The organism is Corynebacterium sp. KPL4015 (assembly GCF_040225725.1).
Taxonomy (GTDB): domain Bacteria; phylum Actinomycetota; class Actinomycetes; order Mycobacteriales; family Mycobacteriaceae; genus Corynebacterium; species Corynebacterium rhinophilum.
The window spans coordinates 1-56,528 of record NZ_JBEHGF010000004.1 but is presented as its reverse complement, the minus strand read 5'-3'; the positions used below and the strand labels follow the sequence as shown (position 1 = coordinate 56,528).

Here is a 56,528-nt window from a genome sequence, read left to right as displayed (position 1 = left end):
ATTTCCGGCATCCCGTCCTTTGCCCGCGTGGCGCGTTCAGGCACGCTGCAGGTGGTCACGCAGGACTATATCGCCTCCGCCCGCATCTCCGCCGTGCCGGGATGGAAGGTGGCGGTGCGCCATGTCCTCCCGAATATCGCGGGCCTTATCATCGTCCAGGCGTCGGTGTATTTTGCCCTCGCCATCCTCGCGGAGGCGGGCCTGTCCTACCTCGGTTTGGGCACCCCTCCCCCGGCCGCCTCGTGGGGCCGCATGCTGCAGGATTCCCAATCGCTGCTGAGCACAGATCCCCTCCAGGCCCTCTGGCCAGGCCTTGCCATCGCCGCCACGGTCTTGGGCTTTAACCTGCTTGGCGATGCCCTCCGTGACGCCCTCGACCCCCGCATGAAAGGAGCCACGCGATGAGCCTTTTAAGCGTGCGCGATCTCAGCCTCAGCGCCTCCGAATCCTCCCTCGTCGGCCCTATTAGCTTCGAGCTCGAGGCGGGCGAAAAGCTCGGCATCATAGGCGAATCCGGCTCCGGTAAATCACTGACCGCGCTGTCCATCATGGGCCTGCTGCCCACGGGGATTTCCGCTACCGGCGAGGTCACCGTGGCCGATCATCAGATCATCGGCGCGCGGGATTCCGCCATCCGCCCGCTGCGCGGCAAGACCATGGCCATGGTCTTCCAAGAACCCATGAGCGCGCTGGATCCCCTAATGCGCATTAGCGCCCAGCTCACCCATGCCGGTGCGCGCGATATCGCCGCGGCCCTAGAAGAGGTCGACCTCGACGCCGCTCTCGCCTCCCGCTTTCCCCACCAGCTATCCGGCGGGCAGCGCCAGCGCGTGCTCCTCGCCATGGCCATGGCGGGAAGCCCCGACTTGCTCATCTGCGACGAGCCCACCACCGCCCTCGATGCCACCACGCAGGACGGGGTCCTCCGCGTCATCGAGCGCGTGACCGAGCAACGCGGCACCGCCCTGCTTTTTATCACCCACGACCTCAACGTCATCCAGCGCATGTGCCCGCGGGTGCTGGTCATGCGCGATGGCGAAATCGTGGAAGAAGGCCGCACCGAGCGGGTGCTCACTCAGCCGCGCCACGCCTATACCCAAGAGCTGGTCTCGGCCTCGCAGCCGACGGACTTCGCCCTCACCCCGGCGGGTGAGGGGAAGGATGTGGTGGTGCTAGAGGGCATCAGCAAGCAGCATGGCTCCCAAGCCGCACTGGCGGGGATCGATCTCCGCGTGCGCCGCGGCGAGCGGCTCGGTATCGTCGGCGGCTCCGGTTCCGGCAAGACCAGCCTGCTGAAGATTGTGGCGGAGCTGGATGCCCCGACCTCTGGAACCAGCACCGTGGATGGGCGCGTGCAGATGGTCTTCCAAGACCCGCAAGGTTCTCTGAACCCGCGGCTGAAGATCTGGAAATCCATCGCCGAAGCCATTCCCGGGCGCCTGTCCAAGGCCGAGCAGCGCGAGCGCGCCGCCGCAGCACTGGAAGAAGTGGGCATTTCCGGCAAGGCGCTCGACCGCTATCCCCACGAGTTTTCCGGCGGGCAACGCCAACGCATCTCCATTGCCCGCGCCTTGTGCGGCGAACCGGATATCCTGCTTGCCGATGAAGCCGTCTCCGCCCTCGACATGTCCGTGCAAGCCCAGGTGCTGGAACTGCTCGCCCGCCTCATCGAGGACCGTGGGCTAACCCTGTTATTTGTCACCCACGATCTCTCCGTGGTGCGCGGGCTCTGCGATAGGGTCGCCGTGCTGAACCGCGGCGAGCTGGTCGAGCACGGCCCCACCGAGCGCGTGTGGTCGAAGCCCAAGAGCGACTACACCCGTCGGCTCATCGCCGCCGCTGGGCAATAAAATCCCGCGGCGTAGGGTGGTTGCGGTAAACATTTCTAGCGAAAGGAGTCCCGCAGGCTCGTGAGCACCGACCACCCTATCCCGCAACGCCCCAGCACCACCCAACTGCTGACCGCCTTTAATACCGCCTCCGTGCGCTGGCCCGGTGCCCTGCGCACGGCCTTGGCGCTGCTGATTCCCGGCGCGTTCGCCATGCTCACCGGCCACGACTACGCCATCCTGCTGCTGGCCACCGGTGCCTTCGCCGTGATTTTCGGCGAAGGCCACCCCTTTCGCACCCGGCCCCGCGTCATCCTCACCGCTGGCTTAGCCCTGACCACCGTGGCGACCGTGGGTGTGCTGGTCGGCCACCTCATTTTCGTCCCCGGGCACGGGCACTGGTGGCTGTTGCTCGCCGGTCTTTATTCCCTCCTGCTCGCCGCGCTCTGCGGCTTTACCCAAAACGCGCTGCGCCTGCCGCCGCCGGGCGCCTTCTTCCTCGTCTTGGTCGGCGGCGGTTCGGTGATGTTGGCGCGGACGGATACGAGCGTTAGCCAACTGTTCCTGTGGTCCCTGACCGGTGTGCTGGCCAGCCTGCTTTTGGGCATGTCGCCCGCGCTCATTGATGTGCACGGCCCCGAACGCCGCGCCGTCGCCGCTTTGGAAAAGGCCACCGCCGCGTTTGTCTCCGGCGAGGATGATTCCCTCGCCCGCCACCACCAGGCCCAAACGGCGTTGTCGACGGCCTGGCAAGCGCTTGCCGATTCCGGCATCATCCGCGGCGGCCGCATCATCAATACCGCCGCCGCAGGCTTAGTGGATCGCACCTTGCAGGCCCAAGGGCGCATCGTCGCGCATAACCGCGCGCTGGATCTGGGATCCTCTTCGGACCTGCTCACTGATCACGCCACCGATGTGGATCCGCACCGCACCGCCATCCCGCACACCCGCCCCACCGGCCGCTACCGCATCTACCGCGCCGCGGTGCGGGACTCGCATGCCATGGTGACCACGCAAAAGATCGTGGTCTCCGCCGCCATTACCACGGTAGTCAGCCTGTCTTTAGGTTTTGACCGCCCGGACTGGGGCGTGGTCTCCGCCTTCCTCATGTTGCAGTGGGGACCGGACCACGTCGCCGGTACCGTCCGCGGCATCCACCGCATGCTCGGCTCCATCGTCGGCGTCGTGCTGTTTTCTATCTTCCACTACTTCGGCGTGTCCGGGTGGAGCCTGCTGCTAGCCCTCGCCGCCTGCCAATTCTGCGCGGAGATTTTCGTGGCCAAGAACTATGCCATCTGCGTCATCTTCTCCACCCCGCTCGCGCTGCTGATGGGCAATTCCGCGCAGCGCCCCCTCTGGCCCACCATCCAGGCGCGCATCAGCGAGGTCCTCATCTCCATCATCGTGGCCACCATCGTGCTGTGGTTCTGGCAGCGCTCCGCGCCCATCCGCAACCAGCACCGCCTGCAAACCCGCGCCATGGAATCCATGTCCACCCTGCTCGGGCTGCTGTTTATCAATACTCCCGAAGAGGTCCTTGCCAGCCGCCGCGATCTGCAATACGAGCTGCTATCCGAGCGCCGCGCCATGCAATCCCTCGCCGCCGATAGCCCCGCCACCGCCCGCGAATTGTGGCAGCGGCACATCGCTATCCAGCACGCGGGCTATTTCTTGCTCGACTATTGCTCCACGCACCCGTTCAGGATGGCGAGCAGGGAGGAACTAGATGGCATCGTCAAGCAGATTCACGCCGCGCATGCCCAACAGCGCTAGCTTGTGAATTACGTCGCGGTGCTGAACAATTGAGACCACTACCCCTCGCCGAGCTAAGGACACCGTGACTTCTTCCTCCCGCGCCTATAAGCGCTCTCTCGAACCACACGATAAGGGCAGCGCCGTCGGGCTCTACCCGCACAGTATGCACCCGGGGTTGGTACCCGGCATCAGCGTTGAGGACCAACGCAATCGCTTCGGACTGGATAAATCGTTATTTTCCATCGCCGCTGTCCTCATCGTGGCCTTCATCATTTGGGGCATTACCATGCCCGATAACCTGGCCGCCGCCTCCTCCACCGCCTTTAACTGGGCCATCACCAATACCGGATGGCTGCTGAACATCACGATGCTGCTGGCCACCGTGACCATGGTCTATATCGGGTTCTCCCGCCTCGGCCGCATTAAGCTCGGCACGGATACGGAAACGCCCGAATTCAGCTACTTCAGCTGGGTAGCGATGATGTTTGGCGCCGGCATCGGCGTCGGCATCTTCTTCTACGGGCCCTCCGAGCCGCTGTCGCACTACCTCAGCCCTCCCCCGCACACCGTGGATAATGGCAGCTCCGTCGAGGCACTGCACCAGGCAATGGCCCAGTCGCACTTCCACTGGGGCATTTCCCCATGGGCGGCCTACGCCTTAGTCGGCGCGGCCATTGCCTATTCCTCCTACCGGCGCGGGCGCGTTCCCCTCATTTCTTCCATCTTCCAGCCGCTCTTCGGCTCCCGTGCCACGGACGGACCGCTAGGCAAGCTTATCGATGTCATGGCGCTTATCGCCACCCTCTTCGGCACCGCCGCTACCCTGGGGCTTTCTGCTATTCAAATCGGCCAAGGCGTCAGCATCATTCGCGGCGCAGGCCCCATGACCAATTCCGCGCTCATCATCGTCATCGCCGTTTTAGGCTGCGCGTTTATCATCTCCGCGGTCTCTGGCGTCGCGCGCGGCGTGCGCTACCTGTCCAATTTCAATATCACCTTGACCTTGGGGCTTATTGCCTTCGTATTCTTGGTCGGACCCACCCTATTGCTGCTGAACCTCATCCCTTCGGGCATCGTAACCTATATCGATCAATTCCTGCCCATGATGGCCAAGGGACTGTCCTGGGGCGATGAAACCATTGAATTCCAGTCCTACTGGACGGCGTTCTACTGGGCCTGGTGGATTGCATGGACGCCGTTTGTGGGCATGTTCGTCGCGCGCATCTCCCGCGGCCGCACCATTCGCGAATTCGCTGCCGTGACTATCTTCGCCCCCACCGCCATTTTGGCGTTGGCCTTTACCATCTTTGGTGGCACCGCCATTTCCTTCAACCAAGACAGCGTAGAGGGCTTCGACGGGGAATCCTCCAATGAACAGGTGCTCTTTTCGATGTTCCAGGATCTTCCCCTTGGCACCATCACCCCGTTTATCCTTTTGGTCATCCTCGCGGTCTTCTTTGTCACCTCGGCTGACTCTGCCTCCGTGGTCATGGGCACCATGTCCTCCAAGGGCGACCCAACCCCGAATAAGCTCATCGTCATCTTTTGGGGCCTGTGCATGATGGGCATCGCCATCGTCATGCTGCTAACCGGCGGCGAGGACGTGCTCACCGGCTTGCAAAACCTCACCATTCTGGCCGCCCTGCCCTTCTGCCTCGTGCTGCTGACCATGATGGTGGCGTTCATCAAGGATTTGCGCTCTGATCCGATGTTCATCCGCCGCACCTATGCCCGTTCGGCGATGGATAATGCGGTCATGCGGGGCATCGCAGAGCATGGCGATGAATTCGAGTTCTCCGTCCAACATGCCGAAGATGGCCGCGGGGCCGGCCACGACTTCGATTCCACCGCGGACCGTTATACAGAGTGGTACCAGCGCACGGACGAAGAAGGCGAAAACGTCGATTATGACTTCGAAACCGGCGAATGGTCCGATGGCTACGCCCCAGAGGATGAGGTGAAGTAATGGGTCTTCCCAGCGAAGTTGTCCTCGATGGCTACACCCTTATCGAGCAGCACGAGATTGACCACGAATTCTTATTGCGCGGCTCGCCGCTGAGCACGAACACTCCCCTGCTCTTCGCACTCACCATCGCCGGCATCGTACTCGTGGCCGCCAGTTTATTTCTACGCGGGCGCGGGCGGGTCATCGCCGGTGTATTGGGCGCGGTGCTCGCAGTAAGCAAGCTGTGGTGGATGCCTTTCGCCTTGGCACGACACTTCGATGACGGTCAGGTATTTGGCTATACGCTCAAGTACTTCCCGCAATACTGGCCGGTGGCCTCCATCATTGTCGGCGCCATCGCGCTCATCGGCCTGGTCTCCGCCGTTATCCGCCGGCATTAACCTCCGAGCACCGCAATCGCGATGTGAAATGCGCGTATTCACGTCGGCAGGCGAAAGGAACGCTGCTCAGCCCTCGGGCCGTCAACTGGCTTGTGCCTGCCACCACCCAGGCGCTCGCACACATCATTATTTCTGCACGCCGGCGGCCTCGCGCATGGCCTTGGTCTGCGCGGAAGGGTGCTCGTTTTCGGTGGCCAGTCGCTCGAAAGCCACGGCGGCGAGCGCTGCCGCCTGCATACCGAGCACGGAGTCATCAAAACGCATCATCGGCGAGTGGTTCCACTCGCGCTGGTTTTCGGGCGTAGAAGGGTTGGCCGTGCCCATCCACATAAACGTGCCCGGCACTTGGGAAAGAACATAGCCGAAGTCCTCGGAGGCCATCATCGGGGCTTCGAAGGGCTGCATGTTTTCTGCGCCAAACATCTGTCCCCACAGCGTGGCGGCGAATTGATTCTCCCGCGGGTTCGTCTTCGTCGTGGGATACAACACCTCGAAATCCACCTGCGCGGTGCAACGGTGCGAGGCGGCCACCGAGCTGGAGACCTCGGTGATCATTTGGCGGACGGCGTCGATCTTTTCATCGCGAAGCACGCGCACCGTCGCCCCCAGCGCCGCGCGATCTGGAATCGCGTTATACGCACCATTGCCTGCCCACAGGTTAGTCACGGTGATAACGATGGGCTCCAGCGCGTCGAAGCGGCGCGTCAGCGCGGTCTGCAGCGCCATCTGGATTTCCGCCAGCGCCGCGACGGGGTCAATGGCATCGTGCGGGCGGGACCCGTGCCCGCCCTTGCCCAGCACCGTAATGGTCAGGTTGGACGAGCTTGCCATCATCGGACCTGGAACATAGTGGAACGTGCCTCGGTCTTGCGGGCCGACGTGCAGGCCGTAGGCGGCGATTGGGCGTCGGCCAGCGGCATCGAGCACACCCTCCTCGATCATCGGTTGCGCACCGCCCGGGCCTTCCTCGCCGGGCTGGAACATAAAGGTGACATCGCCATGCAGCTCCTCGCGGTGCTCGCACAGCATGCGTGCAGCCCCAATCAGCCCCGCAGTATGCAGGTCATGGCCGCAGGCGTGCATGTATTCGTTGATCGACGCAAAGGGGCTGCCGGTCTGCTCATGCACCTCCAGCGCGTCCATATCCGCGCGTAGCAGCACCGATACCGGCCGCTCGCCGCGCTTGCCGCCGCGCAGCACCGCCACCACGGAGCTAAGATCCTGCCCCACATGGATCTCGAGTGGCAGTCCCTCGAGCGCTTCAAGAACCTTTTGCTGGGTGCGCGGCAGATGCAGCCCGATTTCCGGGTGGCGGTGCAAATCACGCCGGATTTCCTGCAGGTCCTTCACCATGTTTTCGCCCATGTCCTGAAAAATCTCCGTCGCCGGCTGCTTGCCGATGCGCGCCCTAGTTACCGGCAGCGGCGGCAGCTCCTGCGCTCGGCGCGGGACGGACTTACGGCCGGGGTGGTTGGGGCGGATAATTTTCGTGGGATCAGTCATATGGGCTCCTTTACTCGCTGTCATATTCGACAATACCGCAGGTTATCCACAGGGTGAATGGACGGCGAGACGCCAGGTGTGACGCATGGGGCGAGTTATCCACAGGCGGGGCGGAGCGGGCTTTCGCGCGGGTGTACGGTGGCTTAACCTCGCAGGCATGACCCGCTTGCAGGACTACGCCCGCCAATTAACCTCGCCGATGGAGCTTCTCGGCGAGGTCTTCGGCCTTACCGTGGCAGACCTGCGGCGGCTCGGCATTTCCCGGCAGGAATCGCGCGAATTGCTGCTGCTTGCCGATGCCTACTTCGGTCCCACCTCCTTTACCCGCCGCCAGCGCACATGCCGGGCGACCAAGCACTGCTTAACCACGCTCAAGTTGATTGAAAAATACGTCTCCCGCACCAAGACGAAACGGGATGCTTGGGCGCTGCGGGCGGAGTTGTGTGGGACTTCGGGGGACATCGACAAGCTGGCGCGCACCCGTCTCAAGGAGATGTATCCTCCCCGCCAGCCCCAGCGCGGGGTGCGCATGACCCGGCGAAAGGACGGGCCCTCCACGCTGTCGATTACCGGCGATTCCGATTTCATCGCAGACCTGCATTCCACCATTGGGGAGGATTCCCCGCTCGAGGCCGTCGACCGCATCTTCTTCCGCGGTGGTGCCACGCGCCCAGTGGCTAGCACCAATATCGTCATCCACCTCGATGAACTGGATCAAATCTTAAGCGGCGGCGGCGAAGAGGTCACGCTGCAGATGACCAATGGTGCCGAAATTTCCGGGGCCAAGTTGGTGGAGAAAAAGCTTGCCGAGGTCGGCCTTGTCACCCTCATCCATCCCTTCGAGGGCCCAGTCAACCTCTATAGGACTTCCAGGTTCGCTTCCGAAAAGCAGCGGCTGATGGCCGCCGCCGAAAACCCCTCCTGCCCGTGGGCAGAATGCAATTATCCGGCCGATAAATGCCAGGTCCACCATCTCCAGGCGTGGAAGCACGGCGGCGAGACGAATATGGACAACCTGACCATTGCTTGCCCCTATCACAACGGAGTCAACGACGATGACCCGCACGCCCCGCCGGTGCGCGGCCGCCTGCATCGCCATCGCGGCCGCATCGAATGGCTCCCGCCTTGGGCCTCGCCGCCCAGCTAGGTGCTCCCCTGGAAAGCGGCGCTCCGCCTGCTGTCGCTCTTCAACTTGCCACCACTTTTAGCAATCACTGGTCCAGCGGTTGCCAGTTTGGCGTGTCGTGGGCCCTGTGTGCTGGCGGTGCGTTTTGGTGTGCCTTCTCACAAGATCGAGGCAATGCCACGCCCTTTGCACTGCGGTGGAAGCAAATGCGTGGTTGGCCAGAGATTAGCTGGGCAGCGGGATTTTAGGCTTCGAGGAGGCTGCGGCCGAAATAATCGGAATCATCGGCAACGCCGGGAAGTGCGTAGAAATAGCCGCCGCCGTAGGGGCGGATATAATCAGCCAGCGGTTCGCCTTCGAGGCGTTTTTGCACCGTGATGAACTGTCGCTTCAAGTCCTGCTGGAAGGAGATAAACACCAGGCCCACGTCGAGGGTGCCATTATCGCGCACGCCATTGTCATAGTTATAAGCGCGGCGCAGCATCAACTGGTCAGCGGTTTCTGGGGTGCGAGGATTGGCCAGACGGATGTGGGCATCGGTGGGAATCACATCGCCGGTGGCATCATCGAGGTAATCTGGTTCGGCGTGCTCGTCGCCGCCCGATAGTGGGCCGCCGGTTACGCGGTCGCGGCCAAAGATTTGCTCCTGCTCGGCGATGGAAATGCGATCCCAAAACTCGGTGTACATGGCAATAAGCCGCACCGCCATATAGCTACCGCCCGCAGCCCAATCGGGCTCATCCGAACCGGCCCACACGAGCGAATCGTAGTCATCAGGGCCGGGATTGACGATGCCATCCTTAAACCCCAAATGATTGCGCTGCGTACCCGACGGCCGCGGGGAATTCATATAACCGTTCTGCCGCCAGCGCACTGCCACATCGCCGCGGGTATGGCGCAAAATATCGCGCAGCGCGTGGAGAACAGTATCGCGTTCATCGGCGCAAATCTGTAAAGCAAGGTCACCGTGACATTTTTCTTCTTGCAGGGTGTCATCAGCAAACGCTTCCATCGCGCGCAGGTGGGCGGGCTTGTAGGCGGCGAGGCCGAAGCGGGCATCGAAAAGCGAATCGCCCACAGCGAGGGTGATAGATAAGTGATCGGCCGGAAGCTCAGGGCCCAGCTCGCCCGAATCCATTGCCGGGTAAGCAATGCCATCGGGCGCGGGAGTGCCACCAGCGGTTAAGATGCGTGCCCTTTCACTTAGCGTGCGCAGGAGCTTGTCCAAACGGGCCTTTGTCTTGACCTGCACGTCCAACGCCACTATTTCCGAGTATTTCTGTGGGGGATTTATGATGCCTTGCTGGTGTTCGCCGTGAAAATCCAGCGCGCCCGGCTGATCCACGGAATCGGTGGTTTCGAGCGGAAGCGACGTGGACTGCGCTTCTGCTCCCGGGGCAGCTGCGCCTGCGGCCGCGGAGGCGGCGAGGCCAGACAGAAAAGAGCGGCGGGAAAAGCTAAACGGGCACGGCACTAGTTCATCCTCCGGATAACGGTCATGGTGGCAACTGGGGCGAGCAGCTCATTCGCCTTGGCGACGCCCGCCTGTAAGCGCAATCGGTCCTCCTGTGTCCAGTTGGCGAAAGCCACGCTAGAAGCACCACCGTATTTATCGTCGAATTCCTCAGCAAGGGAGTCCAAATCCGCGAGCTGGTCGTAGATGGGAGCGGTGTCTAAACCGCGATCCTCGACCAAAGCGCGCACGGGATCCAGCGTTTGCCGCGTCGATGTAATGATTCCGCGCAGGGCGGTAGGCAGGGCGTGGGCGCCGAAATCGCGCTCGCCGCGCAGGTCAAAACGCTCGAACTCCTCCATCACCTCATGCGCGCGCAGCCCATAATCCGGGGCGGGAATGGCAAAATGGGAGGTGTCGAGGGCGTGGGCGGTCTGGTCGGTGGCATCGGCAAGCGCGGCGGCGGGCTGGGTAGCATCGCTCGGCGGGCGATTGGACCACAGGATGCGCTCGATGTCTTCGTAGCCCTCCAAATCCGGGCCGGGCCACTCCGCGCTGGAATCGTCGAAGGAGCGATAATACTCTAGGTAGTCCAGGTAGGCGGCTTGGGCGGCGGGGCGGGAGGAAGAAGTGGCATCGGCAAGCGCATGCGCGCGCTTTTGCAACTCAGGCACGCGCTTTTTCTGGTTTTCAGCCTGCTTGATGGACACCGCGGCGACCTCGTGATCCGTAATGGGGACCATCTTGGGCGCATTCGTAACGGTGGACCCCGTCACCGTGAAAACGTCGGACTCCACGGCGGAATCGTTGTGGAAGACGCAGGTCAGGTGGTAGGTTCCGTCCTCCAGCTGCGGGTTCCACTCGCGAACGGCAGGGGTGCCGATGCGCTCGAGAACCTGGTAGGCATTGCCCTTGTCATCGGAAACGTAGACCGTGAGGGCAAGCCCGGTGGTGTTATTAATCTTCCATTTCGCCTCACCCTGCACATCCTCAGGCGCCGGGCAAGAATACACATCGCGCACGGCGAGCTCGCGTGTGGGCTGCTCACTGCCCTGCCCACTGAGCGTGGCCTGGGCACCCGTTTGCGGGATGGAGAGCCCAACGGCGAGCGCGAATGCGGTGGCGAAACGGGAAATCTTCATAAATTAGAAAGGCAGGTTCTTCAAATCCAGGCCGGGGTGACCACTCATGAGCCAGCCGATGATGCCGGCGGCTACGCCCAGTGCAGCGAGGATGCCGATGATGCCTACCTTGGAGGAACCGGAAGCGGCGTGGTTAGTATCCGGCTGCTGGGCCTTATCCAGCGTGGTCACGGCAGGAACGCCCTGCTCGGTGACCTTGGTGTCATTCATGCCATCGACAACCGGCTTCAGGTTGGTGCCAGCGCGCGAGGTGTCATCCACGCGCTCTACGGAGTCATAATCCTGCGCCACAGTGCCATCGGTTTCATTGAGGAAGAGCTTCGGGGCCTTCTCCGCAACCGCGAAGTCGAACATGCCGGTGAGCTCACCCGCGCGGTCATCGAAGGAATCGCCGCCCAAGCGGCCGAGGCCCCAGTTGTCCTGGATGAACTTGGTCACCGAGGTCTGCTCGGTATAGGTGGAATCGATGTGGTTGGTCTTGGCATAGGGAGATACCACCAACAGCGGCTGGCGAGTACCGGGGCCGCACTGGCCGTTCTTATCACCCTTGATGCCTACCTTCGCGGCAGCGGCGGTGCAGATTTCCTTGTCCTGGTGCGGATCAGTGGAGCCGTTGAGGATTTCCGGCGCCTTGTGGTCGTACCAGCCATCGGAATCGTCGTAGGCGATGACGACTGCGGTGGAATCCCACTCCGGGGAGTTTTGCAGCTCGTTGATGTAGTGGGTGATAAACGCTTGCTCATCCAGCGGATTGGAGTAGCCAGCGTGGCCATCCTGGTAATTGGCGGCCTTGAGGAAGGAGACGGAAGGCAGATTGCCCTGCTCGATGGCGGTATCGAAGTCCGCGAGGTCGTACTGGTGATTTGCCTGGTCGGTCTTGCCAATCATGTCATCGCTGGACGGGGCCAGGTGGTGTGGGTTGGCGGTAGAGGCGTAGTACTGGAACGGCTCGTGGTGCGGGTTGTAGTCCGTCTGGTTCTGGCCGGTCAGTGTGGTGTGCGAAGAACCGCAGCGGGCGCGGGAGTCCTTCGTTGCCTCATCGGTGGGGCGGAATCCGCCTTGGAACCAGCCCCAAGTGACGTCCTTATCGTTGAGCTGGTCACCAATGTTCTTGGAGTGCATAGCGGTGACCTGGTTGGTACCGGCGGAGGACTTATTGGAGCAGTCATCGAAAAGCGGGTCTGGGTCGCCCACCACGGTGGCGGTAGACCCGTCCTCGGATACGCCGGCCAGGGCGTGGTTCTTGCCATCCTCGATTTTCTGCTGGTCGCCCGTGGCTGGGTCGTGCATGGTGGCATCCGCAACGGTGCCGGAAATCAGGTTCAGCGCGCCCGGGGTGGAGGGGCCGAAGATGGTGGAAAAGCTATTGTCATTCAGCGCGAAATTCTGCGCGTAGTTCCACATGCCGGTCACGGTATTTCCGTCGTAGTATCCCATGGTCATGCCGGGAGTGGCGTAGGAGCCTTCGCCATACTTATCGATGTCCGTGGACACCGTCTCCGGGAATTTGTCCATCTTTCCGCCGTTGTAGGCTTCCTGCTCATCGGCGTAGTGGTGGTTCTGGTCCGTTGTTACGGCGTGTTCGGGAGCGATGCGGAAGGGTTTGATGGAGTTGGGGTTCTTCTCCCCCAGCAGGTCAGCATTTTCGAGGTTTTCTGCCCGTGGAGTGTCGGCCTTGGCGGTGAACTTAGGGGCGGGTTTCTCGCTGCCCTGCAGCTTCTCGTCGTCGTTATTTGCGGCGTTCGGGTAGGTGCCGAAGTAGTGGTCGAAGGAAATGTTTTCGGAGTAAATGACCACGACGTGATCGATGGGGGTCTTGGTTTCTGCCTGTGCGATACCGGGGACCAAGGAGGTCGTAGCAGCGGCTGCGGCGCACACTGCCACAGCGCGAGAGCGAAGCTTCATCTTATTTTCCGCCTTAAGTTAAACGAGTGAAACAAAGAGGGAGAAAGTGGCTGTGGCTCGCCGAAGAGTCATCGGTCGCTTTCGAATCGAAATTAAACGCCGTGAAACCATAAACCGCAAACACTCAAAAAGGGCATTCCCAGTCTCAGGAATGCCCTATAGGTGCTGCTCAGTCTCGCTTTTAGGCGGCAGCCACCGCGGAGATTGTTAACTGAAAGTTAAAGTACTATTACGCTGCGCTTTCCAGTGCTTAGTCGTCCGCGTCCGTCGACAGCGCCGCCACGAAGGCCTCCTGCGGCACCGACACGGAGCCCAAGGTCTTCATGCGCTTTTTACCCGCCTTCTGCTTTTCCAGCAGCTTGCGCTTACGCGAGATATCGCCGCCGTAGCACTTGGCCAGCACGTCCTTGCGCATGGCGCGGATGTTTTCGCGGGCGATGACTTTGGTACCAATGGCCGCCTGGACTGGGACCTCGAATTGCTGGCGCGGGATGAGCTCCTTGAGCTTCTTAGTCATCTTATTGCCATACCACTGGGCGGAATCGCGGTGGATGATGGCGGAGAAAGCATCCACCGGGTCGCCGTTGAGGAGGATATCGACCTTAACGAGGTCAGACTGCTGCTCGCCGGCCTCCTCATAGTTGAGCGAGGCGTAGCCCTTGGTGCGGGATTTCAACATGTCGAAGAAATCAAAGATGATTTCGCCCAAGGGCATGGTGTAGCGCAGCTCCACGCGGTCTTCGGACAGGTAATCCATCCCGCCCATCTGACCGCGCTTGGATTGGCAGAGCTCCATGGTTGGGCCGACGAACTGCTCGGGCACGATAACGGTCATGGAAACAATGGGCTCGTAGACCTCGTTGAGCTTGCCTTCCGGCCAATCTGAAGGGTTGTGAACCCAGCTTTCCTCGCCGTCTTCTGCCACCACGCGGTAGGTCACGGACGGGGCGGTAGAAATCAGGTCGAGGCCAAACTCGCGCTCCAGGCGGTCGCGGGTGATCTCCATGTGCAGCAGGCCCAAGAAGCCGCAGCGGAAGCCAAAGCCAAGGGCGACGGAGGTCTCGGGCTCGAAGGTCAAGGAGGCATCGTTAAGCTGCAGCTTTTCTAACGCATCGCGCAGGTCGGGGAAATCGGCCTGGGAGATGGGGAAAAGCCCGGAATAAACCATTGGATCGGGATCCTTGTAGCCCTTCAGCGGGGTCTCGGCGCCGCCGTGGGACCAGGTAACGGTATCGCCCACCTTAGTCTCGCGCACGTCCTTCACGCCGGTAATAAGGTAGCCCACTTCGCCGGGGCCCAATCCCTCGCACTTTTGCATCGTGGGCGAGACGATGCCGATTTCCAGCAGCTCGTGGTTGGCGTTGGTGGACATCATCGTCACCTTCTGGCGCGGGGTGAGCTTGCCATCCACCATGCGGATATAGGTCACCACGCCGCGATAAGTGTCATAGACGGAGTCAAAAATCATCGCGCGCGCGGGCGCATCGGGCGCATGCTCCGAGGAAGGCGGCGGCACCAACTCGCAGACCTTATCGAGCAGCTCAACCACGCCTTCGCCGGTCTTGCCCGATACCTTCAACACTTCCTCGGGCTCGCAGCCGATGATATTCGCGATTTCCAGCGCGTACTTATCCGGATCCGCCGCGGGCAGGTCGATCTTATTGAGCACTGGGATGATTTCCAGGTCATTTTCCATCGCCAGGTACAGGTTGGCGAGGGTTTGGGCTTCGATGCCCTGGGCGGCATCGACAAGCAGGATGGCTCCCTCACACGCCTCGAGCGCGCGGGAGACCTCGTAGGTAAAGTCCACGTGGCCGGGCGTATCGATCATCTGCATGACGATCTGCTCGCCTGCCGATGCCCCAGATTGCGGCACCCACGGCAGGCGCACGTTCTGCGCCTTAATCGTAATGCCGCGTTCGCGCTCGATATCCATATTATCGAGGAACTGGTCACGCATATCGCGCTCCGCAACCACCTTAGATAGCTGCAGGATGCGGTCTGCCAGCGTCGACTTTCCGTGGTCGATGTGAGCAATAATGCAGAAGTTACGGATCCGGGAGGGATCCGTAAACGTCGTGGCCGCAAAGTTTTCAGACATACGTCTACAATAGTCGACATGAATTCCGGCATGCTCACCCGTCTGCGCGAGGCGCTCGGAATCAGCGAGCGCGAGCCCGTGGACTCTGGCCTCAACCGCATCAACTCCCAGTTAGGGCTGGACAGATCCCCCCAAAGCCACGAGCCGCGCAAGGCCGCCTCCATCCAGGTCGAGGCCACTGCGGCGCATCCCCGTTCCATCTTCTTCTCCCCCGATATGGACGGCCAGGCCGATTCTGGCGAGGTCGTGTGGGTGTGGACGCCTTCGGAAGGCAAGCAGTCCCCTCCCCGCGAGCGCGCTATCTTGGTGGTCGGGCGCACCCGCACCACCGTGACCGGCCTGCTCATTTCCGCCAACCCAGAGCATGCGCTTGACGATGCCTGGCTGGAAATCGGCTGCGGCGAATGGGACGCCTCCGGGCGCAATTGTTGGGTGCGCTTGGACCGTTTATTGGAGGTTTCCGAGGAGCAGGTGCGCCGGCAGGGCATCCTTTTTCCAGAACGCAGGTTCGAAAGGATTGCCAACCGCTTGCGCTCGCGCTATCACTGGGCGTAGTTCTGCGGCGCGGCGCCCGCAGACTTGGCTCGTGCGCGGTTGCGCTGCTATTATTTGCAAGTTACTTACTTTCCGGGCGCGTTGGTCGGGGCGGGCAGGACCTTGGGTTCGCTCTTCGAATACCAACGCCGAGCGGTTTCCCGCCCTTGGCGGGGATCGCGGGACACGTCCGGCGGGTTTGTTTCTGAATCAATCATCTTCGATTATCAAGAGGTATTTTTCATGGCTAATATCAAGTCCAAGCAGAAGCGCGTTCTGACCAACGAGAAGTCTCGTCAGCGCAACAAGAGCGTGCGTTCCGCGGTTCGCACCGAGATCCGCAAGTTCCACGCAGCCGTAGAGACTGGTGACAAGGCTGCAGCTGAAAAGCAGCTGCGCGTTGCTTCCCGTGCGCTGGATAAGTCCGTTTCCAAGGGCGTCTTCCACCGCAATGCTGCTGCTAACAAGAAGTCCGGTTTGGCTACCGCCTTCAACAAGATGGACTAGTAACTAGCCTTCTTGTCTCCCCCGAACAAAGCGCTGCCTGCGTGCAGCGGCTTGTTCGGGGGATTTTTATTGCGCCGTTTTCATTGCTCGTGATGAGCCTAGGCTAGATCATCGGCAAAGTAGGCCTCGAAGATCTTGCCTGCATCTGCATAGGCCACCGACAATGATGTCCGGCCATGGGTTTCCACAAAAGTCTGGATGGCGGTTTGAAACTGCGTGTGGATGATATTGACCGCCGGGATGAGCCGAGAATCCGAGGCCCTCCACCCCTCGCGGGCTTGCAATGCTCGGCGGATGTGCATCATGACGCGCTCGTTTCGGCGCCAGTACATGGACAATAATTTCCCATCCTGGGAGAGTGCTCGGGCGGTCAATTGGGAGATTTCTGGGAAATGATCGTTGCCCACAGCGTGCTCGAATTCCGCGTTTGCCATGATTGCAGAATCCTCCCGCAAGCTGCCGGTGGGCAGGCCAGCGGCGAAGTTTTGCAATTGTTGGTCGAACTTTTCCGAAACTTCCGGGCCGAGTACCGCTGACTCCTTGTCCTTGACGTAGTTAAAGAGGGTGCGCCGAGATATCCCGACGTCGTGCGCAAGCTCTTCCATGGTGAACCCGTCATACCCGTGGTCAATGACAAGCCGCAGCGCTGCGACGCGGATCTCTGAAATGCGCGGCATACTCTCTCCCCTCTTCCTCACGATATTCAACCCGTGGAAACCCAACAATTCAACCCCATAAATATGGTATTTTTCTTCACTTTATAGTCTTTCTGCCCACCAAGAAAACCGACCCTTGGTAGGCTTCCCTAACCTCCTTAAATCGCCGAAGTTACAGCATGTCAACGCGGCGTTCCCAACCCACGACGGCGAACCAGACGCCGAATCAAGCACTAAAGCAGGCGCTGGAGCAGGTGCTTGATCACCGTGATATTTTGCGCTGCAACACTTAGTTTATGGGCTTGTATGTTCGAAAGGGTGATGGTGTTCGTGTCTGCGGGGGCGGCTAAGATAGGTGACCAATGAACAACGTCAAGCCTCTGGTGAAATGGGCCGGCGGGAAACGCCAGCTCTTGCCGCATATTCACGCCGCCCTGCCCGCTGGGACACCGCGGCGTTATTATGAACCCTTCATCGGCGGTGGCGCGGTTTTATTTTCGCTCACTCCGGCCGCAGCGCGGGTCAATGACCTCAACTCGGAGCTCATCAATTTATATGAGGTAGTGCGCGAAGGCGTCGAAGAACTCATTAGCCTGGTATCGACCTACCCGAACGACGCGGATTTTTTCTATCAGCTGCGCGCGGTAGACCGCGATGCAGAACGGTTCGCGGCGCTATCTGCTACAGAGCGCGCCGCGCGGACGCTGTATCTGAATAAGACCTGCTATAACGGCCTGTACCGGGTAAATTCCGCGGGGCAATTCAATGCGCCTTTTGGCCGTTATAAGAACCCCACCATCTGTGATGCGGATACGCTGCGCGGGGTCCACCAGTATTTTTGGGACAATGACATCACCTTCACGCAGGGCGATTTCGCTGCGGCGGTAGCAGATGCCGGTGAAGGTGACTTTGTCTATTTCGATCCGCCTTATGACCCGGTCAACGTCACCAGCTCCTTTACCGGTTATCAAAAGGGCGGTTTTGACCGCGCGGAGCAAGAGCGCTTGAAGGCGGTGTGCGATGACCTCAATGCCCGCGGCGTGAAATTCCTCCTGTCCAATTCCGCCACGGAGTTCATCCGCGACCTCTACGCAGATTATTCCATCGACACCGTTGCGGCCACCCGCGCCATCAATTCCGTGGGATCACGCCGCGGCAAGGTAGATGAAGTGCTCGTGCGCAATTACGAGGTGGGCCATGAGTAAAGCACCGAGCACCCAGGAGCAGCGGGAGCTTCGCGCGCTTTTCGGAGTCCCAGAGGGCGAAAAGCTTGGCCTCGATGATTGGGGATGGCTGCGCATCATGGCCGCAGGGCGTGGCGAGGAGCTGGAAGAAAACGGATACTTCTACCTCACGGCCAAAGAGCTAAAAGAGCTTTCCGGCCGGGAACCGCGGCTGATGGCCAAGCACGATTTTTCTACCTCGCGCCCGTGGATTTTCAAAGAACTGGGTTTGGGTATTCTCCCGGTTAGCCGCAGCGAATACTTCGTCGGGCCGTTGGACCTGTACGAACGGTTCCCGGAACCGACCCACGCCGGGCCGAGTTCTGTGCGCACGTTGGACATGCCAGCCGGCCTTGACACCCTTGACATCGAGAGCGTGAACTCGGAATCGATGGCGTTAAATGTGGCATCGGCAAGCGGCATGCTTGAGCACTTCTTGGGATGCGAACCATTGCAGGCCACCGTCGCCGGGCGCATGTCGTCGCTGGAAATGACGATTCCAGTGCCGGATCTGGAGCTGGAAGTCAAGGTCGACCGCGCGCAGATGGAAATCGACGGCGGCTTCGAATCGCTCGAGCATTTGGTGCTGGTGGAGGCGAAAAATCACATCTCCGAAGATTTCAATATCCGGCAATTGTATTTTCCGTACCGACGCTTCCAGCAGTGGCTATCTAAGGCAGTGGTGCCCGTGTTTTTGGTCTACTCGAATGGGATTTTCCACCTGTATCGGTACGATTTCAGTGCTCCCGCGGATTTCCGCAGCATCGCGCTGGTAGACCACGCCCGCTACGCGCTTAGCGCTTCGCACCTCAGCGTGGATGATGCGCTGGGCATTATTGGCTCCGTCGAGGCTGAGCTGGAGCCGGCGGGGATTCCCTTCCCGCAGGCCAATAGCTTCGAGCGCGTGGTCAACCTGGTGGAGCTCATTGCGCAGCAGCCGATGAGCAAGGAGGAAATTGCGGAGCAGTACGACTTCCATCTGCGCCAGGCAGACTATTACGCCAATGCGGCCTGCTATCTCGGGCTGCTGGCGCTTGCCGATGGCCACTATCAGCTCACCCCTCGCGGCGAAAAGGCCATCACACAGCCGCGGCGCGATGGGCGCAATGCTGCCCTGCTGCGCGCGTTGGCGGCGCGGCGGGTATTCCGCCAGGCTCTGGAGATGAGCCTGCGGCGCGGGAAGGTGGCCGAGACGCACGAGATTGCGGCGTCGATAGAAGGACTCGGCCTGGGCGCTGGCACGGCGAGGCGGAGGGCCTCGACGGTGGCGCGGTGGATCCAGTGGGCGCTGGATGTGGTGGCAGAGGGCGAACCTGAGACTCTGCCGGGGCTTTAAGCCACGAGCTGTTGTACACCAGCGACCACGAGCGCGACGCCGGCGATGATGAAGAACAGGCCCGATCCGATATCGATCCACGGACCGGCAGCGATGAGCTTGCGGCGCACCGCATTCGTGGAAATCACCGTGGCCACCACGAGGAAGAAGGCGAAGGCCGATAGCGCCAGCGCCAGGGTTAAGGCGATGGCCAACCACAACGGTGGGGATGCCGGCAGCTGCGGGGCGATCATGGCGGCGAGGAACAACACGATCTTCGGATTGGACAGGTTCGTTGCCAGCCCCATCTTGAAGGAATGGCGCAGCCGGCCCAGTTTGGCCTCGGCGTCCTCCAAATCAACGGGCGGGTTGGTGCGCTGTTCGAGGCCGCTGCGCAGCGCCCGCCATCCCATGAAGACGAGGAAGCTGCCGCCGATGGCCTGGACCGCCCCTAAGATTCCGGGGAAGGCGGTCAGAAGGGCGGCCGCGCCAAAGACCGTGGCACCGCACCAGAACAACACGCCGATTTGAATGCCCGCGGCCGCAGCGATGGCGTGGCGGCGCGACTTGGTGGCATAGCGGGTGACCAGGATGATATCTGGGCCTGGCGAGGCCACGCCCACCAGGTTCATCAGGAGAATGGTGAAAAAGGAAGTCCAGCTCACTGCGCGGACTCGCCTTCCAGGCGGCTGAGCAGAGCCTCGCGGCCAAACATGCGGGCCGAATCGATGGCGGTTGGCTGGCCGGCGGTAGCGGAGGCGCCGGCGTTTAGGAGGGCATCGATAACCGCGTCTTCTTTTTTGAAGATCGCACCTGCCAGGGGCGATTGGCCGCGATCATTGAGCAAGTTCACGTCGGCACCGGCGCCCGCCAGCGCGGTAACAAGTTCCGCATGGCCGTGGTAGGCGGCAAGCATGAGAAAAGACTGGCCGTCTTGGTTGACCAGATTGATATTGACGCCCTGGTCAATATAGTTCAGGAGATCGGGGTTTCCCTCCCGCGCCATGTCAAAGAGCCGACCGGCGAATTCTTGCACTTGTTCCTCAGACATGGGCTCTAGCTTAACGTGCCAATTCCGCGACTCGTTTTACGGCCGCCTCAACGGCGAATTCGGGCTCACCACCTTGGCCTTTAACGGCGGCGTCCAGTTCGGAGACGAGGATGACGGCGGCGGTGATGTCATCGGCGGTCCAGCGCCTAGCTACCGGTTGGGTCATTTTCACCACATACGGGGCAAGCCCGGTTTGGCTGGCAAGTGTGTACTGGTCCCCGCGGGCGGAATACAGGCGCGCGATGGCGCCGACCTTATTGGCCAAGGCCGCAGCGATGGCCACGGGGCTGGCGCCGAGCTGGAGGGCGCGCCGGCAGGTGGAGACGGCAGCCTCGACGCGGCCGGCGACGGCGGCATCGGCAATGTCCCAGTTGGCAACCTCGGCCACGCCGACGTAATAATTGCGCACCGCTTCCTGCGTCACGTTGCCACCGGTATCGGCCACGAGCTGGGAGATGGCGGAGGCAAGCTCGCGGAGGTCGGAGCCGACGCCGTCGAGTACCGCGTGCACGACGTCCGGGGTGGGGCGAACGCCGTGGGAGGCAAACTCGCGGGTGGCCCACTGCCCCAGCTCATTGGGGTAGAGCGAAAAGACCTCGTGCACCTCCGCAATCTTGCGCAGCTTCGCCACTAGCTCGGGCGACTTCTTTTTTTTCTTCAGCGTCTTCGCGGCCACGGAGTAGACCACCACCATGGTCATGCCCGGCGCGGGATTGGCGCAGGCGCGCAGGATGATATCGACTACCTCTTTCCCGGCGCGTTCGCAGTCCGTGATGACGATGACGCGGTTATCGCCAAACAGCGACGGGCTGGTGGCCTCCAGGATTTCGCCCTCGGAAACCTCGGAGGCCTTGAGCATCATCAATTCGGGGCGATTGGCCTCGACTTCGGCCGCGGCCTTGTGAATGGTGTGGCGGGCGCGTTCGGTGAGGAATTCATCGTCGCCGAGAATGAGGTGTACGGGAGGCATGTCCATCATTTTAGCGCTAGGCGGCAAACAGACCCAGACAAGCGATAACCCCCGCCAAGGTCAGCCATGGCCGGTAATACAGCAGCCCTGCGATGACCCATCCGTACGCGAGGAGCGTAAATAGCGGGTGGGCGGTGATGGTGACCACGGGCAGGCTAGCCACGCCGTGGGCGATGGTATTGATCCACCACGCTGCGGGTTCGATGAGTTTTAATAATCCCGCGGCGACGATGCTCAAGGGGCCTAGCTGCGCGGCGATGGCTGCGAGCAGCCCGACCACGGTAATGGGTGCGGTGGCGGGTGCTACCAAGACATTGGCGAGGACCGAGACGACGGATACCTCACCGGACATGAGGGCGATAAGCGGCAGGGTGAGGATATCGGCGGCAATCGCCACGGCAATAGCGCGCAGGAAGATGGCGGGCCAGCCGGTGACCGCGAGCTGCGAATAGATAAGCGGGCTTAGCATGACGATGCCGAAGGTCGCCGCGCACGATAGCGCGAAGCCAAAATGCACCGCGAGGTCCGAATCCACGAAAAGGAGGGTGAGGATGCCGAGGCTGAGCGCGTGGATGGGTTCCATGGTGGAAGAGTGCAGCACCGCGAGCAGGCCTACTACCCCGGCGACAGCCGCGCGCTGCACCGACGGTTCAAGTCCCACCAAGACGACATAGGTGGCTAGCGCGGCCAAGGACACCACCACCCTGGTGCGCGGTCCGGCGGCGCACGCGGCGCAAACGATGGCGGCGAAGGAACAGACGATGGCCACATTGGCACCGGATACAGCGCTGAGGTGCGATAGCCCGGTATCGATGTAGAGTTCGCGCTCGGCGGGACTTTGCAGGGAGGTATCGCCAAGCACCATGCCTGGGATGAGCCCCTGGCTGCTCGGGCCTACCGCCTCTAGTACGACCGCGCGGAAGTTATCGGCCACCCGTGCGGCCCAGCCGGCTAGGCCCGAAGGTGGCGCGGCGATGCTCAAGTGGGAGGCGTTGGCTATCACGTTCCCGACTCCGGGTTGGTCGGACTCGGAAAGCTGTACCGCTGCCGTGACTTGCGTTCCGGCAGGGACGCTCAGTGGCTCGGGGCTAAAGACCGGAAGCTGCGCGGGGTAGCCCGGGACATCGAGCCGGATGAGCCAGCCGCCGGTGCTCGTTTGGGTCGGCGCGGTGACCACGCGGCCGGTAATCTCGCGGCCGAAGTCAAAGGCGGCCGCACGCGCCTGTCGCACGCCTGCTACGAAGGCGGCGGCGCTGGCGAGCACGCCGCAAAAGATGGCTTGGCCCCAGTGCCGGGCGAGCAGGCATATTCCTACGACACTGCCGATGCACGCCACGGCCCACCCCTGCCCGAAAACCAGCACCGCGATGACCGCCACCCATGCGGTCAGGGCGCCGGGCAGCAGACGGAGTTCTTTCATCGCGGCGTGGCCTCTTCTGCCTACAGCTGCACGTTATCTTTGAGCTTGGCAAACTTGGCGGGACCAATCCCGCTGACCTCGAGGAGTTCCTCGACGTCCTTAAATCCCCCGCGCTCTTCACGGAAGGAGACGATGGCTTCCGCGGTGACCTCCCCTACTCCGTTGAGATCCATGAGATCGGCGGCGGTCGCGGAATTAAGGCTGACTTTATCGCCGCCGGCGGGTGCTGCGATGGGGGCATCGGCAAGCGCGGGGTCGGGCGGAGCACCTTGGGGCAGGATGTGGAGCTGCTGGCCATCGGCAAGCCGCTGCGCTTGGTTGAGCGTCATGGTCTCCGCCTCCGGCAAAGGCGTGGCGGCCGCGAGGGCATCAGCGACGCGGGCACCGGGCTCGAGGGTCTTCAGGCCAGGTGCTGCAACCTCGCCGACGACGGATACGACGATTTCGCTAGCCTCCGCGCTGGGCTCGGCGGTGGTACTGCCCATCGCCGCGGGTTCGGGCATGCCGGACTCATCCGAATTGCGGGAGCTCAGGCCCAGCCAGATAATGACGCCCACCACCACGATGATGGCTACCGCGCAGGCTTGCCAGCGGCTGATGCGCACTCGCGGGCGCGGGTAATCGACCTGGAGGAGTTCTTCCTCGCCGGTGGGTTGAGTATATTCGCGGAGTCGTTCGCTGATCTTGGGTGCCGCCATAGCCCACAGGCTAGGAAGCCGCCGCGTGCGGTGCGAGAACGTGGGCAGAGGCGCTGTGGATAAGTCGTTGTAGGAGGCAACCAAACGGGTCCTGGCGGGATAGTTATCCACAATCAGGGGCGCACAGGCCGTAGGGCTTCGCCCGTGCGTGCGAGGGCCTAGGAGCTAAATACCGCAGATACCCCAATGGCGGAGGGCCCAGCGTGCACGGCGAGCACCTCGGTTAAGGGCGTGGTGATAAAGGACGTGCCTTCTGGCAGAGTATCGCGCAAGAGGCCCTGCAGCTTGTCCGCCGCTTCGCCGGCCTGGTTGTGCTGAATGGCGATGAAGGCGGGCTCGCCGGCGGCGCGGGCGGCGATGATCTCTACCACCTTGGTAAAGGCCTTGGTTTGCGTGCGGGTTTTTCCCACCAGTTCCAGCTTGCCGTCCACGATGGACATAATCGGCTTGGTGGCTAGAAGCGCGGTGGACAACATGGCGGTGGCGGCAGACATGCGGCCCGAACGGCGCATATCCTCGGTGGAATGCAGGTACACCCAGGTAGCCGCCCGCTCGATGCTGTCTAGCGCCGCCGCGTGGCATTCTTCCAGCGCCGCGCCGTGTGCCGCCTTAGTGGCAGCCGCCATCGCCGCCGCGCCCATGACCATGCCGGCCGAGCCGGAATCGATAACGCGCACTGTATCGGGGAAAACCCCTGCCGCGGCCACCGCCGCCGACCACGTGGACGAAAGCTCCTTGGACAGGTGGATGGCGATCACGCCATCATCCTGCGCCTTTTCCATTTCCCGGCCGTAGGCGGCGGCCAATTCGAGGGAAGACAGGCCCGAAGTGGTGCGAAGCTTTCCGCCCTTATCCTCGCTATCCATCACGTGCAGGTCAATGACGGTGATATCGAGTTCTTCAGCAATCTCTGGGGGCAGGCTGGCCGCGGAGTCAGTAATGACGCGAACGGTCACTAGGTATCTGCCCCTCCATCACCGGTGACCTCGCCACCCATATTCCAGCCATCGAAGTACCACTGCGCACTCTTCACCGTCTGCGGCGTAAATTCCAGCGAGGTCACGGGGGTTTCCGGATTGAAATCCGGGCGGGCGGTCAGTTGCGACCAGTGGGTATTTTTCAGACCGGACAAAATGCCGTACTGGCCGTGATCCAGACCCAACAGGTGGCACGTCAGCGCGGAGATGGCGCCACCGTGGGCGACGATGAGCACGGCGCCGTCATCCCAGCCGGAAAATTCCTGCATGAGCTCGTCGACGACCGGGCGTGCGCGCCGCGCCACATCTACGCGGGACTCGCCTTCTGGCGGCGCCCAAGTGGGATCGTGGCGCCAGATTGCGCGGGCGCCGGGAAATTCAGCATCCACTTCGGCAGAGCTCTTGCCTTGCCACTGCCCCAGATTGGTCTCGCGCAGGCGGGGATCCGTAGAAAAGTCCAGGCCGAGCGATTCTGCCACCACCCGCGCGGTTTCTCGCGCGCGCTGCAAATCGGAGGCGACGATTTTTACCACGCCCTGATCCCGGAGCAGGCGCGCGGCGGCGCGGGCCTGTTCATATCCGACATCGGAAAGCTCAGTGTCCAAGTGGCCCTGCATGCGGCCGGATGCATTGTAGGTGGTTTGTCCGTGGCGGATCAGAATCAGGCGGCGGCTCATGGTGGGGTTAAAGCTCCTCGTCCTCGCCAGGGGCCTTTTGCGCCAATGGCAGCTCATCAATGGAATCCACGGTGCGCGGGTTAACGCCATTAGTCCAATCGCCAGGGCGCTCGGGTGGCTCAATGCCCTCAATGTCCACCAACGGGCAATCGTGGTAGAGGCGGTCAAGCCCGTAGTGCTCGCGCTGATCGGTGCGCTGCACGTGGATGACAATATTGCCATAGTCCAACAGCACCCAGCGGTTTTCGCGGTTGCCCTCGCGGCGCTGTGGCTCAAAGCCCTGGGCCGTCATTTGGTCCTCCACCTCATCCACGATGGAGCCGACCTGGCGCTCATTATCGGCAGAAGCCAGCACGAAAACCTCGGTGATGGCAAGGACATCGGAGACATCGATTGCTGCGATATTGCTAGCTAACTTGTCCTGTGCGGCATGTGCCGCGGTTGCCGCCATGCGGCGGGCGAGATCAGAAATAGACAATGTATAAAAATTCCCTTTTCGCGTCTGGTGAGGAAGTGTCTTTTAGCTGTCTATTCTTGCACGTTCGGCGCGATTGTGCCCAAACTTGAACTATAAAGGTTTATCCGGCTGCGCCGAGTAGAGATTATTTTTGGTGATGTATTGCACCACTCCATCCGGAACCAGGTACCACACCGGCCGGTTTTGCGCGGCCCGCTCGCGGCAATCCGTGGAAGAAATGGCCATGGCGGGGATATCGATGAGGTTGATATCTTCCCGCGAGTCGGCCGGCAGCATGTCTGTACTCAGCTCGTAGCCTGGGCGCGTAACACCCACGAAGTGCGCCATTTCCAGCATCTCTTCCCAGTTATGCCAGCTCATGATGGACTGCAGGGAATCCGCACCGGTGATGAAGTAAAATTCGGCACCCGGAAAAAGGCCACGCAGATCGCGCAGGGTATCGATGGTATAGGTAGGGCCCTTGCGGTCAATATCCACGCGGGAGACGGTAAAACGCGGGTTGGAGGCCGTTGCCACCATGGTCATCAAATACCGGTGCTCCGCGGCGGTGACCTCGCGGGAGGCCTTCTGCCACGGTTGACCGGTGGGTACAAAGACTACGGTATCGAGGGCAAAGCGGTGCGCCGCCTCGCTGGCGGCGACCAAGTGGCCATTGTGGATTGGATCAAAGGTGCCGCCCATGATCCCAATGCGCTGGGAATTAGTCATGGCTGGAGAGTATAGCCGCTACCCTGCTGGGGAGTTAAGCCAGCCAGCCACGGTATCGGCCACGCGGGCATTGTCCTGTTCCACCGCCGCATCGCCCTCACTTTCGCGGAAATACGAGGCGTGGTGGGCGGCCTTAGTGGCTAGGGCGTCTTTGGCATTGCGCAGGTTGAGATCGCAAACGAAGTCGCCGGCAAGGCAGTAGTCGATACGGCGATCGGCCGGCAGTGCGGCACTGTGAGGAATGAGATATCGCGGAATCGGCCCGGCCATGCCGCCGGGACGCCGCAAGGGATTGCCCAGGTAGATCGCCCCGGCGAGCTTGTCCTTGGACGCGAGGTAGCGCTCCGCGCTTGTGGCGATAATGGCTCCTTGCGAATACCCAGCGGTGATATAGCGCGGGCTGCAACCCGTTTCCTCTTCGTACTGCTCCACCACGCGCGGCGCGTTGTTCATGCCGCTGCGCAGGCTCTGCACAAAGCCAACGGTGACCTGATAGATCAACTCGTGCAAGGGGTGCTCCAACAGCACTCCGCCCAGGCGTCGCATCAGCTGCAGCGGGCGCAGGTTTTCGCCCTCTTGGGCCAGCGGTGGCAGGTTCATCGAGGCTGGATATGCATCTGCATCCAGCGCCAGCACGTAGGCATTATCCATGGTGCCGGGGTGACGTTGTTCTACCAGGTGGAAGAGCGCTGCGAGGTTGGGACCTTCATAACCATTGGATTCCGCGCCCTGTTCCGAGTAGCGCTGTGGGCCGAAATACTCACCGTGTTCCTCGTTTTGGTCCGAGCCGCGTGCGGCAAGGAAAACGTAATCGGGACAGGTCTCGGCCTGCGTGTGGGGCTGACCCGCCGCCGCGGCAGGGGCGAGCATAGACATGCCAAGCGCCGCCGTGGCGGCGATAGTTACGAAACCAGCGGCGGCGCGAGAGCGAGGAAAAAGACGCATATTCTTATGGGCGTACGTGACCGGTGCCTTGGAGGACCCACTTGGAAGAGGTCAGCTCCGGCAGGGCCATTGGGCCACGAGCGTGCAGCTTCTGGGTGGAAATACCGATTTCTGCACCCATGCCATAGACCTCGCCATCGGTGAAGGCAGTGGAGGCGTTGAGCATAACGGCTGCGGCATCGACCTCGTTGCCGAACTTAACCAAGACGTCCGCATCCTGGGCCGCGATGCCCTCGGTGTGGCCGGTGGTAAATTCCGCGATGTGCGCGATGGCAGCGTCAACGCCGTCAACCACCTTGGCGCAGATGTCCATGGACAGCGACTCTTCGCGCCAATCCTCCTCGGTGGCCTGGACAACGTCCGTGGCACCGAAGCCCTCGAGCTCGTCAACGTCACCGTGGACGGTGACGTCTGCATCTTGGAGGGCGCGGACGATGCGCAGCTTGGTGGCATCATCAAGCGCAGCATCAATAAGCACGCACTCGGTGGAGTTGCAGACCGAGGTGCGGCGGGTCTTGCCGTTGATTACCATGTCGATGGCCTTGTCCATATCGGCCGAGGCATCGATGTAGAAGTGGCAGTTGCCGGTACCGGTCTCGATGGCTGGAACAGTAGCGCCGGTAACCACGGCCTCGATGAGCTTGGCGCCGCCGCGGGGGATAACCAAATCCACCAGGCCGCGGGCGGTAATCAAGTCTTGGACGGAGTCGTGGGTCTCACACGGCAGTAGCTGGACTACCTCGCGTGGCAGATCAAACTCTGCAAGGGTGTCCTGCAGAAGCTCCACCAGCTTGGTATTGGAGTTGCGCGCGGACTTGGAACCGCGCAGCAGCGGCACATTACCGGACTTCAGGGCGAGGCCGAAAGCATCCACGGTGACGTTCGGGCGAGCCTCGTAGACCATGCCCATCACGCCGAGCGGGACGCGCACCTGCTTCATCTGGATGCCGTTATCCATGGTGCGGCCCTGCAGGATCTCGCCTACTGGGTCTTGCAGGCCAGCGACCTGACGCAGGCCATCTGCAATGCCCTCGACGCGGGCAGCGTCCAGGGTCAGGCGGTCAATGAGGGAATCGGACATGCCGCGTTCGCGACCCGCCTCAATATCCTGCTGGTTAGCAGCAAGGATGTCATCGGTGTGGGCAATAAGATTTTCAGCTGCGCGCTGCAAGATTTCATTCTTGCGCGGCGTGGACAGCTGCGCCACGACGGGCGCAACGTCCTTAGCAGCACGGGCTTTGGACAGAACTTCTTCGCGTTCAGTGTTGCTCATGTCATACCAGAGTAACGTACCTGCCCGAGTTTTTCAGCCGCCCGTCTTTTACCTCGCACTTTTCCTCAATTGTGCGGGCTACGCAGTGAAATCTCCTCCCCTTCCCTCGCCTGAAACTGCAGTAAAACTCACAGGTTCAAACCCTAATGTTCATTACCTTGAAAATGATACTTGGGTATGTTTATTCTTTGCTTGATAGGTTTCACTGCAAAAAGGAGCATTTATGAAAAAGAACGTGGCCAAGCTGGGCCTGATGCTGACTCTGAGCGGGCTCGCCCTCACCGCCTGCAGCACGAATGACGGCGGCAGCGATTCAGACGCGGGCCCCGGATCGGGCGATGATCAGACCATCAAGGCTGTTGCCACCACCACGCAGATCTGCGATTACCTCACTCAAATTGCTCAGGGTGGCATGACGCTGCACAAGGTGGATTCCAGCGGCAAGGAAACCACCGAGGGCGATGGTGGTACCACCCTCGATCTCACCTGCCTGTTGGCGCCGAATGCCAGCGCTCACGAACACGAAATGACCCCGCAGCAGATGAGTGCCATGGCGGATGCGGATTTCCTCTTTAAAAACGGCGTCGACCTCGAGCACTTTCTCGATAACGCCGTGGAGTCCTCCGGCTTCGATGGCGAGACTATCGTCACCGCAGGCGATGACGATTCCAACCACAAGATAGACCTTCGCCCGTGGCCCTTCCCCGGCGAGGACGGCGAGGAACCAGAATTCACCCACGACCCACACGTATGGACCTCCCCCAAGAACGCCAAAATCCAGGTACAAAACATCGTGGATGCCTTGGCCGATAAGGAACCATCCGTGAAGAAAGTCGGTGAAAAATACACCAAGCAGCTCGACGAGCTGGATAAATGGGTCACCGAGTCCCTGGAGACCGTCCCTGAGCAGGAACGCGTGCTCTTTTCATCGCACGATGCCTTCGGCTACTTCTCCAACGACTATGACGTGGAATTCGTCGGATCCGCGCTCACGGACTTCAATAACCAGCAGGACGCTACTTCCTCGCACATCGAGGACGCAGCCAAGGAGGTCCGCGATTCCGGCGCCAAGGCTATTTTCGCGGAAAACTCCAATAACTCTAAGTCCATCGAGGCAATCGCCCGCGCCGCAGGTGTCAAGGCCATTACGGATGAAGACGCCCTGTACGGCGATTCCTTGGGCGTGCCAAATAGCGACGGTGCAACCTACATCGGCTCCATCATCCACAACGTCACCACCTTGGTAGATGCCTGGGACGGTGAAGTGGCCGATCTGCCAGAAAGCCTGGACGCCGCGCAATGAGTGCACCGCTTCTAAAGCTTTCCCATGCCTCTTGCGGCTATGGCACCACCACCATCGTGGACGATGTCTCCTTAACCATCCACGAAGGTGAGGCCATCGCGCTGCTGGGGGCTAATGGTGCTGGTAAGTCCACGCTCTTAAAGGCCATCGCTGGCCTTGCCACCCTGCGCGGCGAGCACGAGCGCACGGCGACGCTGGGATATGTTCCCCAGCACCACACCTGCGATCCCACCTTCCCCGTCACCGCCTGCCGGGTCGTGGAAATGGGCTTGCTCAACAAGGCCTCGTGGTGGGAGCGTATGGGCAGCATGCGCCGCCTGCGCCCGCAGATCACCCAAGCGCTAGAGCTCGTCGGCATGGCGGAAAAGGCGAAGACGCGCTGGGACAAGCTCTCGGGCGGGCAGCGCCAACGCATATTTATCGCCCGCGCGCTCGCCGCACACCCAGACCTCGTACTCATGGACGAGCCCTTCAATGGCCTGGACCAAGACAGCAGGCAGGTGCTTTTGGGGATCATCGCCAAGCTCAAGGAGAGCGGGGTTGCCCTGCTCATTTCCACCCACGATCCCATTTTGGCGCAGCGCGCCTGCGATGCCGGAATGCTCATCGTGGACGGTCACAGCGAGGTCCTTGATACCGAGGATGCAGTCGAGCGCTACCTGGAGGCCACGTCGGTATTTCAGGGGGACATGTGACGCTTCTGCTTACTGCTCCCTTTATGCAGCGCGCGGCCCTGTTTTTGCTGTGCGTAGCCCTGACCGGCGCGGTGATCAGCGTGGTGGTCAACCTGCGCCGCATGGAATTTAGCGTCGAGGCGCTGGTCCACTCGGTATTCCCGGGCATCGTCATTGGCCTGGCCGTGGCGGGCTTTCCCGGCATCTTGCCCGGCGCCGCCATAGCTGCTGGCGTCGCAGTGCTCATTTTGGCGCGCCTTAATTCCGGCAGCGATGGCCACGATCATGAATCCGGCACCGCCGTGGTGCTGACCTTGATGTATGGCATCGGCGTGGTCATCAGCCTCGCCGTAGGGGATCGTTCCGGCCAGCTAGAGGCCCTTATGTTTGGCCGCTTGCTCGATATCACCACTGACCGCATGATCCCCTCGATCATCTTGTGCGTGGTTGCCGCCCTGCTCATCCTGGCCACCTGGCGCTCGCAAGTAGCCGTGGCCTTTGACCGCGAATCCGCGCGCGCCACCGGCATCCGCGTGGGGCTAATCGATGTCACTGCCAACGTAGCGGTGGGCCTAATCGTCGTCGCCGCGAGCTCCGCCATTGGTGTGTTGCTCGTCTTGGGTTTCGTCGTGGTACCAGGCCTGGTCGGGCGCGTCTTAGCCAGCACCCCGGTGCAGATGCTCCTGTGGGCATTGGTCGGCGCGGTGCTAGCCGTATGCGTGGGCCTGTGGCTCATGCTTTCGGTAACCTCCCACCAGATTTCCCCGCAGGCCATCGTCGCGCTGTCGCTGTCCCTAACCGTTCCGCTCGCACTTTTAGGCAGGCGCATATGGGGGTCTTAACATTGCCATTCCTCGAAGCCATCGCGGTGGGCTGCCTTTCCGGGCTGGTGGGCACGCTCATGGTGCTGGGCAACCGCGTCTTTTTTGCAGAGAGCCTTTCTCACGGCACCTTTCCCGGCGCGGTTATCGGCGTCGTCGTAGCCAATGCGCTGGGCGCCAACTTGAGCGATGGGCTCATGCTCGGCTCCGTGGCGGTCTGCATTCCGCTGGCGATTTTCATGCATTACCTGGGCAGGGTGCATGGCGTATCCTCTACCGCTGCGGCGGGCACCACGCTCACTCTGGGCTTTGCGCTGGGCATTTTGCTGCTGCGTTGGTTTCAGCCGTTGCCGCTGCACGTCGATAGCTTCCTGGTGGGCTCGCTTACTACGGTTAACCACCGCGATGTCGCCGTCGCGGCCGGACTGGTCGTTATCTGTTTGCTGGCGGTATTGGCCTGCCGGCGCCGCCTTTTCCAGGCCTATTTCGACCCCAGCACGTCCCCGCATAGCGGGCTTTACGATGCCCTGACGCTCGGCCTTATCTGCTTGACGATGGCCGCCGTCATCCCCGCCGTCGGCACCATCTTGTCCATTGCCCTACTCGTGGCCCCGGCCGCGGGCCTGCGCCCGTGGGTATCGCGGCCGGAGGTGCTGCTTATCGGGGCTGGCATCATTGGCATCACCATCGCGGTCGCCGGGCTATTTATCGCCGCGCACTTAAGCCTTTCGGCCGGCGGCACCATCGCCATTGTGGCGGGCGTCTTTTACCTCACCAGCATGGCGGCCTATAAGGCGGTTTCCTAGCGTGCGGCGCTGCAGGGCGCCGCACCGCGCCGCAACAGCGCGGCGAGTAGCACAGTGTGCGTCGCAGGTTAATTGGTTGAGGCGAGGCGGACGGTGATCTCACGGGCGGCCACCTCTGCCAGCGACATCTCTCCGCTTTCGGTCTGCACCGTCAACAGGCCAGCCACGCTATCGCTGACGCGCAGCTTATTGCCCAGCTCCACACCAAAGCGGTCGAGGTAGCGCAACAGGCCTGGATCCTCATCGCAGACGCGCTCCACGGTCACGGGCGCATCGAGCGGGGCGCTGGCGAGCGTGAGCGTGCCGAGATCCTCGATGCCACCGCCGACATCGGGAATGGGATCGCCGTGTGGATCGCGGTCAGGGGACCCCAGCAGCGCATCGATGCGGCCAATAAAACGATCGGAGCAGGCGTGCTCGAGGCGGTCAGCGTCCTCGTGCACCTCGTCCCAGGAATAATCCAGGGTCTCTACCAAGAAGGTTTCTAAAAGCCGGTGGCGGCGCACCATCTGCATCGCCAGCTCGCGGCCCGCAGGGCTCAATGAGACGCCCTGATAGCGCTCATGCTCCACCAGACCTTGGGCGGCGAGCTTTTTAATCGCCTCGGAGGCAGTGGGCACCTTTTGTTCCAGGCGGCCCGCCACATCCTTCAGCGCCACTGGGGCACCCCCGGAATGCTCCGATAAGTCCCACAGAACCTTGAGGTAGTCCTGGCTACGGGTAGGGAGTTCTTCTAGGTGCATGTCCACCATCTTAGTAATCGTGCTTGTGTCGTCCTGGGATAAGTGTTAAATTAATAGTAGTTCAACACGTTGAACTTTTAATTTCACTTGCCACGGACAGTGGGCGGTACGTCCTTTCTTCGGTACACACACGACGCACTCAGCCTTCGCTGTCCGTGGCTTTTGATTTTTCTAGTATCCCGCCTCCGGATCTACCTGGGTGGGCATGGACTCTCCCTTCTCCCACGCGGCGGCATTCGCATTGAAAATATCGCCCATGTGGTACTGCGCCACGTGCTTTGTCGCCCCGATGTGCGGGGTCATGGTGCAATTGGGCAGGGAGAGCAGCGGGTGGCCATCAGGAAGCGGCTCTGGGTCCACGACTTCCAAGCCAGCGCCTGCAATTTCGCCCTCGCGCAGGGCATCCACCAGATCATCGGTAACCACGGTGCTGCCGCGCCCGACGTTGATAAACAGCGCGGACGGTTTCATGGCGCGGAACTTCGCGGCATCGATTAGCCCCTCCGTTTCCTGCGTGGCGGGCAGGATGCAGAAAATAACATCGGCCTCGCCCCACACGTGCGCGGCATCAGCCATGGCCACCACCTCATCGGCGCCCTCCACGGGGCGCCCAGAGCGATTCACGGCGGTGATGTGGACCCTGAAGGGCTTGAGCAGGGCAATGAGTTGCTTGCCGATGCCCCCAGCACCCAAAATCGCTACCTTCTTCGGCCCCTGCTGGTCATAGATCCACTCCTGCGCCTCATCCAGTTCCTTAGCCACCGACCAGGTGCCGGCCTGTGTAAAGGCCTTGTGCTGGTGGGCCTGGGAGAGCAGGAGGCCCAAGGCGCATTCAGCCACCGGCTTGGCAAAGGCACCGGCGGAATTGCACCACGGCAATCCCTCAGAGGTAATCAATCCAGCATCAATGAGTTGGTTTACACCGGTAAAACAATGCTGCACCCAGCGAATATTGTCCGGCATCTCTGGGATGCGGCGCGGGCTGGGTGTGTTATTGACATAGACCTCTGCGTCTTCGAGGTTTTCTACGCGTTCGTGGCCGGCAGCGCTTAAGTCATCGACCATCGGCTGCCAGGTTTCTGGTCCCATAAAATACTTCATGGGACCAGCGTACGGCACGCGGCTAGATGCGCGAGGCGAAGTTGGAAAGGTAATCCGCGTGCACGACGGAGCGGCGCTTATCTTCTGGCAGCTCGCTCATCTGCATGCCCTTGATCGCGTTCAATTCCTCGGAATCGAAGCGGACCTCACCGCGGCCGATAACCTCGCCCTTCGGGCCCAAGATATCGATGATCTCGCCCTTGTTGAATTCACCGCGGACATCGGTAATACCCACGGCAAGCAAGGAGGTACCGCCCTTGGTCACGGCTTCCTTCGCACCCTCATCCAGGCGCACGGCTCCGCCGGTATCGGCGCAGTAGAGTGCCCAGAACTTCCAGGCCGAAAGCTGGCGTTCCTCGCGGGTGTGGAAGACGGTGCCCACGGAGGCATCGGAAAGCGCGGGGCCAATATTATCGGTGGAGGTCAACAGCACTGGAATGCCGCCGCGGGTGGCCAGGCGGGCGGCCGAGACCTTCGTGGCCATACCGCCGGTGCCAACCTTGCCGCCATCGCCTGCAACAACGCCCTTAAGATCCTTACCGGTGCGCACCTCGTCGATGAACTTCGCATCCGGCTCGGCCGGGTTCTTGTCATAGAGGCCATCAACGTCAGAGAACAGGAAGAGCGCGTCTGCGCCCACCAAATTTGCGACCAAGGCCGATAGGCGGTCGTTATCGCCAAAGTGCATCTCCGAGGTAGCAACGGCGTCGTTTTCGTTCACGATGGGAATGGTGCGCAGCTGGCGCAGGCGATCAATGGTGCGCTGCGCGTTGCGGGCGCGGTCGCGGTGCCCGGCATCGGACGCCGTAAGCAGCACCTGACCGATGGTGCGCTGGTAGCGCGCAAAGGAACGGCCCCACTCATAGGCTAGGTGAACCTGGCCCACAGACGCCGAGGCCTGCTTCGTAGCGAGGTCGGTGGGGCGCTGGTGCAGGCCGAGCGGGCCCATACCGGCAGCAACCGCACCGGAGGAAACGATGATGACATCGGAGCGTCCCATGCGTGCGTGGACAGCATCAACGATGTGATCGATCTTTTCCTGCGCCACGCGGAAATTCTCATCCGTCAGCGACGAGGAACCAATCTTTACAACGACGCGCTTGGCCTCAGCGATAGAGTTGCGCAATTCGGATTCAAACCCGGAGGCTATCGGGTTTTCATCAAGGGCTTCGGGGAACGGAGTATCAGCGGTAGGGCCATCAAACGGCTCTACGGGGAGCGGAAGAATGGGCTCTTTCTGTTGATCAGCAGACATAACTCAATAGTGTACAAAGCTTATGCCGCCCGCCCCCTTCATTGGGGCACATTTCCCCCATGTGCGCAGCATAATGCGTCTGAACTGGGGGCAATCATCCGGTGGAATTGCCCCCACTTCCCTTCACTGGAAGTTAACGACTAACCCTGCCACCGGTCACGGTTAGCGCCTTCACGGGTGATCTCTTCCTCGTCTCCGTAGTCGAGCTCATCAACCAAGCCACGCCGGGCTTGGGAAGCACGCTTGCGCTCCGCAGCCGACACGCGATTAGTGCCCTTGAGGCGGGCATCCTCACCGCGGCTGGCCATAGTGGGATCGCCGCCGGTCATCGGCTCCCATTCGAAGGTAATGCCGCCGATGGTAACGGGACAGCCTTCCACCGCGCCCTGCTTGTGCAGCTCGTCTTCCACGCCGGCCTTGGCCAGGCGGTCCGCCAAGTAGCCCACGGCCTCATCGTTTTCAAAGTCGGTCTGGGTGATCCAGCGCTCGATCTTTTCGCCTTCCACGATGAATCCGCCCTGCACTTCTGGGTCTGGTCGCACGCTAAAGTCTGCGAAGCTGCCGGTGTTTTTCTTATGCGCTTGGGCCTTGGGGTGAATAACGGTATGGGAAGGATCCCGCTTCGGCTTAGGCTGTGCCTTGTGGTGCTCGGTGACCATTTCCATGAGCTTGAATTTCAGCGGGTCCAAACCCTTACGCGCTGCCGCAGAAATGATAAACACCGGCCAGCCAAACTTTTCCTTCAGGTCATCCTTGACGAACTCCGCAAGCTCTTCTGCTTCCGGCACATCGGCCTTATTCAAAATGATAACGCGCGGGCGCTCGCGCAGGTCACCCAAGCCGGTATCGCTTTCTAGCGCTTCCTGGTATTTGGCCAGCTCATTTTCCAGCGCCTCAATATCGGATTCCGGGTCGCGGCCCGGCTCGATGGATGCGGTATCAACGACGTGGGCCAGCACGGCCGTGCGCTCGATGTGGCGCAAGAAGTCTAGCCCCAAGCCTTTGCCATCGGCGGCGCCAGGGATAAGACCAGGGACATCTGCAATGGTAAAGGAGCTATCGCCCATATCCACCACACCCAAGTTGGGCTGCAGGGTGGTAAACGGGTAGTCACCAATCTTCGGCTTGGCTGCAGACAGCACAGAGATCAACGAGGACTTGCCCGCCGAAGGAAATCCCACAAGCCCCACATCCGCCATGGATTTCAGCTCGAGCACCAAATCATGAGCTTGGCCCGGCTCGCCCTGCAGCGCAAAGCCCGGTGCCTTGCGGTTCTTAGACGCCAACGCCGCGTTGCCCAAGCCGCCAAAACCGCCCTCGGCCGCGACGAAACGCGTGCCCGGCACAGTAAGATCCGCCAAGGTCTCACCCTTTTCCGTGCGCACAACCGTACCTGCGGGAACCTCCAGAATCAGGTCCTCACCGCGCGCGCCATTGCGCATATCGCCGGCACCGTTACCACCGCGCTCGGCCTTAATATGCGGGCGGTAGTGGAAGTCCATCAAGGTATGGATCTGCTCTGAGACCTCCAAAACAATGTCGCCACCGTGGCCGCCATTGCCGCCATCCGGTCCGCCCAATGGCTTGAATTTCTCGCGGTGGACAGACACACAGCCATGCCCACCGTCGCCAGCCTGTAAGTGCAAGACGACGCGGTCAATAAATCGTGCCATGATGTGCCACACCCTTCTTATTTAAATCTATTGTCTTAGCCAGTGTAATGCGTAGCCAAGCTCGGACTCCAACCCATGCCCTGCCAGCACAGTGGGAGGTAAAACGAGAAAATCCTCGAGCTGCCCTCACCCGTAGTGAAAGCTGCCCGAGGATTGACTGCTGCGGTCGTGCTTAAGCAGTAGCTTCTGCAGCAACCTCTTCAGCCGGGATGATGTTGACCATCCGACGGCCGCGCTTGATGCCGAACTTCACGGAGCCAGCAGCAAGTGCGAACAAGGTGTCATCGCCGCCGCGACCAACGTTCTCACCTGGGTGGAACTTGGTGCCGCGCTGACGCACGATGATCTCGCCGGCGTTAACCTGCTGACCACCGAAGCGCTTGACGCCGAGGCGCTTGGACTCGGAATCGCGACCGTTGCTGGAGCTGGAAGCACCCTTCTTGTGTGCCATGTCGTTTCCCTCCTTCGGGGATGATTTGCAGCCCGGTTAAGGCTTACTTGATACCGGTGATCTTCAAGGTGGTCTGAGGCTGGCGGTGACCCAAACGCCTCTTGTAACCAGTCTTGTTCTTGTACTTCAAGATATCAATCTTTGGACCTTTACCCTGTTCAACGATTTCCGCAGCAACGGAAACCTTCTCCAAGTCGGAAGCCTTGGACTTCACAGCGGCGCCATCGACGAGCAGAACCGGGGTGAGAGCCACGGCAGAGCCTGGCTCACCCTCGATCTTCTCGACCTTGACGAGGTCACCTTCAGCAACCTTGTACTGCTTGCCGCCGGTCTTGACGATCGCGTACATAGAGGGTTACCCCTTATCTAAACTCGCTCGGACACGGCATCCAGGCCGTTATCCGAATGGACACTTACATATTGCGTTCAGACCCCGCGCGAACATGTCCGCAATCACCGGGCGGCAATTGTGGGCTGATCCAGCGCCGAGAGTTCTAAACAGCGACTGTCAAAGACTACCCCGCCGCGGGTACAAAATACAAACCACGCACTTCGCACCCGCGTGGCGATGCCCTAGGAAGTAGCTCGCCGTGCTACGCGGCGCCGCCGCCGGCCCGCGTCCTTAGCACCAGTCTGCGGGGTCTCCGGCGCGTTAGTGGACGCCTTTTCCCCAGTACGTTCCTGCCGCGCGGCCGCTGCCGGCGCCCCGGTCTTTTTCACCGCGCGCTTCTTCCCGCGGCGAATGACCTTGGTTTCAGTCTGCGGAGCACTAGCCTTCTGGGAATCCTTCTCCCCTTGAACAGGTGTAGCCGTTGGGCCACCCGCATTGTGCGAGGTGGCCTTATCCCTCGGGTTCGTACGCACCACCCGGCGCTTGCCGCGACGGCCTCCCTGTACCGAGGATTTATTCTTCCCGCCACTGATATTCTCGTGACGCTGCTCCGCAGTTCGCGAGGTGTCCCCGCGCTTGTCGTCCTGCTTTACATCCTGCGCGTTTGCCCGGTGCGAGGCCCGCACATTTGCCCGGCGGGAATTTGGCTGGGTGCGAACGCTGCGACGCCGACCACGCCCGCGTGACTTGCTGCGAGGCTTTTGCTGCTCGGCGTCCTGCTGTGCCGCACCGTCACCGCGTGACTTCTCGGCGGAACCCGTGGATTCCTCTTTTTGTGGCTGGGCAAAAACCTCTGGGCGCGGGCGATTATCGGAACGCGAATTTCCGCGCGTGCGCCGCTTCCGGCGCGGAGAAGCCTCAAACTCGGCTACTGCCTCCTCGTAGGTCTTCTCCGGGGCATCGGTAGCTACCGCCTTCTTCTCTTCAGCCGCCTGCTGGCGCTGTTTCTGCTGCTCCTGCACGCGGCGGGAAGCTGGCGAGGTCCGCGTTGCCCGGCGCGGCTTCTTGCCCCGCTGGGTGCGCTTCTTCTCCTTCGCCGGTGATTCTTGGCCATCGGGCACATAGGAATTAAATTCCTGTACCTCATCGCTTTCGGCGGCGTTTTCTGCCGCAGCATAGGCGATGGCCTCGATTTCAGAGACCTCGGACTTCTTCTGCACTCGGCGGCGCTTCTTCTGCTTGTCTTCGCTGCGGCCACGGCTGCGCTCGTCACGGTGTCCGCGGGCGTTGTCGGCTCGCTTCTGTGGGGCCTTCTGTGTGGAGTCGGCGGTCTCATCGTCTACGACGACATTGGCCACGAGCTCCTCCAGCGACGGTGACTGCTCGTCCTCGCTGCTGTAGAGGGGAGCGTTGGTCTTTTGGTACTTCTGCGGCTGGTTAGCGGCCTTATGCCCCTTGTGGTGCTTCTGGCCCTTCTTCTCCGCGCGCTCGTCTTCATCGTCATGCTCGTGCATGGCCACGGCAGCCGGGTGCTGCTGGGGATCGTGGTCTGGCTTCTTGTGCGACTTGGAGGAACCGTGCGAATGCTGGCCGGAGTGGTTGTCTTCAGCTTCATCGACCGGGTACTCGTGGATGATGATGCCGCGGCCATGGCAGTGCTCACACTCGGTAGAAAAGGTCTCTACCAAGCCAGTGCCCAAGCGCTTGCGCGTCATTTGCACCAAGCCCAGGGAGGTAACCTCGGATACCTGGTGGCGCGTGCGGTCGCGACCCAGGGCCTCCTTCAGGCGGCGCAAAACCAGGTCCTGGTTTTCCGGCAAGACCATGTCAATAAAGTCCACCACGATCATGCCGCCCAGATCGCGCAGGCGCATCTGGCGCACGATTTCTTCGGCCGCCTCCAGGTTATTGCGGGTCACGGTCTCTTCCAGGTTGCCGCCGGAGCCGGTGAACTTGCCGGTGTTGACATCGATGACGGTCATGGCCTCGGTACGATCGATGACCAAGGTGCCGCCAGATGGCAGCCATACCTTGCGCGAGAGCGCCTTATGCAGCTGCTCATCAATGCGGTAGGCGGCAAAGGCATCCTGGCCGCCGTGGTCCTTGGGCTTATAGCGCACCACGCGGTCTGCAAGGTCCGGGGCCATGGATTCCACGTAGGCATTGACCGTATTAAAGGAACGCTTCCCGTCCACGATCAGGCGATGGAAGTCTTCGTTGAAGAGATCCCGGACGACCTTGATGAGCATATTCGGCTCTTCATAGAGCGTGACCGGCTTAGCACCCTTGGAGGATTTTTCCTTCTTAGCTTGGGTGGAAATATCTTCCCACCGGTTATGCAGGCGCTGCACATCTGCTGCAATGGCCTCCTCGGGAACGTTTTCGGCAGCGGTACGGATGATGGCGCCGCCATCGCCTGGCACCACGCGGCCCAAGATGTCCTTTAAGCGCTTGCGCTCCGGTGCCGGCAGCTTGCGCGAAATTCCAGCACTGCGGCCGCCTGGTACGTAGACGAGGTAGCGCCCGGCCAAGGAAATCCGGGTGGTCAGGCGCGCACCCTTGTGGCCAATCGGGTCCTTTGCCACCTGCACCAAGATTTGATCGCCGGATTTCAGGGTATTTTCAACCTTGCGGGACCGCCCGTGCAATTTGGTCTTGCGCCAGTCAATCTCGCCAGCATAAAGCACACCATTGCGGCCCTGGCCGATGTCCACGAATGCCGCCTCCATGGATGGCAAGACGTTTTGCACGCGGCCTAAGTAAATATTGCCAATGAGGGAGGCTTGGGCCTCGGTGGTAACGAAGTGCTCGACCAAGAGGTCATCTTCAAGCACGCCCACCTGCGTGACGATGCCCGCGCCGTCCTCGCGCTGCTTATCGCGCACCACCATGGTGCGTTCCACGGCCTCGCGCCGCGCCAAAAATTCCGCCTGGGACACGATGTGCTGGCGCTCGCGGCCCTTCTCGCGCAATTCTGCGCGGCGGCGCTTCTGTGCCTCGATGCGGGTGGAGCCACGGATGGCCTTGGGCTCATCGATAAGCTCCGGCTCCTTATCCGCCACATCCTTCTTGGCGTTCTCGTGCACGCCGCGCCCACGGGAGGTACCACGGCGGCCGCGGCGACGCTTGTCAGAACCCCCGCGCGACGACTTATTGTCTACCTCGGCCTCGTCCGGCTCTGCGTCGTCGCCAGGTTCCGCCGCATCAGCGGCTTCAGCGATCGCCGCCATGTCCGCGGCCTCATCCTCACCAAGCTCGGCGGCGTCCTGCTGCTGCGGCGGCATAAACAGCGGCGCGAAGTCATACGCAGCGGAATCGTCGTCCGTCTCCGCGCGCGGGACTATGCGCGGGGCATAGTAATCATCGTCGAAGTCCTCGCCGGCCTCTGCCAGCACCTCATGCAGCTTGGCCGGATCCACGGTCCCAGTCGCTTCGCCAGCTCCGGCAGCGGCAGCGTCGGTGGCATTAGCATCGGCATCATCTTCAGCGCGCGCGGGCGCGTTCGACGGCTCAGGATCCGGCAGACGATCCGGCGCCTGCTTTACATCCGGCAGTGCGCTCTTTACCAGCGAAGCATCGACCTTTTCCTCAATCTGGGAGATTTCATTGTCCACGTTCTTGCGCACGCGGTAGCGCAGGTTCTTTTCTTCTTCCGCATCGGCGGCGGTGTTTTCAGTGGGAGCGCCATCTTCTTCCCCATCATCAGCTTGTACTGGCCCTTTCTTTGCCGCAGGCGCAGACTTCTTCGTGGCTTTGCGGGTGCGCCGAGCGCGCTTGGTGGTCTTGGCCTTGCCCTCGGGCTTTGCTTCCGCTGGGCTCTCGTCCACGGTTGCAGGCTGCTCCGCATCCGCGCCCCCTGCATGGCGGGCTAGAGCAGCGAAGAGGTCGCCTGCTTCTGCGCGGGTAATGGAGCTCTGCGCGGTCTTGTTCAGGCCCATGTCCTTGAGCTGGGCCACCAGCTGGCGCGAGGATAGGCCGAGCTTTTTGGCCAAGGCATACACGCGGGTTTTATCTTTGAGCTCGCTCGGATCTATTCGCTGGGCCAAAGCCGCAGCTGCCTGTAGGTTTTCAGTTGTTTCTTGAGAGTTCTGTGCCGCCATTAGTTGGGCTTACTCCTGTACTTCGATTGTATGGTGCGCCAGCTACTCGGGCGCAGGCACAGCCCCTAGAGGAACTGTGCCGCTGCCGCACGAATAGCCACGGAGACGCACTGCGTTAAAGCTTGTGGGGTTATGAAATTATGCGCACGCTGCGCGTGAGTTCCATTGTGTCACAGAATCTCGGCAGGGCGAGCAGGCTGTGGGCGATGATACGTTTGAAATTATGGCAGAACTGGCACCACGTCCCGCCCGGACATTGTCGCAGTACCGGCAGCGCAATGAGATTACGCCGAAAGAGGCGTGCTTATTCGGCGTTCCGGCCGGCTTTGCCCTCGGTTTTGCCCAAACAGGGGCCGACTACATGCTGATGGGCGCCGGCGTTTTTGCGGTCTTCGCGGTCATTGGATTGGTGCACCTCATCCGCCATTATCCCCGCTCTATTGGGGCTAGCCAGGATGTCTACCTCGAGGGCGATTACCCCGCCATTGCTTATTGGGCGCCAGTGATACCACTTGCTCTACCGCTGGCCATGGCCCCGCTGTCCGCGGCTGGCTGGTTGCCAAACATCTCGCTGGCCCCGCCCGTGGAAGGCATCTTAACCGGAGCGGTGTCGGCGTTCGCACTCCCGCTGGGCTTGTGGGCCATGCTTTCCCAGTCCTTTCGCATTGGCCGCCGCCGCATGCAGCGCATCGTGGCTGAAGATCCCTTAGAAGGGGTCACAGATCATGCCATGCAGCTTGCCGATGCCCACCTAAATATCCTCACCGCCCTCGTCACCGCCGGGGCCGTCCAGGGCAATACGACCACCACCAAGGCCTTGTCTCGCCTGATGCAGGTGGAACTAGATACCCTGCCGGATGCTCTTCAGGAACTAAAAAAGCATGGACTCGTGAAGGTAGAAGATATTGGACTGCGCTCCAAAGTAGAAAGCTGGCGCATCACCCTCACCCCTACTGGAGTGCGGTGCCTGTATCAACTTGGCAGACGCTAATTCGGCAGACTCGGGTCTCCTGGAAATAACTTAGGACCAATCCAGAGCATTACGTATACCAAACCAACCAAAACCGGAATTTCAACAAGAGGCCCAATGGTACCGGCTAACGCTTGAGCAGAGGTGGCACCAAAGGTACCGATGGACACCGCGATGGCTAACTCAAAATTATTTCCCGCTGCGGTAAAGGCCACTGAGGCAGACTGTGCATAATTCATTCCGGCAACTTTAGCTACGCCCAAAGCCAGAAAGAACATCCCGACAAAGTACAACATCAGAGGCACCGCTACCCTAACCACTGCTACCGGCTGCTCCACTAGCTGTTCTCCTTGCAGGGAGAACAGTAAGACGATTGTATACAGCAAACCGATCATTGCCAAAGGAGACACCGCAGGAAGGTAACGGTTTTCGAACCACTCACGCCCTTTAGTTTTCTCTGCCCATACTCGGGAGATAACCCCGAGCAAAAGCGGGATGCCTAAGAATACGAGCACTGAAGTAACAATGGACCAGAAAGAGAATTCGACAGAGGTGGTATCAAGACCCAGCCATCCCGGCAGTATCTGCAGGTAGAACCAACCCAGGACACCGAACATCGCAACTTGGAAGACGGAGTTGATTGCTACTAATACTGCCGTGGCTTCTCGGTCACCGCAGGATAGGTCTGACCACACCAAGACCATGGCGATGCAGCGGGCAAGGCCGACAATGATAAGACCCGTGCGCAGCTCGGGTTGATCCGCCAAGAATAGCCAGGCCAGTGCGAACATGAATGCTGGCCCCACAAGCCAATTCAAAACGATTGACACGGTCATCAGCCGTCTGTCAGTGGCAATCTCCCGGGTCTTTTCATAGCGCACTTTAGCAAGCGGTGGATACATCATCACCAGCAGCCCTAAAGCGATTGGGAGGGAAATACCTCCAATCTCCAAAGCTGAGAGCGCGTTCCCTATTCCTGGAAGGAAATGACCTATGAGCAGGCCAAGGACCATAGCTAGGATGATCCACAGGGGTAGAAAGCGATCGAGAAAAGCCAAACGCGGCTTCTGTGAGGTAGCCATACCTGTCTCCTTCATTGACCCAAGTCGCACCGTACCGTGCAGCACTGTAACCATTCATATCGATAGATGTCAATATGAAAGGGTATGTCAAACGCCCATATACTAAAGGCATGGTTTCTTCGCACGGCATGACCAAAAATCCTCACATCAACGAATGTTGTTCACTCAACAACGGCCCCCTAGACCAGGACGATTCCGTGCACTTTGCCCAGCAATTCAAGGTACTTGCAGATCCCGCCCGACTTCGTCTTTTATCCATCTTGTGCGATGAAGGCTGCGGCCCGATGAGCGTTTCCGAATTGACCACATTATCCGGCCTCACCCAGCCGACGGTGTCTCACCATCTTGCAAAACTGCGGGATGCTGGCCTCTTAGCCAAACGACAGACTGGCCGCACCGTCACCCATGAAGTGCAAAAGCAAGCTTTCACTGCACTTCGCGAGCTACTCTCTTTCGACTAAACAGCCACTAGCAATGAAATCTGGACCTGATATGTCTGCAACACTGTGAGCCAATCAAAGTATTTCACTCCGCAATATATCCCCCCTCATAATGGAAAAGACCCGAGCTTAACGCTCGGGCTTCCTTGGAATCTAGGTAGAGTCAGTGCTTAGAGGTTGGGGAACCAAATTCCGATCTCGCGCTCTGCGGACTCTGGGGAGTCGGAGCCGTGCACGATGTTCTCGCCCACGCTGAGTGCGAAGTCACCGCGGATGGAACCCGGTGCAGCCTTGGAGACTGGGTCGGTGCCACCGGCCAGCTGGCGCCATGCCTCGATGGCGCGCTCGCCTTCAACAACGCCGGCAATCAACGGTGCGGAGGTGATGAAGTCCACCAGCTCACCGAAAAATGGCTTGTCCTTGTGCTCTTCGTAGTGCTTTTCTGCGGTCTCACGGTCAGCCACGCGCAGGTCCAGCTCGGCCAGCTTGAGGCCCTTGCGCTCGATGCGGGCAATAATCTCGCCCACGTGGCCGTTCTTTACGCCGTCCGGCTTAATGAGGATCAATGTACGTTCAGTCATGCCCCATACTGTACCGAATACCCACAACTCGTCCACGACCGAGGGCCATAAGCGGGGGCAGCGTAGTGGGCGGCATTTAATAAGCATTAAGTAAGCTGCTGGACTATCTCCGTCGCGCGCTCGTGGGAGGTACCCCGAAACCACAGGCGCACTTGGTTAACCGCCGTGCCAAACTGGCCGTTGCCCAGCAAACGCTTAATCTCTGCTCGCTGCTCTTTATCCAAATCATCAAGGGTGGCTTCTTCTGCCCGCTGAAAATTAGCGCGCAGGGCAAGGGCCAAAAATACGGCGGCAATGATGAGTGCTACCAGCGGCAGCCACGGCGCGCCCGTGGCCGCGCGGGCAGCGACCGCGGCAATGCAGGCTAGGGCCGCGAGGACGAGATAGACGGTGCGCATGGCCCCTACTTCTGGTTGAGGTGCTGGGTAGTTAAGTAACCGCGCTTCATGCGGGCGATTAAGTTACTGCGCAAATACGCCGCAAGGAGCCACTCCATGCCAAAGATGATGAAGATCGCGGCGATGGACCAGTGCGCCATAAAACCCAGGATAAGGCCCAATAGCTGCGCCCACACGATGACGGTCAGCGCCCACTTCTTATTCATAAACGCGATCATGCCCAAGTGGAATATCAGGGCGCCTATGACTACGCCGTAGTTAAACGGTGTCCACAGCGTACCGTCATACAGCTTGTACAACAGCGGCAGCGCCAAAACGAGCGTGATCGACTGCATGATGAGCGAGCTGGCGATGACCATGCCATTAAAGCTCTTGAGCGGATCCTTAACGGGATCCTGCCCTAGGCCCAATGGGCCGATTTCATTGTCCGCTATGTCGTCGCCGCGGCGCGGCTGACGAGGCAGGCGGGACCTAGGATTGGGGCTGGTCATGCGGGCTCCTTTCCAAACATAGCGCGGGCTTCGCCGGCGGTAACCACCGAACCGGTAATGACAATACCGGAGCCGGATTGCACCTCAGATTCCTCCGCCAGTTCCACGGCTTGCGCGTAGGCACCGGGCAGATCATCGGCCACATAGACGCGCTCTTCGCCATAAATATCGCGGGCCGTTTCCGCCAATTCATAGGCATCGATCGCGCGCGGCGAGGAGTTCTGGGAGATTACCACCTCGCTCAAGTACGGCTCCAGCGCGGCGAGGATGCCTTGGGCATCCTTATCGCCAAAGATGGAGAGCACGCCGATGAGCCGCGCAAAATCGAAATCGCGGTCGAGCGCCGCGCCAAGCGCCTTGGCGCCGTGGGGATTGTGGGCGGCATCGATAAACGTCGTGGGCGAGGTGCGCACTCGCTCGAGGCGGCCGGGCGAAATCGTCTTGGCAAAACCGTTGCGCACGGAGGCAATATCCAGAGGATGCCCGGAAGAGGCACCGAAGAAGGCTTCCACCGCTGCAAGGGCAACGGCCGCATTCTTGGCCTGATGCTCGCCGTGCAGTGGCAAGAAAATATCCTCGTACATGCCGCCGAGGCCCTGGATATTGACCTGCTGGCCACCGACCGCGATGCGGGATTCTAGGGCCGCGAACTCCGCGCCGGAGCGGGCCACGCCCGCATCCATATCCACCGCGCGCTGCAGGATGACCTGCATGGCCTCAGGGTCTTGCTCGGCGATGATGGCGATGTTTTCATTCGGGGTCAGCGGGTCTTCGGCATCGGCGCGGCGCTTGATGATGCCCGCCTTCTCCCCCGCAATCTCCCGAATATCGCTGCCCAGGTAATCCGTGTGGTCTAGGCCAACCGGGGTAATCACGGAGACGTCCGCATTGACCACGTTCGTGGCATCCCACAGCCCGCCGAGGCCGACCTCGACGACGGCGACGTCAACGGGGGCATCGGCAAACGCTGCATAGGACAAGCCTACCAAGACCTCGAACTTGGACATGGGAACGTCTGAGCGCGCATCCACCATCTCCACATACGGCTTGATTTCGTGCCACAGGCGCACGTAGTCGCGCGGGTGGATGGGCCGACCATCGATGCCGATGCGCTCGGTGACCCGCTGCAGGTGCGGGCTGGTAACCAGGCCCACTCGGCGATGGAAGGAACGCAACAGCGAATCGACCATGCGCGCGGTAGAAGACTTACCATTGGTGCCCGCAATGTGGATGACATCAAAGGACTGTTCGGGGTGACCGAGCAAATCCATGAGCATCTCGATGCGCTCCAGGGTGGGCTCGATCTTAGTCTCCGGCCAGCGCTGGTTGAGCTCGTCTTCCACCTCACCGAGCGCCTGCAGCTCCTCCGGGGATACCTCTTGGGGCGCGGCGTCGTTATATTCTTCGTCTTCGCCCATGCCGAGGTTCAGGGTCAGGCCCGATTCCGTGATCTCCACCGGGGTGCCATCGGTGCCTTCCTTGAGGGCATCGACGATTTCAAAATCGTCCTCTCCCCCGGCGACCTCGCCGTTCCCGTTGGCGTCGTGATTGAAGCGCTGATCTGTCACTACTTAAGGCCCTCCAAACGGCTGGTAATGCGCTCGACTTCCTCGCGTGCGATGTCTTGGCGCGCCCGAATCTTATTGACCACCTCTTCCGGCGCCTTGGCCAGGAAGTTCTCATTGCCCAGCTTCTTGCCGGTCTGTTCCAATTCCTTATTGGCCTTGGCCAAATCCTTTTCCAGACGCTTGCGCTCTGCTTCGACGTCTACCGCGCCGTGGGTATCCAGCGTGACCTCCACGGTGGCCTGGGACAGGCGCACCTCGATGGAGGCCGAGGGGTTAAAGTCCTCGCCCGGCGCGGTGGTATTTGCCAGGTTGCGGACCAATTCCTCCTGGCCCTGCAGGTCTGCCGCGGCGAAGTCGAGGCGGCCCGGTACCTTTTGCGAAGGCTTGACGCCTTGATCGGAGCGGAAGCGGCGCAGCTCGGTAATGAGCTTATCGGCATCGTCGATGCGGCGGGCGGCCACTGCGTCCTTGGTGGCGCCACCGTTGGTATCGGCCACCGTGGGCCATGGGGCGATGACGATGGATTCCCCGCCGGTCAATGCCTTCCACAGCACCTCGGTCACATACGGCATGGTGGGGTGCAAAAGGCGCAGCACGACGTCGATGACGCGGCCCAAAACGATCTGGGTATTGCGGCCTTCTACCGTTTCGCCATCGCGAGGGATCTGCGTCTTGGCAATCTCCAGGTACCAGTCACAGAGCTCATCCCAGGTGAAGTGGTAGAGCAGCTCGTTGGCCTTGGCAAATTGATAATCGTCCAAGTAGGCATCGACCTGGGTGCGCACCTCTTCAGCGCGGTCGAGGATCCAGCGGTCGGCATCCGAAAGCTCCGTGCGGCTGGGCAAAGGTGCCACGCCGGCGCCGTTCATCAGCGCGAACTTGGTGGCATTAAAGAGCTTGGTAGCGAAATTGCGCGATGCCGCGGCAGCGTCAGAGCCCAGCGGCAAGTCCACGCCCGGGTTGGCGCCGCGGGCCAGGGTAAAGCGCAGCGCATCGGCGCCGTAATCGCGCACCCAGTCCATCGGGTCAATGCCATTGCCCAGGGACTTGGACATCTTGCGGCCCTGCTCATCGCGCACAAGGCCGTGCAGGTAAAGGTCTTTGAAAGGAATCTGCGGGCGGCCATCGGTGCCTTTACCCAAATGCTCTGGGGTCTTGGTGCCGGCAAAGGTGCCAAACATCATCATGCGGGCGACCCAGAAGAACAAAATGTCATAGGCCGTAACCAGCACATTGGTGGGATAGAACTTCTCCAGATCCGGGGTCTTATCGGGCCAGCCCAGGGTGGAAAATGGCCACAGCGCCGAAGAGAACCAGGTATCGAGGACATCCGGATCCTGCTCGTATCCTGCCGGCGGCTCCTCATCGGGGCCGACGCACACGATGTCACGCTCGACCTCGCCGGACTCGTTCGTACGCTCCGGGCCGTACCAAATGGGGATGCGGTGGCCCCACCACAGCTGGCGGGAGATGCACCAATCGTGCATGTCATCGACCCACTCAAAATAGCGCGGTTCCAGCGACTGCGGGTGCAAGACGGTATCGCCCTCACGCACGGCGTCACCGGAAGCCTTCGCCATCTGCGCGACATCGACGAACCACTGCAGCGATAGGCGCGGCTCGATGGGCTCGCCGGAGCGCTCCGAGTGGCCCACGGAGTGAACATAGGGGCGGATTTCTTTGAGGATGCGCCCCTGCTCCCGCAGCGCCTCCCTAATTTCCACGCGCGCATCTTCGCGCGTCATGCCATCAAACCGGGTGCCGGTATGCGCGATGTGGCCGGTGGTATCCATCACCGTCGGCATATCCAAGTTATGGCGGGTGCCCATGGCGTAGTCATTTGGATCGTGGGCCGGGGTGATCTTTACCGCACCGGTACCAAAATCCATGTCCACGTAATCATCGGCGATGATCTTCAGCTTCAGGTCATCGCGGAAGGGATGATCCAATTCTTGGCCCACGAGGTGGGCGTAGCGCTCATCGTCGGGGTGGACGGCAATGGCGACATCGCCAAGCATGGTTTCCACACGCGTAGTGGCAACAATGAGGTGCGGCTCATCGTCGTTTAGCGAGCCATAGCGGATGGAGACCAGCTCGCCCTCGACGTCCTTGTAGACGACCTCGATATCGGAAACGGCGGTCTCTAGCACCGGTGACCAGTTGACCAGGCGGTTGGCCCGGTAAATCATGCCCTCATCGTAAAGGTTCTTAAAGATGGTCTGTACCGCACGCGACAGGCCCTCATCCAGGGTAAAGCGCTCGCGGGTCCAGTCCACGGAGTCACCGATGGCGCGCATCTGGTTCTGGATGGTGCCGCCGTATTGCTCCTTCCATTCCCAGACCTTGTTGATGAATTCCTCGCGCTCATAGTCCCAGCGCTTTTTGCCCTCGGTCTCCTTGAGCTTGGCTTCGACCTTGGTCTGGGTGGCGATGCCTGCGTGGTCAGCGCCCGGCAGCCACAGGGTGGCATAGCCCTGCATGCGCTTGCGGCGAATGATGGAGTCGATCAGAGTGTGGTCCAAGGCGTGGCCCATGTGCAGCTGGCCGGTGACGTTCGGCGGCGGCAGCACGATGGAATAGGGCTCCGCCTCCGAGGATGCATCCGGGGTGAAGTAACCGGCGCTTACCCAGCCTTCGTAGAGGTCTTTTTCTACTGCCTGCGGCTCCCAGGACTTGGGAAGCTGGTCCGCGCGGTTGGTGCCAACGAGTTGCTCTTTATTCTGATCAGTCACCTGGCCAACTCTACCCTGTGCGTCAACTGGCACCACCGGCCTGTCTAGAGTAAGGGCATGTCTCACAACCCTGGCCACCGCGCCCGCCTCCGCACCCGTTACTTCACCCAAGCCAAAGACAACTCTCAGGCCTTCGCGTGCCTGACGAGCTACGACTGCTTGACCGCCGAAATCTTCGATGAAGCCGGGGTCGATCTCCTGCTCGTCGGCGATTCCCTGGCCAACGTGGTGCTGGGCCGCGAAACCACGCTCTCGCTCACCCTCGATGAGATGATCCCGCTGGCCCGCGCGGTGGTTGCTTCGACCTCCCGCGCCTTCGTGGTGGTGGACCTTCCCTTCGGCTCCTATGAGGACGGCCCCTCCCAGGCGCTGGAGACCGCGGTGCGCGTCATGAAGGAAACCGGCGCGCAGGCCGTGAAGCTGGAGGGCGGTGCGGAGCGCGCTCCCATTGTTGCCGCGCTTGTCGCCGCCGGCATCCCGGTCTGCGCCCACATTGGCTTTACACCCCAGCAGGTCCACGCCTTGGGCGGCTTCGTGGTCCAAGGCCGGGGTGCCGGTGCGGAGAAGCTTCACGACGACGCCCGCGCCCTCGCCGAGGCCGGCGCCTTCGCCGTGGTGCTGGAGATGGTCCCGGCAGCCCTTGCTGAGCAGGTGACCAAGGAGCTGCCCATCCCCACCATCGGCATCGGCGCCGGCGCGCAGACCGACGGTCAGATTCTGGTGTGGACCGATGCCTTCGGCCTGGGAGGTCCCAAGGCGCCGCGTTTTGTGCGCCGCTACGCGAATCTGCGCGGCGCGCTGCTGGAAGGAGCGAAGGACTATGTCGCAGATGTGGGTGAACGTTCCTTCCCCAACGCCGAGGAGTCTTTCGAGGACTAAGGTCTTAAGCCATGCAGATCCTCACAACTAAATCCGAACTCCGTGCCTTCCGCGCGGCAGCGTCCGGTTCCGTGGGTTTGGTGCCCACGATGGGCGCGCTTCACGACGGCCACGCTTCCCTCATTCGCCGCGCCCGCGAAGACAACGACACCGTGGTGTGCTCGGTCTTTGTCAATCCCCTCCAGTTCACGGACCTGGGCGACTGCGAAGACTACCGCGCCTACCCGCGCACCCTCGACGCGGATGCCGCACTGCTGGACTCGTTGGGAGTCGATGCGGTCTTCGCCCCCAGCGTGGAGGAAATGTACCCGGGTGGCACCCCGCGGGTGTGGGTGCGCACGGGTGAGATGGGCTCGGTCTTGGAAGGTGCCTCGCGCCCCGGCCACTTTGACGGCGTGGCCACCGTGGTGAGCAAGCTGTTTCACCTTGTCACACCAGACCGCGCTTATTTTGGGCAAAAGGATGCGCAGCAAGTAGCGATCATCCGCCGCCTGGTGGCGGACCTCGACCTGCCACTGGACATCATCAGCGTGCCCATCGTGCGCGCAACGGACGGCGTGGCCGAGTCCAGCCGCAATGCGCGCCTCAGTGCCGCCGAGCGTGAGCAGGCGGTCGCCTTATCCCAGGCACTCTTCGCGCTGCAGGATGGCGCCTCACGTGAAGAAGCTGAGGCCCAGCTCGCTTCCTCCCCCGGCGTGACGGTGGATTACCTCACCGTGGTGGACCCGGCCACGCTCGAGCCCGTAGATGCACAACACCGGCCCGCCTTGGCGCTGGTAGCAGCGCATGTGGGGCCGGTGCGGCTCATCGATAACTTGGTGCTGGAGGCTTAACCTTTCAGCAGGTGGGCTACGGCCTCGCGCTCCTCACGCAGCTCCTGCACGGAGGCCTCGATGCGCTCCTTCTGGAAATCGCTGAGCTCCAGGCCTTGGACGATTTCCCACTTGCCGTCGCGGCAGATGGTGGGAAAGCCGCAGATGAGGCCCTCATCGACACCGTAGGAGCCATCCGAAGGCACGGCGGCGGTGCGCCAATCCTCGGTGCCGTGGACCCAATCGTGCATGTGGTCCACGGCCGCAGATGCAGCCGACGCCGCGGACGAGCTGCCGCGCACCTCGATGATCTCCGCGCCGCGCTTGGCCACCTTGGGGATCATCTCCTCGCGGTACCACTGCTCATCTACCTCCGCGTTTGAGAAGGCGATATCCGGGAACTGGGTGGCGGAGTGGTTGCCCCAGACCGCAATCTTGGAAAAGTCCTTGGTGGCCTTGCCCGTCTGGGCCGCCAACTGGCCCAAGGTGCGGTTGTGGTCTAGGCGCATGAGTGCGTTGAACTGGGAGTTATCCAGATCCGGCGCGCTATGCGCGGCAATCAGCGCGTTGGTATTGGCTGGGTTGCCCACCACCAGCACGCGGACATCGCGCGCCGCATAGTCATTGATGGCCTTGCCCTGCTCAGTAAAGATGGCGCCATTGGCCTCGAGCAGGTCAGCGCGCTCCATGCCCTTGCTGCGCGGGCGGGAGCCGACGAGGAATGCGGCGGAGGCATCCTCGAAGGCGACCTTGAGGTCATCTGTCACCGTAATCGAGTTAACCAGCGGCAGGGCGGAATCGCGCAGCTCCATGGCCACGCCCTCGGCCTTTTCTACTACCGCTGGGATTTCCAACAGGGCAAGGTCTACCGGGGTGCCCTTGCCAAATACGTCGCCTGCGGCAATCCTCCACAGCAGGGAGTAGGCGATATTTCCGGCGGCGCCGGTGACGGTTACTTTTACTGGCTGGGTCATGCTCATTCCTCCTCGTATGTCGTGGAGTTGTAAGCGCTCCTCATGCACGCCACCCTCCACGGGATGTATCCACCCCCGAGCTTAGCGCTATCCGGAGGTAGCGTGTTGTGAAATTTATCCCCCTCTTTCGGAGGGAAAACGCCGCTGAATTTCCGGATATTACCCCCATTTACCTCCAAATTAACGCCCCCAATGGGCACATTCCTCCCGCCGGGTGGGGCTAATCGGGCATGATGGAAGCGGCACAGACCTCACTGGGGAGCGCGCTTGCAGGGATGCATTCACTGCCTGTGGGCGGCTGCACGGTGGCCAACCACTGCCGCATCGAACCAGCATGAGGCCGGCCGTGCAGTTCCCGAGACACTACCCACCATCGCCACATCGGCGCCGCGAAGCAGAGATAGGACACATGCTATGAGCACTGAGCACACCGAACCGCTGCACGCTGCGGAGCAGGCGGAAGACTCCGACGCTCACGCTGCGGATTCCATCAGCACCGATGCCGTGGTGGATATCGCCATTTCCCAGTTTTCCGCGTGGGGTTTTTCTGAAACCAAACTGGATACCATCGCCGCGGAATCCGGCATGTCCAAGCGCATGATTCACTATCACTTTGGCGATAAACAGGGCTTGTACTTAAGGGCTTTAAGCACCGCCGCCGAGCGCCTGCGCCCTGACGAAGAAGACCTAGAACTCGATTCCGCGGTTCCGGTCGAAGGCGTGCGCAAGCTGGTGGACTGGATCTTTTGGCAGTACGTCAACCACCCCGAGGCCATCCGCATGATGACCTGGGAAACCGCCCAGTCCATCGTGGGCTCTTCCACCAATCCCGTGGCGGATTTTAGCGGCGTCGCCCTTCACCTCGATCGCCTGCTCATGCTGGGCCAGGACGCCGGTGCCTTCCGCCCGGGCATTTCCACCAACGATATTTTCACCATCATCGCCTCGCTCACCTCGTACCGCGTGACCAACCGGGCGATGATGGACAACCTCTTGGGCGTGGATATGTCCAGCCAGGCAAATACCGACGGCATGCACCGGCTTACCGTCGATACCGTGCTGGCATTCCTCACCGCCAATATCCCCGATTCCGGCCACGAGTCTTACTTGGTGCCTTCTGATGCCGACGAGGGCGACGAGGCCTCCCCGCAAGACATCTACGGCGAGGCATAAAAAGAAAGCACCGGCTGCTTGCCGATGCCCCTTTTTCCTACCACAGCGTTTCTCTCGCTAGGCCGATTCCTTTGCCTCATCCTTGTAGGTGAATTCGGGCGCTGCGCCCTGGGTGACGCAGTCCGCGGTAATGTGCACGGCGGAAATATCTTCCCGGTCCGGCAGCTCAAACATCACTGGAACGAGCAGTTCTTCCAGGATCGCGCGCAGGCCGCGCGCGCCGGTCTTGCGCTCGAGGGCGAGCTCTGCGATAGCATCCAGCGCCCCGGCATCCATGTCCAGCTCGCAGTCATCCATCTCAAATAGGCGGCTGTATTGCTTGAGCAGGGAGTTCTTGGGCTCGGTCAACACCTTGACCAGGGCCTCGCGGTCCAAGTTATCCACCGTCGCCACCACGGGCAGACGGCCGATGAATTCTGGAATCAAGCCAAACTTCACGAGGTCTTCCGGGCGCACCTGGGAGAATAGATCCACCTTTTCCCGCTCGTCTTCCGTGCCCAGCTTCGCGCCAAACCCAACGCCCTTCTTGCCCACGCGATCCGCGATCACCTGGTCGAGGCCCGCAAACGCGCCGGCGACAATGAAGAGGATATTGGAGGTATCCAGCTGGATAAATTCCTGGTTCGGGTGCTTGCGCCCGCCCTGCGGCGGGATAGCAGCCACGGTTCCCTCCAGGATCTTCAGCAGCGCCTGCTGCACGCCTTCGCCGGAGACATCGCGGGTAATGGAGGGGTTTTCGGATTTGCGGGAAATCTTATCCACTTCGTCGACGTAGATGATTCCGCGCTGGGCGCGCTCCACATCGAAATCTGCTGCCTGCAGCAGCTTCAAGAGGATGTTTTCTACGTCCTCACCCACATAGCCGGCCTCGGTCAAGCTGGTGGCATCCGCGATGGCGAACGGCACATCCAGCAGGCGCGCCAAGGTTTGCGCCAGGTAGGTCTTACCGGAACCGGTGGGCCCCAACATCAAAATATTGGACTTGGAGATCTCTACCTCTTCGCCCTCGGCCTTCTTCCGTCGCGCATCTAACGCAGCGGATTCTTCTGCCTTAATGCGCTTGTAGTGGTTATACACCGCAACCGACAGCACGCGCTTGGCCTTGTCCTGGCCAATGACGTACTTATCCAAAAAGGAAGAAATCTGCGAAGGCTTAGGCAGGCGCACCTCCGCCTCAGAAGACTCCTCGGCCTGTTCGTGGCCGAGCTCTTCTTCAATAATCTCATTGCAGAGCTCGATGCACTCATCGCAGATGTAGACCCCGCCGCCGGCGATGAGCTTTTTCACCTGCTTTTGGCTCTTTCCGCAGAAGGAACACTTCAGGAGATCAGCGCTTTCTTGCATACGTGCCATTCAGTACTTTCACACTCGCTCTTGTTTACCGCTTTTAAAGGTGGGGCGGAAGGCTCGCTCACTTCCATCCCCGCGGTTGGTTGTTCAAAAATCTACCTTAGTAAATCAACCCGACACGGTTCCTATTCATTCCCTCCGCGTGGCGAAATTCGCAGATCTTTATCCGCCCACACCACTAAACTTGGGATTGGATCCTCCACTACCTCCACCACCGCCGAAGGAGCCATTTCATGTTTGACCTCACCAACCGTACCGCGATTGTCACGGGCGGGGCTGCGGGCATCGGCAAAGGCATCGTTGCCTCCCTGCGCGAAGCCGGCGCGAACGTCATCATCGCCGATATTGACACCGACAAGGCTGAAGCCACCGCCGCGGAGCTCGGTGCTACCGCCTGTTCTGTCGATGTCACCGATAGGGACTCCATTAAAGAACTGTTTGCCAAAGCCCACGCCGCGCACGGGGCAATCGACATCGTCTGCTCCAATGCCGGGGTCTTTCCCAACTGCCCGCTGGAAGAGATGACCGATAAACAGTGGGAGACAATGTTTGACATCAACACCCACGGCACGTTCAAGGTCGTGCAAGAAGCCCTGCCGTATATGAAGGAGCGCGGCTACGGGCGCATCGTTATCACCACCTCCATTACCGGCTCGCACACCGGCTTTCCCGGTTGGGCACATTACGGCGCCTCCAAGGCGGCCCAACAGGGCTTTATCCGCTCCGCTGCCCTAGAAATCGCCCGCGATGGCATCACCATCAATGGCGTTTTGCCCGGAAATATCCTCACCGAAGGCCTCGAAGCGCAGGGCCAGGACTACCTCGATGAAATGACGCGCTCCATCCCGCTGCACCGGCTTGGCAGCCCCCGCGATATTGGCAATGCCGCGGCCTTCCTCGCCTCCACCGAGGCCGGATATATCACCGGCCAAACGCTGATTATTGACGGCGGCCAGCTCCTGCCAGAAACCCCCGAGGCCATCCTGCCGCCGCGCTAGCCTGCACCTGCCTAGCTAGTGCTTGCCCAGCTGGCGCTTGACGATGCCCACCCTAAGACACAGATAACCCCGCCGACACCGTTTGAACTGCTCCCCATTAGTTGGACTGAGAAATCAGTTACCGACTAGTAGGGAGTAGTTTTCTTTGAGAGCACGAAGTTCGTTGAGCGAATATCAGCGCGAGCAGTTGGTGGAGTGTTTCGAGCAGGGCATGGGGTGTAAAGCAGCTG

At 61.0% G+C, this 56,528-nt stretch carries 52 protein-coding genes (1 of these 52 running past the window's edge); 20 read left to right on the top strand and 32 right to left on the bottom strand.

Features of this window, described 5'->3' with window-relative positions; translation table 11 throughout:
* From ABRP64_RS02530 to ABRP64_RS02510, 5 genes are all read left to right on the top strand, one after another.
* Positions 1–405 carry the 3' portion of an ABC transporter permease gene (locus ABRP64_RS02530; RefSeq protein WP_296087253.1) on the top strand. It extends 417 nt beyond the left edge of the window, so only the last 405 of its 822 coding nucleotides appear in the window; its start codon lies off the left edge, out of view; it ends in the stop codon at positions 403–405.
* Entirely contained in the window at positions 402–1,850 is a 1,449-nt protein-coding gene (locus ABRP64_RS02525) for an ATP-binding cassette domain-containing protein (RefSeq protein WP_349865299.1), read from the top strand. The genes ABRP64_RS02530 and ABRP64_RS02525 overlap by 4 nt, the downstream gene beginning before the upstream one ends.
* 60 nt (positions 1,851–1,910) lie before the next feature.
* Positions 1,911–3,602 carry an FUSC family protein gene (locus tag ABRP64_RS02520; protein ID WP_296087248.1) on the top strand — a complete coding sequence of 564 codons (1,692 nt, stop codon included), beginning with the start codon at positions 1,911–1,913 and terminating at the stop codon, positions 3,600–3,602.
* 145 nt (positions 3,603–3,747) lie between these two features.
* Positions 3,748–5,550 carry a BCCT family transporter gene (locus tag ABRP64_RS02515; protein ID WP_349865346.1) on the top strand — a complete coding sequence of 601 codons (1,803 nt, stop codon included), beginning with the start codon at positions 3,748–3,750 and terminating at the stop codon, positions 5,548–5,550.
* Positions 5,550–5,930: a cell division FtsX domain-containing protein gene (locus ABRP64_RS02510; RefSeq protein WP_296087247.1), complete on the top strand. Its 381-nt coding sequence runs from the start codon at positions 5,550–5,552 to the stop codon at positions 5,928–5,930. The genes ABRP64_RS02515 and ABRP64_RS02510 overlap by 1 nt, the downstream gene beginning before the upstream one ends.
* A gap of 126 nt (positions 5,931–6,056) precedes the next feature.
* Here the strand turns inward: ABRP64_RS02510 and ABRP64_RS02505 are convergent, their stop codons facing one another.
* On the bottom strand, positions 6,057–7,433 hold the full coding sequence (locus ABRP64_RS02505; protein WP_284852262.1) for a M20 metallopeptidase family protein: 1,377 nt from the start codon (positions 7,431–7,433) through the stop codon (positions 6,057–6,059).
* A 157-nt stretch (positions 7,434–7,590) separates the two neighbouring features.
* Between ABRP64_RS02505 and ABRP64_RS02500 the strand changes: the two genes are divergently transcribed.
* Positions 7,591–8,580: an HNH endonuclease signature motif containing protein gene (locus ABRP64_RS02500; RefSeq protein ID WP_284852263.1), complete on the top strand. Its 990-nt coding sequence runs from the start codon at positions 7,591–7,593 to the stop codon at positions 8,578–8,580.
* 223 nt (positions 8,581–8,803) lie between these two features.
* On the opposite strand, the gene efeB is transcribed toward ABRP64_RS02500, so the two are convergent.
* The 4 genes from efeB to lepA form a co-directional block, all read right to left on the bottom strand.
* Positions 8,804–10,033: an iron uptake transporter deferrochelatase/peroxidase subunit gene (gene efeB / locus ABRP64_RS02495; protein WP_349865297.1), complete on the bottom strand. Its 1,230-nt coding sequence runs from the start codon at positions 10,031–10,033 to the stop codon at positions 8,804–8,806.
* Entirely contained in the window at positions 10,033–11,154 is a 1,122-nt protein-coding gene (locus ABRP64_RS02490; protein WP_349865295.1) for an EfeM/EfeO family lipoprotein, read from the bottom strand. The genes efeB and ABRP64_RS02490 overlap by 1 nt, the downstream gene beginning before the upstream one ends.
* A 3-nt stretch (positions 11,155–11,157) precedes the next feature.
* The gene (locus ABRP64_RS02485) at positions 11,158–13,059 is read right to left on the bottom strand and encodes a phospholipase C (protein WP_284852265.1); all 1,902 of its coding nucleotides are present in this window, start codon (positions 13,057–13,059) and stop codon (positions 11,158–11,160) included.
* A 250-nt stretch (positions 13,060–13,309) separates the two neighbouring features.
* Entirely contained in the window at positions 13,310–15,160 is a 1,851-nt protein-coding gene (gene lepA / locus ABRP64_RS02480) for a translation elongation factor 4 (protein WP_284770242.1), read from the bottom strand.
* Between the two features lie 18 nt (positions 15,161–15,178).
* On the opposite strand from lepA, the gene ABRP64_RS02475 reads away from it, so the two are divergent.
* Complete coding sequence (locus ABRP64_RS02475; protein ID WP_284770241.1) at positions 15,179–15,715, top strand: type II toxin-antitoxin system PemK/MazF family toxin; 537 nt, start codon at positions 15,179–15,181, stop codon at positions 15,713–15,715.
* 222 nt (positions 15,716–15,937) lie between these two features.
* Complete coding sequence (rpsT, locus tag ABRP64_RS02470) at positions 15,938–16,201, top strand: 30S ribosomal protein S20 (protein ID WP_023023493.1); 264 nt, start codon at positions 15,938–15,940, stop codon at positions 16,199–16,201.
* A gap of 98 nt (positions 16,202–16,299) precedes the next feature.
* Here the strand turns inward: rpsT and ABRP64_RS02465 are convergent, their stop codons facing one another.
* On the bottom strand, positions 16,300–16,878 hold the full coding sequence (locus ABRP64_RS02465) for a TetR/AcrR family transcriptional regulator (RefSeq protein ID WP_349865292.1): 579 nt from the start codon (positions 16,876–16,878) through the stop codon (positions 16,300–16,302).
* Between the two features lie 341 nt (positions 16,879–17,219).
* Between ABRP64_RS02465 and ABRP64_RS02460 the strand changes: the two genes are divergently transcribed.
* Together ABRP64_RS02460 and ABRP64_RS02455 are read left to right on the top strand one after the other, a co-directional pair.
* A complete protein-coding gene (locus ABRP64_RS02460; RefSeq protein ID WP_284770239.1) occupies positions 17,220–18,062 on the top strand; it encodes a DNA adenine methylase in 843 nt (280 codons plus the stop codon).
* Entirely contained in the window at positions 18,055–19,416 is a 1,362-nt protein-coding gene (locus ABRP64_RS02455) for a type II restriction enzyme (protein WP_349865291.1), read from the top strand. The genes ABRP64_RS02460 and ABRP64_RS02455 overlap by 8 nt, the downstream gene beginning before the upstream one ends.
* Here the strand turns inward: ABRP64_RS02455 and ABRP64_RS02450 are convergent.
* From ABRP64_RS02450 to ABRP64_RS02400, 11 genes are all read right to left on the bottom strand, one after another.
* Positions 19,413–20,060 (bottom strand): LysE family translocator, encoded by a 648-nt coding sequence (locus ABRP64_RS02450; protein ID WP_284770237.1) that lies wholly within the window; start codon positions 20,058–20,060, stop codon positions 19,413–19,415. The two genes, ABRP64_RS02455 and ABRP64_RS02450, sit on opposite strands and share 4 nt — an antisense overlap.
* Positions 20,057–20,446, bottom strand: coding sequence for an ankyrin repeat domain-containing protein (locus ABRP64_RS02445; protein WP_349865289.1), 390 nt, complete (start codon positions 20,444–20,446; stop codon positions 20,057–20,059). The genes ABRP64_RS02450 and ABRP64_RS02445 overlap by 4 nt, the downstream gene beginning before the upstream one ends.
* A gap of 10 nt (positions 20,447–20,456) precedes the next feature.
* A complete protein-coding gene (gene holA, locus ABRP64_RS02440) occupies positions 20,457–21,425 on the bottom strand; it encodes a DNA polymerase III subunit delta (protein ID WP_349865287.1) in 969 nt (322 codons plus the stop codon).
* Positions 21,426–21,432: 7 nt separating this feature from the next.
* On the bottom strand, positions 21,433–22,836 hold the full coding sequence (locus ABRP64_RS02435) for a ComEC/Rec2 family competence protein (RefSeq protein WP_284782305.1): 1,404 nt from the start codon (positions 22,834–22,836) through the stop codon (positions 21,433–21,435).
* Between the two features lie 20 nt (positions 22,837–22,856).
* A complete protein-coding gene (locus ABRP64_RS02430) occupies positions 22,857–23,534 on the bottom strand; it encodes a ComEA family DNA-binding protein (protein WP_284770233.1) in 678 nt (225 codons plus the stop codon).
* 158 nt (positions 23,535–23,692) lie between these two features.
* A complete protein-coding gene (locus ABRP64_RS02425) occupies positions 23,693–24,490 on the bottom strand; it encodes a DegV family protein (protein ID WP_284853585.1) in 798 nt (265 codons plus the stop codon).
* Positions 24,490–25,188 carry a histidine phosphatase family protein gene (locus tag ABRP64_RS02420; protein ID WP_349865285.1) on the bottom strand — a complete coding sequence of 233 codons (699 nt, stop codon included), beginning with the start codon at positions 25,186–25,188 and terminating at the stop codon, positions 24,490–24,492. The genes ABRP64_RS02425 and ABRP64_RS02420 overlap by 1 nt, the downstream gene beginning before the upstream one ends.
* A 7-nt stretch (positions 25,189–25,195) precedes the next feature.
* The gene (gene rsfS, locus ABRP64_RS02415) at positions 25,196–25,639 is read right to left on the bottom strand and encodes a ribosome silencing factor (RefSeq protein ID WP_198010384.1); all 444 of its coding nucleotides are present in this window, start codon (positions 25,637–25,639) and stop codon (positions 25,196–25,198) included.
* A 117-nt stretch (positions 25,640–25,756) separates the two neighbouring features.
* The gene (nadD, locus tag ABRP64_RS02410; protein ID WP_349865283.1) at positions 25,757–26,374 is read right to left on the bottom strand and encodes a nicotinate-nucleotide adenylyltransferase; all 618 of its coding nucleotides are present in this window, start codon (positions 26,372–26,374) and stop codon (positions 25,757–25,759) included.
* An 18-nt stretch (positions 26,375–26,392) separates the two neighbouring features.
* Positions 26,393–27,319, bottom strand: coding sequence for a cutinase family protein (locus ABRP64_RS02405; RefSeq protein ID WP_296087216.1), 927 nt, complete (start codon positions 27,317–27,319; stop codon positions 26,393–26,395).
* 4 nt (positions 27,320–27,323) lie between these two features.
* Positions 27,324–28,592, bottom strand: coding sequence for a glutamate-5-semialdehyde dehydrogenase (locus ABRP64_RS02400; protein ID WP_239268691.1), 1,269 nt, complete (start codon positions 28,590–28,592; stop codon positions 27,324–27,326).
* Positions 28,593–28,815: 223 nt separating this feature from the next.
* On the opposite strand from ABRP64_RS02400, the gene ABRP64_RS02395 reads away from it, so the two are divergent.
* Genes ABRP64_RS02395 through ABRP64_RS02380 form a run of 4 tightly spaced genes read left to right on the top strand, consistent with a single transcriptional unit; the run spans position 28,816 to position 32,196 of the window.
* Positions 28,816–29,895 (top strand): metal ABC transporter substrate-binding protein, encoded by a 1,080-nt coding sequence (locus ABRP64_RS02395; protein ID WP_349865281.1) that lies wholly within the window; start codon positions 28,816–28,818, stop codon positions 29,893–29,895.
* Positions 29,892–30,590: a metal ABC transporter ATP-binding protein gene (locus ABRP64_RS02390; RefSeq protein WP_284796423.1), complete on the top strand. Its 699-nt coding sequence runs from the start codon at positions 29,892–29,894 to the stop codon at positions 30,588–30,590. The genes ABRP64_RS02395 and ABRP64_RS02390 overlap by 4 nt, the downstream gene beginning before the upstream one ends.
* Entirely contained in the window at positions 30,587–31,411 is an 825-nt protein-coding gene (locus tag ABRP64_RS02385) for a metal ABC transporter permease (protein ID WP_284770225.1), read from the top strand. Before ABRP64_RS02390 ends, ABRP64_RS02385 begins: the two co-directional genes overlap by 4 nt.
* The gene (locus ABRP64_RS02380; RefSeq protein ID WP_284770224.1) at positions 31,399–32,196 is read left to right on the top strand and encodes a metal ABC transporter permease; all 798 of its coding nucleotides are present in this window, start codon (positions 31,399–31,401) and stop codon (positions 32,194–32,196) included. Before ABRP64_RS02385 ends, ABRP64_RS02380 begins: the two co-directional genes overlap by 13 nt.
* 68 nt (positions 32,197–32,264) lie before the next feature.
* On the opposite strand, the gene ABRP64_RS02375 is transcribed toward ABRP64_RS02380, so the two are convergent.
* The 7 genes from ABRP64_RS02375 to ABRP64_RS02345 all read right to left on the bottom strand — a co-directional run bounded on the left by ABRP64_RS02375 (position 32,265) and on the right by ABRP64_RS02345 (position 41,850).
* Positions 32,265–32,939 (bottom strand): metal-dependent transcriptional regulator, encoded by a 675-nt coding sequence (locus ABRP64_RS02375; RefSeq protein WP_284853591.1) that lies wholly within the window; start codon positions 32,937–32,939, stop codon positions 32,265–32,267.
* Positions 32,940–33,110: 171 nt separating this feature from the next.
* Entirely contained in the window at positions 33,111–34,040 is a 930-nt protein-coding gene (locus tag ABRP64_RS02370; protein WP_284770222.1) for a D-isomer specific 2-hydroxyacid dehydrogenase family protein, read from the bottom strand.
* Between the two features lie 22 nt (positions 34,041–34,062).
* Complete coding sequence (proB, locus tag ABRP64_RS02365; RefSeq protein ID WP_284770221.1) at positions 34,063–35,295, bottom strand: glutamate 5-kinase; 1,233 nt, start codon at positions 35,293–35,295, stop codon at positions 34,063–34,065.
* Between the two features lie 140 nt (positions 35,296–35,435).
* Positions 35,436–36,968: a GTPase ObgE gene (gene obgE / locus ABRP64_RS02360; RefSeq protein ID WP_023023539.1), complete on the bottom strand. Its 1,533-nt coding sequence runs from the start codon at positions 36,966–36,968 to the stop codon at positions 35,436–35,438.
* 172 nt (positions 36,969–37,140) lie between these two features.
* Positions 37,141–37,419 carry a 50S ribosomal protein L27 gene (rpmA, locus tag ABRP64_RS02355; protein WP_005277951.1) on the bottom strand — a complete coding sequence of 93 codons (279 nt, stop codon included), beginning with the start codon at positions 37,417–37,419 and terminating at the stop codon, positions 37,141–37,143.
* Positions 37,420–37,462: 43 nt separating this feature from the next.
* Entirely contained in the window at positions 37,463–37,768 is a 306-nt protein-coding gene (gene rplU, locus ABRP64_RS02350) for a 50S ribosomal protein L21 (protein WP_023023542.1), read from the bottom strand.
* A 224-nt stretch (positions 37,769–37,992) separates the two neighbouring features.
* Positions 37,993–41,850, bottom strand: coding sequence for a translation initiation factor IF-2 N-terminal domain-containing protein (locus tag ABRP64_RS02345; RefSeq protein ID WP_349865279.1), 3,858 nt, complete (start codon positions 41,848–41,850; stop codon positions 37,993–37,995).
* 223 nt (positions 41,851–42,073) lie between these two features.
* Here ABRP64_RS02345 and ABRP64_RS02340 point away from each other — a divergent pair, with 223 nt between their 5' ends.
* Complete coding sequence (locus ABRP64_RS02340; protein ID WP_349865277.1) at positions 42,074–42,841, top strand: hypothetical protein; 768 nt, start codon at positions 42,074–42,076, stop codon at positions 42,839–42,841.
* On the opposite strand, the gene arsB is transcribed toward ABRP64_RS02340, so the two are convergent.
* Positions 42,838–43,902 (bottom strand): ACR3 family arsenite efflux transporter, encoded by a 1,065-nt coding sequence (gene arsB, locus ABRP64_RS02335; protein ID WP_349865275.1) that lies wholly within the window; start codon positions 43,900–43,902, stop codon positions 42,838–42,840. The genes ABRP64_RS02340 and arsB overlap by 4 nt on opposite strands.
* A 110-nt stretch (positions 43,903–44,012) precedes the next feature.
* On the opposite strand from arsB, the gene ABRP64_RS02330 reads away from it, so the two are divergent.
* Entirely contained in the window at positions 44,013–44,363 is a 351-nt protein-coding gene (locus ABRP64_RS02330) for an ArsR/SmtB family transcription factor (protein WP_284853597.1), read from the top strand.
* Positions 44,364–44,512: 149 nt separating this feature from the next.
* Here ABRP64_RS02330 and ndk read toward each other — a convergent pair whose 3' ends face one another.
* The 5 genes from ndk to ABRP64_RS02305 all read right to left on the bottom strand — a co-directional run bounded on the left by ndk (position 44,513) and on the right by ABRP64_RS02305 (position 50,112).
* The gene (gene ndk / locus ABRP64_RS02325; protein ID WP_005277934.1) at positions 44,513–44,923 is read right to left on the bottom strand and encodes a nucleoside-diphosphate kinase; all 411 of its coding nucleotides are present in this window, start codon (positions 44,921–44,923) and stop codon (positions 44,513–44,515) included.
* An 86-nt stretch (positions 44,924–45,009) separates the two neighbouring features.
* The gene (locus ABRP64_RS02320; RefSeq protein ID WP_239268707.1) at positions 45,010–45,321 is read right to left on the bottom strand and encodes a hypothetical protein; all 312 of its coding nucleotides are present in this window, start codon (positions 45,319–45,321) and stop codon (positions 45,010–45,012) included.
* A 5-nt stretch (positions 45,322–45,326) separates the two neighbouring features.
* A complete protein-coding gene (locus ABRP64_RS02315) occupies positions 45,327–45,812 on the bottom strand; it encodes a DUF4233 domain-containing protein (RefSeq protein ID WP_349865273.1) in 486 nt (161 codons plus the stop codon).
* Positions 45,809–47,380, bottom strand: a complete 1,572-nt coding sequence (gene folC, locus ABRP64_RS02310; protein WP_482433426.1) for a bifunctional tetrahydrofolate synthase/dihydrofolate synthase — start codon at positions 47,378–47,380, stop codon at positions 45,809–45,811. Before folC ends, ABRP64_RS02315 begins: the two co-directional genes overlap by 4 nt.
* The gene (locus ABRP64_RS02305) at positions 47,380–50,112 is read right to left on the bottom strand and encodes a valine--tRNA ligase (RefSeq protein ID WP_349865271.1); all 2,733 of its coding nucleotides are present in this window, start codon (positions 50,110–50,112) and stop codon (positions 47,380–47,382) included. Before ABRP64_RS02305 ends, folC begins: the two co-directional genes overlap by 1 nt.
* Before the next feature lie 57 nt (positions 50,113–50,169).
* On the opposite strand from ABRP64_RS02305, the gene panB reads away from it, so the two are divergent.
* Both panB and panC read left to right on the top strand, forming a co-directional pair.
* The gene (panB, locus tag ABRP64_RS02300; RefSeq protein ID WP_005277923.1) at positions 50,170–50,991 is read left to right on the top strand and encodes a 3-methyl-2-oxobutanoate hydroxymethyltransferase; all 822 of its coding nucleotides are present in this window, start codon (positions 50,170–50,172) and stop codon (positions 50,989–50,991) included.
* Between the two features lie 11 nt (positions 50,992–51,002).
* The gene (gene panC, locus ABRP64_RS02295; protein WP_005284412.1) at positions 51,003–51,824 is read left to right on the top strand and encodes a pantoate--beta-alanine ligase; all 822 of its coding nucleotides are present in this window, start codon (positions 51,003–51,005) and stop codon (positions 51,822–51,824) included.
* On the opposite strand, the gene ABRP64_RS02290 is transcribed toward panC, so the two are convergent.
* Complete coding sequence (locus tag ABRP64_RS02290) at positions 51,821–52,783, bottom strand: malate dehydrogenase (protein WP_284852617.1); 963 nt, start codon at positions 52,781–52,783, stop codon at positions 51,821–51,823. The genes panC and ABRP64_RS02290 overlap by 4 nt on opposite strands.
* Positions 52,784–53,191: 408 nt before the next feature.
* Between ABRP64_RS02290 and ABRP64_RS02285 the strand changes: the two genes are divergently transcribed.
* A complete protein-coding gene (locus ABRP64_RS02285) occupies positions 53,192–53,950 on the top strand; it encodes a TetR/AcrR family transcriptional regulator (protein ID WP_284784764.1) in 759 nt (252 codons plus the stop codon).
* Between the two features lie 57 nt (positions 53,951–54,007).
* On the opposite strand, the gene clpX is transcribed toward ABRP64_RS02285, so the two are convergent.
* Positions 54,008–55,303, bottom strand: coding sequence for an ATP-dependent Clp protease ATP-binding subunit ClpX (gene clpX, locus ABRP64_RS02280; RefSeq protein ID WP_284770211.1), 1,296 nt, complete (start codon positions 55,301–55,303; stop codon positions 54,008–54,010).
* A 230-nt stretch (positions 55,304–55,533) separates the two neighbouring features.
* Between clpX and fabG the strand changes: the two genes are divergently transcribed.
* Positions 55,534–56,298: a 3-oxoacyl-ACP reductase FabG gene (fabG, locus tag ABRP64_RS02275; RefSeq protein WP_284784763.1), complete on the top strand. Its 765-nt coding sequence runs from the start codon at positions 55,534–55,536 to the stop codon at positions 56,296–56,298.
* The last annotated feature ends 230 nt before the right edge of the window (positions 56,299–56,528 follow it).

Excerpts from the sequence above, each read along its gene's own strand:
- ABRP64_RS02525 (WP_349865299.1), top strand. The coding sequence starts at position 402 with ATGAGCCTTTTAAGCGTGCGCGATCTCAGCCTCAGCGCCTCCGAATCC.
- ABRP64_RS02515 (WP_349865346.1), top strand. The coding sequence starts at position 3,748 with ATGCACCCGGGGTTGGTACCCGGCATCAGCGTTGAGGACCAACGCAAT.
- ABRP64_RS02510 (WP_296087247.1), top strand. The coding sequence starts at position 5,550 with ATGGGTCTTCCCAGCGAAGTTGTCCTCGATGGCTACACCCTTATCGAG.
- ABRP64_RS02505 (WP_284852262.1), bottom strand. The coding sequence starts at position 7,433 with ATGACTGATCCCACGAAAATTATCCGCCCCAACCACCCCGGCCGTAAG.
- ABRP64_RS02500 (WP_284852263.1), top strand. The coding sequence starts at position 7,591 with ATGACCCGCTTGCAGGACTACGCCCGCCAATTAACCTCGCCGATGGAG.
- ABRP64_RS02490 (WP_349865295.1), bottom strand. The coding sequence starts at position 11,154 with ATGAAGATTTCCCGTTTCGCCACCGCATTCGCGCTCGCCGTTGGGCTC.
- ABRP64_RS02485 (WP_284852265.1), bottom strand. The coding sequence starts at position 13,059 with ATGAAGCTTCGCTCTCGCGCTGTGGCAGTGTGCGCCGCAGCCGCTGCT.
- lepA (WP_284770242.1), bottom strand. The coding sequence starts at position 15,160 with ATGTCTGAAAACTTTGCGGCCACGACGTTTACGGATCCCTCCCGGATC.
- ABRP64_RS02475 (WP_284770241.1), top strand. The coding sequence starts at position 15,179 with ATGAATTCCGGCATGCTCACCCGTCTGCGCGAGGCGCTCGGAATCAGC.
- rpsT (WP_023023493.1), top strand. The coding sequence starts at position 15,938 with ATGGCTAATATCAAGTCCAAGCAGAAGCGCGTTCTGACCAACGAGAAG.
- ABRP64_RS02465 (WP_349865292.1), bottom strand. The coding sequence starts at position 16,878 with ATGCCGCGCATTTCAGAGATCCGCGTCGCAGCGCTGCGGCTTGTCATT.
- ABRP64_RS02460 (WP_284770239.1), top strand. The coding sequence starts at position 17,220 with ATGAACAACGTCAAGCCTCTGGTGAAATGGGCCGGCGGGAAACGCCAG.
- ABRP64_RS02455 (WP_349865291.1), top strand. The coding sequence starts at position 18,055 with ATGAGTAAAGCACCGAGCACCCAGGAGCAGCGGGAGCTTCGCGCGCTT.
- ABRP64_RS02445 (WP_349865289.1), bottom strand. The coding sequence starts at position 20,446 with ATGTCTGAGGAACAAGTGCAAGAATTCGCCGGTCGGCTCTTTGACATG.
- holA (WP_349865287.1), bottom strand. The coding sequence starts at position 21,425 with ATGATGGACATGCCTCCCGTACACCTCATTCTCGGCGACGATGAATTC.
- ABRP64_RS02435 (WP_284782305.1), bottom strand. The coding sequence starts at position 22,836 with ATGAAAGAACTCCGTCTGCTGCCCGGCGCCCTGACCGCATGGGTGGCG.
- ABRP64_RS02430 (WP_284770233.1), bottom strand. The coding sequence starts at position 23,534 with ATGGCGGCACCCAAGATCAGCGAACGACTCCGCGAATATACTCAACCC.
- ABRP64_RS02420 (WP_349865285.1), bottom strand. The coding sequence starts at position 25,188 with ATGAGCCGCCGCCTGATTCTGATCCGCCACGGACAAACCACCTACAAT.
- rsfS (WP_198010384.1), bottom strand. The coding sequence starts at position 25,639 with ATGGCGGCAACCGCGGCACATGCCGCACAGGACAAGTTAGCTAGCAAT.
- nadD (WP_349865283.1), bottom strand. The coding sequence starts at position 26,374 with ATGACTAATTCCCAGCGCATTGGGATCATGGGCGGCACCTTTGATCCA.
- ABRP64_RS02405 (WP_296087216.1), bottom strand. The coding sequence starts at position 27,319 with ATGCGTCTTTTTCCTCGCTCTCGCGCCGCCGCTGGTTTCGTAACTATC.
- ABRP64_RS02400 (WP_239268691.1), bottom strand. The coding sequence starts at position 28,592 with ATGAGCAACACTGAACGCGAAGAAGTTCTGTCCAAAGCCCGTGCTGCT.
- ABRP64_RS02395 (WP_349865281.1), top strand. The coding sequence starts at position 28,816 with ATGAAAAAGAACGTGGCCAAGCTGGGCCTGATGCTGACTCTGAGCGGG.
- ABRP64_RS02390 (WP_284796423.1), top strand. The coding sequence starts at position 29,892 with ATGAGTGCACCGCTTCTAAAGCTTTCCCATGCCTCTTGCGGCTATGGC.
- ABRP64_RS02380 (WP_284770224.1), top strand. The coding sequence starts at position 31,399 with ATGGGGGTCTTAACATTGCCATTCCTCGAAGCCATCGCGGTGGGCTGC.
- ABRP64_RS02375 (WP_284853591.1), bottom strand. The coding sequence starts at position 32,939 with ATGCACCTAGAAGAACTCCCTACCCGTAGCCAGGACTACCTCAAGGTT.
- ABRP64_RS02370 (WP_284770222.1), bottom strand. The coding sequence starts at position 34,040 with ATGAAGTATTTTATGGGACCAGAAACCTGGCAGCCGATGGTCGATGAC.
- proB (WP_284770221.1), bottom strand. The coding sequence starts at position 35,295 with ATGTCTGCTGATCAACAGAAAGAGCCCATTCTTCCGCTCCCCGTAGAG.
- obgE (WP_023023539.1), bottom strand. The coding sequence starts at position 36,968 with ATGGCACGATTTATTGACCGCGTCGTCTTGCACTTACAGGCTGGCGAC.
- rpmA (WP_005277951.1), bottom strand. The coding sequence starts at position 37,419 with ATGGCACACAAGAAGGGTGCTTCCAGCTCCAGCAACGGTCGCGATTCC.
- rplU (WP_023023542.1), bottom strand. The coding sequence starts at position 37,768 with ATGTACGCGATCGTCAAGACCGGCGGCAAGCAGTACAAGGTTGCTGAA.
- ABRP64_RS02345 (WP_349865279.1), bottom strand. The coding sequence starts at position 41,850 with ATGGCGGCACAGAACTCTCAAGAAACAACTGAAAACCTACAGGCAGCT.
- ABRP64_RS02340 (WP_349865277.1), top strand. The coding sequence starts at position 42,074 with ATGGCAGAACTGGCACCACGTCCCGCCCGGACATTGTCGCAGTACCGG.
- arsB (WP_349865275.1), bottom strand. The coding sequence starts at position 43,902 with ATGGCTACCTCACAGAAGCCGCGTTTGGCTTTTCTCGATCGCTTTCTA.
- ABRP64_RS02330 (WP_284853597.1), top strand. The coding sequence starts at position 44,013 with ATGGTTTCTTCGCACGGCATGACCAAAAATCCTCACATCAACGAATGT.
- ndk (WP_005277934.1), bottom strand. The coding sequence starts at position 44,923 with ATGACTGAACGTACATTGATCCTCATTAAGCCGGACGGCGTAAAGAAC.
- ABRP64_RS02320 (WP_239268707.1), bottom strand. The coding sequence starts at position 45,321 with ATGCGCACCGTCTATCTCGTCCTCGCGGCCCTAGCCTGCATTGCCGCG.
- ABRP64_RS02315 (WP_349865273.1), bottom strand. The coding sequence starts at position 45,812 with ATGACCAGCCCCAATCCTAGGTCCCGCCTGCCTCGTCAGCCGCGCCGC.
- panB (WP_005277923.1), top strand. The coding sequence starts at position 50,170 with ATGTCTCACAACCCTGGCCACCGCGCCCGCCTCCGCACCCGTTACTTC.
- panC (WP_005284412.1), top strand. The coding sequence starts at position 51,003 with ATGCAGATCCTCACAACTAAATCCGAACTCCGTGCCTTCCGCGCGGCA.
- ABRP64_RS02290 (WP_284852617.1), bottom strand. The coding sequence starts at position 52,783 with ATGAGCATGACCCAGCCAGTAAAAGTAACCGTCACCGGCGCCGCCGGA.
- ABRP64_RS02285 (WP_284784764.1), top strand. The coding sequence starts at position 53,192 with ATGAGCACTGAGCACACCGAACCGCTGCACGCTGCGGAGCAGGCGGAA.
- clpX (WP_284770211.1), bottom strand. The coding sequence starts at position 55,303 with ATGGCACGTATGCAAGAAAGCGCTGATCTCCTGAAGTGTTCCTTCTGC.
- fabG (WP_284784763.1), top strand. The coding sequence starts at position 55,534 with ATGTTTGACCTCACCAACCGTACCGCGATTGTCACGGGCGGGGCTGCG.